This is a genomic window from Nostoc sp. NMS7 (assembly GCF_017115085.1).
Taxonomy (GTDB): domain Bacteria; phylum Cyanobacteriota; class Cyanobacteriia; order Cyanobacteriales; family Nostocaceae; genus Nostoc.
Map to the genome: position 1 here is coordinate 1 of NZ_JABXKJ010000072.1, position 52,026 is coordinate 52,026.

The following is a 52,026-nucleotide window of genomic DNA, read 5'->3' on the forward strand; positions in this document are numbered from 1 at the left end:
CCGTAAGTCTGTATGTGTTATCTTCCGATCGCTCGTATTTAGTCTAAACTCCAGTAAAGAATCACCAGGATTTTTAGATAATATTGCAGATGAAATCTGGCAAAGATGGGCATCCATTATAGTGGGCTACCCAAATACTGACAAAGAAGATTATTACCTTGAATTAGTTAAACAAGCATATATAAAAGCTCCTAATGAAACTATTGAGACACTAAATTTACTAATTGATAAAGAGAATGAAGAATATAGTAATATCTTCATTATTGACAAATTTGATAAATGCTGGTGTGAACATTTTAATTATGAAATATTAGAAAAAATAAAAGACAAAGCACTCAAACCAAAAGTTACTCAACGCTTGCTTGAAGAACTTTTAAAGCATGGATGTAACAAAGCTAAAGAATTTGTTAAGAGTCTCATTTCTTATCCACTACCTTCAGAAGAGGAAGAATATGAAAGAATTTTGTTAACTACTAAAATTTTAGTTGAATATGCTGATTCTGATGACTGGTCTTTAATTTGGTCAGTTGTTCGACAGGATACAGAATTTGGTCGTGGGGTTTTTGAAGCAGTTGCTAATCGCTACTCATTTGGTATTAAATTAAACAATCTTAAAAATAGAGGTATCATACTTAACCGTGAAGTCGAAATTCGTCGAGGAGAGAGAACTGATATTCAAGTCGATGCCGTTATTAAAAAACCAACTGGAGAGGTTTCTGATTCTGTAACAGTCATTATTGAGGTAAAAGGCTGTTGGAATGATGAGCTAGATAGTGCAATGGAGATACAGCTTGTTAATCGCTATTTAAAAGATAATACTTGCCAACATGGTCTTTACCTAATTGGTTGGTTTAATTGTGAACAGTGGGATAAGAGCGACTCTAGAAAGGGAAAATCGCCAAAACTTAGTATTGAGGAGGCCAGAGAAAAATTTGACAAACAAGGCGAACAATTATCACAATTAGGTGTTAAAGTTAAAGCCTTTCTCCTCAATACAGCACTTCGATAACTGATTTTGGATTTTAGACTGAAATCAAATATACAATCCAAAATCCAAAATTAGCAGTCAATTTTCTGCTGATTAATTTAATTTGAATAACCTACTAACACTAAGAATTGTTGGTAGTAAATACTTCGCTTCAGCACCTGTCTTGATAGACATGTCCAAATCCAGCATCATAGTTACTGCCTTAGCTAAAGCGTTAATGCTTGTATTTGCCACCTCCTGACGCAAATAGTAAATGCGATTAGGATTGCTGATACTGCACATTTGAGCTAATTCACTATCTTTCTTAATCCCAGAAACAATTGCAGATTTAACCCACAGCCAAGTTCTAAACTGCGTTAGGAGAGTAGCAACAATCACCATTAATGGTTCCGATCGTGACAGTAAATCATCCAACAGGTGCAAAACTTGATTACTTTCTCCTTGGCGAATAGCAGATGCCAGTTGTAGGCTATTCTGAGTCTGACATGGCACCAACTCTTTTACTTCTGCAAGCTCAAGTTGTCTGCCATTAGCATAAATATACAGTTTGCGTAACTTAGTGGCTGCACGGGTCATATCGTTACCAATTGCTTCTGCTAGATATTCCACCACATTCTTTGACAACACCAGCTTGATTTTTTTAGCTTGAATAGCGATGCCTGCGGCGAGCTTCGCTAACGCCTTTTCAATCAAATCAGTACGCCAAACTGGTATTAATGGAAACTCAAACAACTTGGCATACTTGACAATATGTTTGTAAATCTTCAGGCGCTTATCTAGATTGGTGGCGACAAACACCAGAATTGTGAATTCAGGCACTTGAACAAGCTGCTGCAAAGTTGACAACTCAGTATCACCCCACTGCTTGAGGTGGCAATTTTCCACAATCACCAGTTTTTTACCACCTGTCAAGGAACGAGTGCGAGCTACGCTGATAGCTCGGTCAAGCTGATCGGCTGGAAATCGGTGATAGCAAAGTGTGAGCCATTGGGCATCAATCTCTGCTTTGTATTGATTCAGCTGTTCTTGGATGGCGTGTTGGTCGTCGCCTGTCAGCAAGACAATCATCCTTTTACCCTCCCATTACTGCTCTTGTTGGCAGTTTTAATTAACACAGTCATTGGTTGTTGACTTTGGGTAGCTCGTTGCAGCATTTTAGCGATCGCCTCTTTACTACTCTCAAACTTATTCAGGTAAGCTGGTGTAACCTCTAAAATTGCCTTGTCACCTTGCAATTTAACAAGATGAGCATGAGCCAACAGCTTTTGATTGCTGGGTTTAGCTATATCCATCACCTGCTGCCAAATTTGAGCCAGTTTAGTAGTCTGGGGTGCAACTGTTGGTAACAATTTGTCATCTACAGGTTTAGCTGTCACCTTGTTTGTGGTGTATACTCCAACTGTTGGTAGCAACTTGCCGTCATGCACAGGTTTAGCAGTTACCGTCTTGCTTGCACTGACAGGCAATAAATTGGGTATCAGGTTCAGTAAGCAAACTTCTAGCCACACAGCAGCATTTACTGTGTACCGCAGATAGTTTTCTGCTTTTTGTAACTCTGCTAGAGACAAGTTAAGCGTCTCGAAATTCCAGTGATTTGCTAAAATCTTGAGTTGAGCATAGCTAACACAACCAGTTAGCAGGGATTGCTCTTTGGGTGCAGACTTGATAATCAGTAAATCTCGGTATGTTTGCAGTAAGTTAGAGAGAATCAATTTGGGCGTTTTACCAGAATCTACTAAAACTCTTGCTACTTGCAGTAAGTTAAAGGTGTTGTTGGTGGATATTGCCTGTAAAATTGACATTAATTCTGTTTCTGTCACACCACCAGCGATTTCCATGACATGATTAGCAGTGATATCTTCATCTAAAAGACTCACCTGACCTAGTAATTGCAGTGCATCCCGTAGTCCACCATCGCTGAGTCGTGCGATCGCTGTTAGTGCCTCATCATCAATAGAAATAGATTCTGCATCTGCTACAATACGGAGGTGCTGCACAATTGCCTGAACAGACAAAGTGCGGAAATTAAACACCTGACAACGGCTGACAATGGTAGGTAACACCTTGTGCAATTCTGTTGTGCAGAAAATGAAAACAACATGAGGTGGTGGTTCTTCAATACACTTAAGTAAGGCGTTGAAGGCGTTACCGGTTAGACAATGGCACTCATCGAGAATAAAAATTCGGTAACGTCCTGCAACAGGTGCTAAGGTACTGCGCTCAATTAAAGCACGGGCATCATCTACACCATTATTAGAAGCAGCATCAATTTCACTAACATCTAGGCTATTACTGGTTTCAATTGAACGGCAGGATTGACAAATACCACAAGGTTGGTCAGTTGGTTTTTTAGTGTTGAGGCAATTGAGGGATTTAGCAAATATCCGAGCAGTTGAGGTTTTACCTGTGCCTCTAGAACCTGTGAATAAATAAGCTGGTGCAATTTGCAGGTATTTTACAGCATTAGTCAGAGCAGTTTTGATGTAGGGCTGTCCAACTAATTCGGCTATTGTCTGGGGTCGATATTTTTGATGTAGGGCGACTGTAGACATAGGATTCATTAACCTTAAGTTGTCGCCCTTACCCCTGTTAAGGGGGTGTAATTTTGAATCCAAAGTAGGATGATTTGCTCAATTCCAGGAAGATTTACCGATACCAGAAGTTGAGTACACCTAATTATTTAACCGTTGAAACAGGTGGAGAAGTTTATGGAATTTACAACCGAGCTATAGCCATTTTAGAATTCATATCCTTGGCTCATAAAACGCTAAATTTATCTTTTTTACCTGCCTCCTTAAGCAGTAGCGAATTCTGTTAAACCTCGTTTACTGGGATGATGAAAACCCAAAACAATATCGGCTTGGGGTATTCCGGCTGATAGCAAATCATCAACAACGCATAAATTAGTTGCATCTTCTTCCACCCAAACTTTGCCATTTTTAATGCAGAGATAGATAATAATATACTGTATCTGCTTTTTGTCATCCCAGCCAAATCGAAACCAAAGATATTGATCTCTTGTTTCATCAAAAGCCAAGCGATCGCTTACTTCAACTCCCGGATCTTTTACAACTTGAGTATTAGTAGTTTCGTAATACTCAGTTAATATCTTCTTAATACCATTGCGGTATTGCTCTAGCTTATCCATTGCCAAATTTCCTCCTTTAAGGATCATCTGTGATAGTCCAACCGTCTTTTATCAATGCGTTCTTGACTTCATTATGGTATATGTCTTTTGCTGGCATGGTGGAACTATTGAGTAATACTCTGATTGTAAAGTGTTTACCATATTGGGTAACGATTAGATTCTAAAACATACTTTTCTCTCTTTCCTTCTTGCACCCTGCTTTGCTTCCTTTTTTCTTGATAAAACTGGATAAATTTGGCATTTTGGCGGCAAATAGTCGGATATTTACCGCCAAAATGCACAGTTTATATTTGTCAAAATCGAGAATTTTCGTTCATATTGTCAGTTTTGTCCAGAGTTCCTCAAATCCCCGTCTAAAATAAACACCACTCGTATCCAAAACACCCTACAAAACTTCAAGATTGCGGTTAACACTTATTAAGCATTTAGAGTGTAAAGTGGCAGTAAGAATTGACGCATTTCCATTTGCAGTTCTGGATTTGGTCTATCTCCATAAGGAACCAACATGGCAGGATGATCTGATTGTTGCAAGTGCATTTTGATAGCGGAACTAGGAATTGCCTTGGCTGCTTCTACTAAATACTTGAGGTTAAACTGAATATTCAATGATTTTCACTTCACCTGTAGCAGTGTCAAAATGTATCAAGATTGTCCGTTCCATAAATTATCTCCGAACTTGTTGGGTTTGCTGATGTGCTGAAAATGCAAGGCGCAGGGTATGTACCTGACCATTGGTTTCTTCTGTGATGGTGCATTCTCCCAGATGTTCTTGTAACTGGGCTGCTTTAGCGCGAACCATCTTCTGTCCGTAGGCTTGTATTAAGGTGTGCGAAAAGAAGTTTTCTCCTAGTCGGGGTACAGTTTCATAGGCATCATGGATGAGTTGATACACCCCTGCCTCCTGATCCCACCTAAACCCGATATCTGCACGGACACTTAAACTACGACCAGGGACAACAATCTCAGCACTTTGTCCTTGGGAGTCGTGGTAATAACCTCTGAGTGATTGTGGTTTTTCATAAACTTGGACAGTAAGCTGCAAATCTTGTAGAGCTTGTACTAAACATTCACGGTTAGTTAGTTTTGTGGTGACAGTTGAAAAATGTGACATTTCCTACCTCTAAATACTGTGGACTGGTAAATTAATGCGAACAGTGGTGATAGACAAGGAAGCAAAAAATTCCTTCCCCTCTCAGTTCCGTAGCAAGCTTGGAAAGTGTGGGCGCATTGTCTTCCTCTACAACGCCACTTGACGGCAGTTGCTACAACGGGGAGCCACTTGCTCTACTTGGGGTTCCCCAAGTAGAGCAAGTGGCGTGGGAACCCCCGCAACGCACTGCCTCCTTTATGCCGGGAAACCCGTCCACCGCAGTGGCTCCCCCACACCTCGTTTTCGATCAACGACGATACAGACACGTTCTTGATTGTTTTTTCTAGCGAAGTTTGAGAGACATCGCTGTAGCTCTGGTTAAGCCCATACCCTCATCACTTGCTAATCGTTGAAGATGGCGTTGTTCATCCAAAAGCTTGGAGCAAATTTCATCCATTTTTTCCTGTAACTGAGAACGCCCTTGTGAATCCAGCTTTTTGGCATCCACAGAAGCGTTTTCCAGAACATTTTCTAGATGAGCCATCATTTGTCCAAGGCTGCTACCTGCTTCAAAACTGGCGTTAGCCAAAAGCATTTGGACTTTTTTGAAATGGCGTTCCATCTTCTTCTTGAAGTTGACCGGCTTGCGTCCTGGTTCCCAATTACTCAAATCTTCGAGCAACTGGGCTGCTAGTTGTTCTCCTCCAGCGATCGCTGATTCCCTCAGTGTTTGTTCTAAATTTCTGTCATACTGTTCGATAAACCGAGTTATTTGCCCTAAGCATTCAGCTTGTTTCTCTGACAATTGTTCACTGATGGCGGGAATAATGACAGGACGACCAATTACTACTTGTAAATAGTCCTCTAGTTCCTCTAAACAGGGAAAAGCTTTGGCTAAGTTCTGCTTAACTTCTTGTTGTTGTTCTACAGATAACTGCCAAGCATTGAGTGAGAGAAATTTATCAATACGTTCTTGATAGTCTGTGTACCCCTTTTCATACTCTTCTTTCAGTTGAGTGCGTAAAACAGGTGCAATATTATCTCGAATTCCGATTAGTTGATTCCAGACCAAGGGCGCTAAGTCTATAGGACAAATCCAATCACCATTGTCATAATTCATCCATTCTTGGACTGAAGCAATTTCTTGCCTTAATTGGTTTGCTGCTTCGTCTAAAGCTTTGAAAACTTTGATGCCCTTTAAACCAACTTCTGAGGTTGTAACCTTCACTAAGTCAGATTCTTGTTCATCTTCTTCATCTTGAGAATATTTGAGAACATCTGTCCATTTGGGAGCATTACTCTTGGTTGTCTTCTTTAACTGAATCTTGAAACGTATGCGAGTTTTATTCAAATTAGAGATGTTATATCTTTCAACAACAGCGTCTTTTAGAAAGGTTTTGCTTGAATTTGTAATCACTGCTTGTATCACATTTACTAGGAACAATAAATTTTTAACATCAGTACAATAAAGCGAAAGCTTTACATTTCTACCACTAATTTTGGCTATAATATTATTCATATCAATCATTTAATTACTTACTGAATATAGATAACCTTGATTGTAATTTTCAAAAAGCATTAGAGACTCAAAAGCTGCTATTATAAACAGATTATTGGCTGAGATATTGTAAAAAAAAGACAGGCTTTCTATAGCTATTAAGCAGTTATTAAAGTGGGCAAACGTTTAATCAGACATTATCTATTTCAATTTCATAATCTAGCAATCATAAGCTAATCGCCATTTATTTTCCCAGATTTATTCGCTTGTAGTAAGGGCTTAAGCCCTGCTTTCATGCAACTTATACCAAGTTGCAAAAGTTAGTATTGTTTAGTATCTAAGCGCTGCTGGACTAGCTTTCAAGCAAATAATACTATATATCACAACTTGGTATTAAATGGTCATTAGCTTATTTGATTTGTGAAAATCACAAGGCACAGAACCCCGATTTATTAGATAAATCGGGGTTCTCATTGTTCACGAATGATTAATCGGAATTTTGTGTCGAGATTGCTACACACAATTATCACCGGATAACTAATATCCGTTGTCTAGCCCGTGAGCTAGAAACATAGTACAAACGATTAAACTCTCTAATCTTTGCCAAGACTGCCTTACTGTCATCTGCTCGTTCTGGATAAAGTCGCTTACTCAAATCTTGACCATCAATACCCGCTTCTAAGAAAGTGCTACCTTGGCTATTGTGAACAGTTAATGCAAAGCAGTTTCTGATGTTGGCAAACTGCTCTGAATGTTTGTAGTACTGCTTCCACAGAAAGGGATTTCGCTTGGCACTTTTGAGTAAAGGTTTGGTTTCTTGGTCAAATTGTTTTTGCTCATCTTCCTGCAAAACATAGAACTGACGCACAATCCCCTCATCTGTCTCTACCTTCAACCTCCAAGTATCATAGTTGTTATAACGATCCCCAAAGACATCTAAAACAGTAAACTCTGTAGATGTAGAAAGAATCGTAGTTTTACCATCAGGAGCCATCACAGGATCTCTGGTGATTAATCTCTCTCCAGGAATAAACCGATTGATATTTTCACCATATAAATGTGTGCGAATCTGCTGATTGTAAAAGTCAACTTGAGTATTAGTCCAGGACAAAATTCGGAAACAATCTGGGTTTTGAGCAAATTCTCTCTTCATCTTTTTGCAGGCATAACGCAGCAAAGTTTGACGTTTAACCATCAGCGCCCCATTACTTTTATCAGGCAGATATTTGGCATAAGGCTCAAAAGGAAACTTGCTCTTGGTAACTGCATAACGAGAAGCAGTGACAAACTCTAACAAAGGGCTACCAGTTCCTTGACGCACAACTTGAGTCAATACTGCTTTATCTGGCACTTGAAAACTAGGGGATTTTCCTTCATTAACTGGATTTAACTGTGCTGGGTCGCCCATGAGAATAATTTTGATTTTTGTCCAGGTGGATGATTGGTTAGCAACATCCTCAATCCAGCGCCAGAGTTGTTTGCCAATCATGGAACATTCATCAATAAAGACAACATCAAATAGATTGATGTAAGAAGGCCCAGTTTGGTCAAGTACTTTCTCTTTACCTCTAGTTACCATACCCAGTCCTAACAACTGGTGAATGGTGAAGAATTCTACCCCGGTTACACCATTTTCTGCCGCCATGCGTTGCAGCACACCTACAGCTTTATTAGTGGGTGCAGTCAGTACAACTCGCTTACCCGCAGCAACAAGAACTTTAACTAGTTGGAAAACAATAGTTGACTTGCCGGTTCCCGCATAGCCAACCAGCATAAATAAAGCAGTCATCACGGTTGGCTGTATAAATGTCCACATTGCATCTAAAGCTTTTTGCTGCTGCTGGGTGAGTTGAAATGGAAAAGAACCTGTTGCAGCGAAAGTAGGAAGTGTTTGGATCGTCATCGCTTCGCTAATTCCATTAATTGATCCACTCAATGCAGCGATAGCTGTTGGTTTTGCTTCTCCGAAAAACAACACTCCTTCTGGGTTGAGGAATATGTTTCCATATCCATTTGGCATCATCGGCAATCAATATATTTATAGCAGTGGTCAGGCAGCTTAGGACATTCGCAAATCGGAAGAGAGCGGCTGTTACAGCTATATACAGATATCTGTAGCTATCTATAGCAGACTTGTTTTAACCTGACTTTTCCCGTTAAGTCGTGAAACAACGAAATAGCAAGGGTTTCACATGATATCTTATTCTCAACAACTTTATTTTAATGATAATTAATCACGAGAGAATAGGGCTTTAGGCTAGGGGTATAGTAAGCGATCGCTCCATCAAGGAGATAACGGGAAAAGTCAGATTTAGCACAGAGTATACCACTGCTCAATCAACTCGCTCCTGAACATGTGGAATTGTGTGTAGACAACCCGCAACTGCTTGCCGATCAAATTAAGTGTGCCGGGAGCGTGTTTTTAGGACGCTATACTCCAGAAGCGATTGGCGATTATTTAGGAGGCCCCAACAATGTACTGCCAACTGCCCGTTCTGCCCGCTTTGCCTCTGGTTTGAGTGTCTACGACTTTCTCAAACGAATTACTTATTTAGAATGTGACAAACAAGCATTACAGACAATAGGCAAAGCAGCTGTCACCTTAGCAGAGGCAGAAGGTTTGCCAGCCCATGCAGGTAGTGTATCTGTACGCTTGCAATAAAAAGCTGAGATAATTTGTGAATTGGATAATGACAAAAGTAAAATTATCTTAACCTCTCACCGATGGTCTTACACCATCACTCAAGAGCGATCGCTTTCTTCTAACTGAGGGTTTCAGTTTCATCAACGACAAATAGTCTACCTGCCTGACGAATAGCTTCGGGTTTGTGAATTTGCAGAAACCTTAACACTCCGATGCCCAGCAATAGCCAAATTAAGACGACAACTGGTGCTAAGTGAAGCGGTGCTGGCGGAGGGGGATAAAGAGTGCCAACTAGAACACCACTAATCGTAATTATCGAGAGCCAAGGTAGCAGAACATAACGCAACCAACCAAAGCGAATAGTAGAGTTTTGCTCCAACCGAGCGCGGCGTTTTGTCGAGAAATATCGATTAGACGACACCAATCTCAAATAAGCATTGTTGTCGTGTACCACGGTATTTGACCATCCGTTCTCACGGATGCTGCATCACCGACTTTTCAAACATCCTCTGAGCTCGACTTTATCCAAAATTAACAACTTGCTTCTCTTGTTTCGGCAAAACCCTAGCTTTTTGGCAAAAACTTTTTCCATGTCACTGATTATCGCTGAAAACGAAAAAGTAAAACTACCGTCCCACAAAGCTTTCAGCGTCAGCTTGAGCGTTGCCAAAAAATGGATAAAGTCGAGCTGAGATAATTTACCTGATTCTCAGTAAAATACTTGGAAAATATTATCGTTCTTCCTCTGAGATAAAAATGACAGAACTACTTAATTTCAAAGGCGCTAATTCATCTAGCGATCGCCAATTGCAGATAATTGATTTGAGTGATACGCTGCAAAATGACAAGGATTGGGCCCCCTGGTGGGCACGCAATGTTGTCACTTATCAGGGACATAAGTTTGGACGGTTTGCTATTTGGCTACTATTTGGAATTACGCCAAAATATCTTCGTGGCAAATTAGGTTGGGCTAATGAAACGATCAAGCTATCGACTCACGGCACAACTCACATGGATGCACCGTGGCATTATGCACCAACTTCTGAGGGTAAGCAGGCCAAGACAATCGATCAGATTCCATTGGAGTGGTGTTACAGTGATGGTGTTGTTTTAGATATGCGACACAAGTCAGATGGTTCTGCCATTACAGTGCAGGATGTTGAGTTAGCCTTAGAAAAGATTAATTACCAGCTCAAACCATTTGATATTGTATTAATCCAAACTGGGAACGATAGACGACTGGGAACGCCAGAATATTTTACTCACGGATGTGGTGTTAGTGCCCAAGCAACTCATTGGCTAATTGATAAAGGTATCAAAGTTATGGGTATTGACTCCTGGGGCTGGGACGTACCATTAAGAGTCCAAGCAAAAGAGGCGAAAGAAAGTGGCAGAGATGATATTTTCTGGGCAGCTCATTTTGTGGGGATCGATAAAGAATACTGTCAATTGGAACGCCTAGCTAATTTAAATCAATTGCCGTCTTATGGGTTCAAGGTTGCAGCCTTTCCCTTGAAAATTAAAGATGCCTCTGCCGGGCCATCGCGGGTAGTAGGCATTATCGAAAATTAACCACCCCATGAAACTACTGACGTTTATTCTGACTTCTGACCCGCAGGCAATTCCCCTGTTGGGTTTGCTCGTTGATAATGACCAGACTGTGGTAAGTTTGCAAGCAGGCAGACAGGTAATGTCTGAGGACATTGCGCCTTTTTTAGTTGATATGCAAGCTTTTTTGGATGGCGGAGAAGTAGCCCGCGAAGCATCTGCAAAAATCCGAGATTTTGTTTCTACTCAACGCCCAGCAGGAACTACTCACCCATTGAGTGATGTGATATTACTCTCTCCCGTACCGCGACCGCGTTCTATTCGTGATTGTATGGTGTTTGAAAAGCACCTCATTCAAGCAACTCGGACTGTGGTTAGGTGGCGATCGCCATTCCTTGCCAATGTAGATGCTTGGGTAGAAAAATGGCGAGGGAAACCTTTATTCAGTGTGCCTGATGTTTGGTACAAGTCCCCAGTTTATTATAAAGGTAATCCCTTCAGTGTTGTCGGGACAGATGCAAAAGTATACTGGCCTACCTATACAAAAAAACTTGACTACGAATTAGAGATCGGGATCTTTATCGGTAAAACAGGGCGTAATATCACTGTTGAAGAAGCACATAAATATATAGGTGGCTACACGATTTACAACGATTTCAGCGCCCGTGACATCCAAATACAGGAAATGGGAGGACGCTTAGGGCCAGCTAAGGCAAAGGATTTTGATACAGGTAACGCTATTGGCCCCTATCTAGTCACCCCAGATGAAGTTACAAATCCATATAATCTAGCGATGAGTGCCAGTATTAACGCCGAAGAGTGGTCAAGAGGCAACAGTAGTGAAATGCATTTTTCTTTTGAGGAAATAATTGCTTACATTTCCCAAGATGAAACATTATACCCAGGTGAATTTATTGGTTCTGGTACAGTGGGTAATGGTTGTGGATTAGAGTTAAACCGATGGTTGCAGCGAGGAGATGTCGTAGAGCTGAAGGTGCAAGGTTTAGGCATATTAAGGAATGTAATTGTATAAATAGACCGACTCGTAATTAGCCGTTCAGATAAAGTATAAAATATGTGGTGTCAAATAATAAGTTTTAAACGGTAGAACAATATGGAAAATAATCAAGAATATCATATGTCCTCAGATGAATTTCGTCATTGGGGATATAAAACTATTGATTGGATAGCTAATTATTTAGAAACAGTAGAGCAACTGCCTGTTTTATCTCCAGTTGAACCTGGAGACATTAGAGCCAAACTACCAGAAACATTCCCGGTAAAAGGAGAGTCTTTTGCAGACATTTTACAAGATTTAGATGAAATCATCGTACCAGGATTGACTAATTGGCAGTCTCCAAACTTTTTTGCTTTCTTTCCTACAGGTATTTCTGCACCATCAATTTTAGGAGAATTAGTCAGTGCAGGACTTGGAGTTCAAGGAATGTTATGGGCAACTTCTCCAGCTTGTACTGAGTTAGAAACTCATGTTCTAGACTGGTTAATAGATATGTTGAAACTTCCCTCGCAGTTTAAATCTTCGACCACAGGAGGAGGAGTAATTCAAGACTCAGCCAGTAGTGCTTCTTTAGTAGCTTTGATAGCAGCTAGAGAACAGTTAAAAGCAGATATTAATCAACTGGTTGTGTACACTTCTACTCAAGCACACTTGGATGCTCTCAAAGCGACTTGTCTAATTTTTTCTTTCTTTAGCAATTTGTCGATTCCATTCCGTGATATTTGTCAATTCTAAAAGTTTTTTAACATTCAGATGATTTAGTTAAATCTGGAGTTGCACATACAGCAGATTTCAAGTTGGGTGTTGTACACAAGCTAAGTCTCAAACCCAGGTGTAAAGCCTGTTTTACTTCTGAATTCTGACTCCTGAATTCTGAATTCTGCTGTATATATTTTTCGATGAACGTAAACATCCCCAATCTTAAAATTATTGCTACTCGGAAATCCTACTTTAATTCTTGTCATTACAAATTTTCGCGCCCCCTAAGCCATACATTAGACCTAGTAAATCTTACTACGCATTAACACGTATTTAAATATACTAAATATTTGATTATACTGAAAATAGTTTTTAGCGTAGGCGTGGTCCACCGTAGACATCGCTCGTTTTTTTATCCGGCCTCACAAAATCCTGTTGCTCCCATCTCTATGTTATTTATCAAACAAAAATACCTGCCCTACGCGATTGCATTTTTCAGTGTGGGAGTAACCTTGCTAGTAAAGCTGGGATTAGAGGATGTAACTGGAATCACAAGTTCTTTCAGCTTGTGGCTGATTGCTATTTCTATAAATACTTGGTACGGTAGCATCACTTCAGGATTGACATCAGTGTTTTTGGCTGCTTTAGCTAATCATTACTTTTTTACAATTCAAATTCAGTTACATCTTGATGCTGCTGTGTCCAACGTTTTAGGTGATGCCATTCGTTTACAACAGGTTGTTTGGAATTTGCTTTCAAATGCAATCAAGTTTAGTTCCAAAAATGAAAGTGTAGAGGTGAGGTTGGAACAAGTTGAGTCTCAAGCTCAGATTACTGTTATTGATACAGGGAGGGGCATAGAAGCAGAATTTATACCATTCGTCTTTGAACGGTTTAGTCAGCGTGATGCTTCCACTACTCGTTCTGCTGGTGGATTAGGGTTAGGACTAGCGATCGCTCTCACAATTGTAGAACTCCACAATGGCAATATCACAGCAGCCAGTGCGGGATTCGGCAAGGGTTCGACATTCACGGTGAGGCTACCTATCGTGAAAATGACAAAGCAGTTGAGTAATGAGGAGCTAGTAGTAGGAGAATTGCTGCATGGCAATCAGAAAATTGCCCAATTGCAGAACTTGTGCATTCTGGTTGTGGATGACGATGCAGATGCTCGGATGTTAATGCAGACTGTTCTTCAGAGCGCCGGGGCAGATGTATTAGTAGCGGCATCAGTAAAAGAAGCATTGGCACTTTTAGAACAGCAATCGCCCACTTTACTGATTAGTGATATCAGTATGCCAGATGAGGATGGCTTTACCTTGATTCGTCAGGTTCGCTCCCGCACTATAGAGCAAGGGGGACAAATTCCAGCGATCGCTCTCACTGCTTTTGCTGAAGCCAAAAATGAGCAACGTATTTTAAAAGCAGGGTTTCAACTTTTTATTACCAAACCAATTGAGCCAATGGAACTCGTGGACAAGATCATTGAGGTATTAAAAACTTGATCAACAGTATAGCAATCACCTGACGGCATTCGTGGTGAGTTAACTGAAACTCACGGTTATTGCAGCGAATGGTAATGTGATATAGCGGTGTGCAGTTCAGTGAGATACAAAAACTTTGCTGAAATGATTTGACAGCAAGGACTTTGGTGTTCTCATCCAATCGATAACCGCTATAACAGTATCCTGGTTTGATCTCACGGGGTTTTCTGGACATCTTTCAGCTAGCGAGTGAGGTATTCTTGCTTGAATACCCCACTGATTACCTTGCTATTCCTGTCAAATATCGCCTGACTAGCATGGTAGTATTTGGCGGGGTAAGTCATGGTGTGTAAGATGGCAATAGAACTGTATCCATCATCCTTTCGCTGCGACTGTGGGCATCAATCGGATTTCTTTGAGAATACCGTCTCTGATATGAAAAACATGAGCATCCGTAAACGAGTCACTTTAGGAGACTCTGAAGATAACGAACACAGAATTGTTTTTTTCAAGAGTAAGGCAATAGAGATTATTTGTCCCCAACTCGGAACCTGCACAATAACCGACTCACAGTAACGGGCTTTAGAGATGAGTCACCACGCCTCACTGTCAGAACTCGATGCCCTCTTCGCCTCCCTCCACCATTGAGCCTTGAGATGATAATTGTAAGATGAGTGCCATGCTCACAGAATTTACCCTCGCCAGCTTCAAAAGCTACAGTACAAGCCGATTGCCCCTTGGGTCGCTGACAGTACTAATAGGTGCAAACGCCGCAGGTAAAAGTAATGCCCTTGAAGGTCTGCGCTTTCTGTCATGGCTGGCACAAGGACAAAAACTTTCTAGCATTCAATATGCGGTGAATAGTGCAGAGCGCGTTGTACGCGGTCGAGTAAATGACTTGTGCCATCGGGGAGAGTCAAATTTTACCATTGGTTGCCGTTTAGACTACCCAGACTGGAACCAACTCGATATAACCCTGAATGTGCGTGACGGAGAACTGCACATCAGTAGTGAGCGAATCGTTGGCTCGACAAGTCAAGTCCCGCTATATGACCTAGATCAGCCTTCTCAAGGAGTAGAGACTGATGTTGGTGTCGCATATAACAACTTTACAAGGGGGAAGAACAAGCCACGAGTAACGTGCAGCGATCAGATGGCTATATTCGTGCAATTAGACACCCCTGCCCATTTTGATCCAAAGTACCCCATATCCCAAAAGATAATTCCTGAAACCGTCCGCGAATATCAACGAGTTTTAAAGAACATCCTGTTTCTAGATCCCGTCCCCGCCAGAATGCGCGAGTACAGCTTCAAATCTGATAAGCGATTACAAGAAGATGGTACCAATCTTTCCAGCGTCCTGTATCGCTTGTGGGAGAACCAAGCCGAAAATCAACAGGCAATTCTCAACTTTATCCAGAGTCTACCAGAACAGGCTATAGATGGGCTAGATTTCCTTTTCGGCCCACGGGATGAAGTCATGGTGCGACTAGCAGAAACCTTTGGCAATACCCGTCGCTATTGTGAGGCGGCATTGTTATCCGATGGTACTTTGCGGGTGTTAGCGATCGCGGCGGCTATGCTATCGGCACCCGTTGGTAGTTTAGTGGTAATCGAGGAAATCGACAACGGCGTTCATCCCAACCGCGCCCAGCATCTACTCGCCAGCATCCGGGATATTGCCGAGCGGCGGAAATTGCGGGTGCTGCTTTCTACCCACAACCCAGCCCTAATGGATGCCTTACCCGATGCGGCTCTCGGTGATGTAGTGTTTTGTTTCCGAGATCCAGAGTCAGGAGATAGCCGCCTTGTACGGCTTGGGGATATGTACGATTTCCCAAGTCTGATATCTCAGGGGCCGCTCGGTCAACTGGTAACTGCTGGGGTAGTGGATCGGTTTGTCAAGTCGCCGCACACACCAGAAGATAGAAAACAGCAAGCTATGGAATGGCTGTCTCGTTTGCAGGAGTACAGCAATGAGTAGTATCTGCCTAATAGATACCAGCATATTCCTCGAAATACTGAACGTTCCCAACTATAATCAGCATAGAGCATCAGTTCTCGAAGATTTTCAGACCTATGCTCAATCTGGCTGTACTTTTTTGTTGCCTATGGCGACGATACTTGAAACAGGCAACCACATTGCCCAGAACGGCGATGGCACAATGCGAAGGAAAACTGCCCTACGTTTTGTTAAAGAAGTTAAAGAGGCATTCACAGGCGTAGCTCCCTGGAGACCTACTACATTCCCAAACACGGCAGAGATATTGGAGTGGATTGACCAGTTCCCGGATCTGGCTGGCAAAAACAAAGCTCCTAATAAGCAAGAAGGAACCAGTTTCGGTGATTTTAGCATTATTCAGGAATTTCATAAGTCCTGTTATCGCTTCCCAATGAGTGAAGTGTTTATCTGGTCACTAGACAGCGATTTAAAGAATTATCACCAAAGGGGAAAATGACAATACTTAGCATCAGCATCCAGATTAGGGCGAACGCATATTGTCATTAAGAAGCCTGTGTTCTCAACAAATTCTCAAATAACCGCATTAAGCAATGCTTACTGACTTATCACTCAGTTGGCTTTTTGACCGTCACTATCTCCCTGCTTCAAAATTATTGCATTAATTAATTTTTCTATTTTCAAATTCTGAATTATGTGAATTTAGTAAAAAGAAATGTATTTTAACCAGTGCATAATGCATCACCTCTAGCGTTGGTGTCCTAGTCTGAGTAGGCGGTCATTTAAGGCGATTCTTCCTAATTCAGAAATAACCTCAACTGGAACACCAACAGATGTAGCTGCTTCTTTTATTGTGACTCTGGTATTTCGCAACAGGTCTAAAACTTGCTGCATTTTAAGAACAACTGGATCGCTTTTGTTGGTGTAACCCCGATTAATAGCAATTCTCAGCCCGGTTTCAATATCATCTACTCTCGCTCTGCGATTTTTATCTATTAATAGTGTCTGCTGTCCAGCGATTGCGCTACTTTCAGAAGCCGCTCCGCGTCTTGGCGCAGTGCCGGAGGCGATGCCTTCTCTACGAGAGGCTCCGCCAACGGCAACGTCTTCTGGTGCGTCCGCTACGCGTAGCTTGCTTCCCTGTAGGGGTACGACGAACGCATTTGCAATCTGAATACCAACATACCCAGTGTTTCTACGCACTGGAACGATATCAAAGTTGTAGAGTCGCTTTTGTCCCGTTTTGTCTACAGTTTGCACAAGTAAGTTAGTAATGGCAGTGGTGGTAGCCCCTGGAAACTTTAGCGGTTGGATTGCCCTCAGGAAGATGGTTGTAGCGCGTCCGCTTTTTAAATCTGTATCTGTGGTGTAGACTAATTGTGAAGGATCTGCTACCAAAATATAGACGATCGCCTCGTCGGTTTGAGTGAAGCTAATAGGTGTAGCACGTCCTGGAGTAATTTGAACCTGAATTCTGTTGTTTGCAGCCATATCCCGTTCAATCAAGCGATATGCAGGAGTTTGTGCTTGTGCCTGTACAACAGGTGCTGTCACACTGAGCAGTAATGTGCTAGTGCCGATGATAAGAGTAGCAAATTGTTTCATCGTTCAACTTTCAAAAAACTATTGACGACAACCGAGACTTCTGTACCTTCAGGTAAAAACTGGATATTTGGACGTTGTAGTAATTCCTGCACTGCTTGGTCAGAGCGTCTAGACAGACGTTCACTGACTGGACTAAAAAAGCCTTCCAACGCCGCCGCCCAAATCTGAGGATTAGAGTTACTAGTAATAGTACTTTGGTTAAAAGTGCCACTAGAAACAACAGTGCTAGATTGAGTGCGGGGCTGATTCACTATGCTTCCCACCTTACCCAAACTACTGAGTAATCCAACTAACAAATCTTGTTGGGCAATATCTGTTCCCACATCATTCAGCTTTTTAGCAATTAACGGTTGCTGTCCTCGACCGCGAATTAACAGAGTCTCAGCCGCAATGGTTTCCTGTTTGACCGTGCCTTGGGAGTCAGGGTAAATCAGCGCGATCGCACTAGCAGATACCAAGTTATTCTTTTTACCTACTGCCACTGTTTTCGTTACTAAAACAGTACCAGCCGGGAGTGCCACCGTGCCGTCTGTGGCTGTGAGAGGTTTGGTTAATTCGATAGCAAAGCGATCGCTGGGATTATTCCCTCCCTGATCCCAAATCATCGGCATGATAATTCTACCTGGAGCAAATGTACCTAGTGCTACCTCTTTAGTTTCATTGACATTGAGATTGGTTGTAGCTACAGGGGTACGATTGAGGATACCTACCATTCCTGGAGTCAAGTTATCAGTTTTACTGTCAGTGCTTTTGGAGCCAATTAAAACTGTTTGAATACCAGGGTCTTCGGGAGTGGAAATGGATGTCCTAGCTGTTGGTTTCGAGCCTGTTGGAGTTTGAGTGTTAACAGCAACTTCTGACTGAGTTTCAGCTACTTTAGAGTTACCGATTTGCGACTGTCCCAGACTAGCTAGTTGACTCCACTGCTGGAAAGGATCGACATTACTTTCAGGCTGTCGTATTGGTGGTGAAGCTTGATAACTGACAGGATTTCGAGAAATATACCGCACTACTGGGGGCGCAGGTTGAGAAATTCTTACAGGAGTTATTGGTGTTGTGCGTGATGTAGGAGTTGTGCGCGGTGAAAAAGTCTGAGGAGATGGCGTTGGTTTGGGTTTATTTTGTAGGGTTGGACTTGGGGATTTAGCAGCAATAGGTTCCACTTTAAGTTGTTGCCGTTGGTCTTGAAACGCTAATCTGCTTTTAAGTTCGGCAGATTCATCTAAAACTGGTTCGCCTTTTGGAGATGTAGTAGGAGTTTGGATTACTTGTTTAACAGGAGGTTTAGGTTGGAGAAATCCAAACCAGATCAGTGCTACAGAGCCAATAACGATTCCCACTAAGGCAACTACTGAACCTAGTCGAACACTGGGTTTTTCTGCTAACGGTCGCTCTACTGCTCCTTCTGCATCTTGTTTCAAGCGATATTCTTCGGAAATGAGGTGATTTGTAGTAGGGTTATAACCTGCCAACAACTGCTCCTCTTCAGGGCTGATATCATCATCAGCAACCAAAGTGGCTTGGGTAGAGCGATGATTGCCGTTAGTACTGTTGAATTCCGGCGAAGAATCACCAGAGTTTTGATTTAGGTAGTCAAATTCATGGTTTTGATTTGAATTGGTCATAATTCTACCTTTTTCCTTTAGCGTCGTTGCTGAGAATTGAACTCAACCATCTTGGTAATTTGCAGTCCAGACGATCGCACTTCATAAATTTTCTCTTCTACCAGGGGGGCATCTTTACCTAAAGGAGATCGGGGAATCTCCACTGCTTGGACGGTAAATGTGCGGTTAAAAGGAATACGCTCATCTCTACCAGTAGTGCGGTCAACTAAGATGCGGGTAGCAATCATGTCTATTTCCCATTCCCCAGGTCGTACTGCTCTCGGTTCTGACAGATAGGAAATAATAGTGGTGCTACGCAGCTGACCTGAAAAGAAGCTAGTAGGAACTAATTCGGCAATCTTTGGTAGAGAAGCTTTGGCAAATTCCGGTTCTAGCAGCAGGGAAGCAAACCAAGTATTTGTGGGAATCCGCCCATTTTTACCAACTTGAATGCCTTGGTCTGGTTGATTAGTGCCAGTGAGTTTGTCATCCCAGTTAAATGTTAGGGTTGTCCAGTCACTAACTACTTTTTGAATTACAGCTGGATAACGCCAGTTGCGGTCTTGCTCGGAAATGTAGATTGTCTCGCCATTTACCAACTGGGCAAAGGTCGTCTTGCGATCGGCGATTTTATTGACCCTGAAAGCGGTGAATAGAGTCAACAAAAATATCAGACCGTTAAATGCAGTTAGGCAGATAAAGCAAACAGCTAGGAGGTTTTTGGCTTCTGGAAGCAATGGAGCTTGAAGTCGTTTAATTTGCAGAGTCATACCAAATTGGCATAAGTAGTATTATTTGAAAATCCACCGAACAGCCTTGTGTTAAAGGTTTTTAATTCGTCTTGGAAAGTTCTGATGCCTGTCTTGAAAATAGGGACTAGGGACTGGGGACTAAGGATGAGGGTAGGTTAATTTTCATGCCCTCGTTGTGTAATTCATCACATGACCGTTTAGCTTGAAAATAGGGAATAGGGAATAGGGGAATAAGGATTTTCATCCATTGATTGTGGGATTTTCCCGTGATTGACTGTCTTGAAAAGTGACGCTCCTCCGTCGCTCTAAGCGTACCCCTGCGGGGAAGCAAGCTAGCATCTCGTAGAGAAGTTATGCCGCAAACAAAGAGGCGGAAGTCGGCGCACCCTGCGGGATCTTGCTACAGACTTTCCGCAAAATCCAAAATCTAAAATTCAAAATTGGTATTACCCCCTACGGAGTAGAGCAATACTGGTAGCAGTTCCAATGGCACTGCTAAAAATATCGATTAAGCCTTTGACATTGGCAGAAATGCCGTTATAGATTGCCATTCCCCCACCTCCAGCTATCAATACCGCCAAAACTGGTGCAAAGATGCTCAGGAAACATAAAAATGCTACATCAGATGCTAATTCAGCACCCGACTTCACCAGCACGACGGCTGCTAAACCTACTAAAATGTTGTAACCAAGTTGAACACCAAACAAGGAAATAAACCCTGTCAGCCATGCCCAAATAGGACGACCTTGTAATGGCAGTAAAGATAAACCAACTGCGATCGGTGCAAATAGTGCTGTTAGCAACAGAGCAGCTTCCAAAATATTTACAAAGCCCCATTGCAGGGCATACAAGATAAAGCGAATAATGGGGATGGCAGTATCTCGAAACACACTACCTGGATCATTGGCAAACTGAACAGCAGTACCAATTTGACCAGGTAAAGTTCTATTCCAGAGAAAACTACCAAAATCTCGTAGTGGTTGGAGTGGAGATTTAGCTTGCTCTTCAGCTTTGGTAACAATTGCCTGGGCCTGGGCTTGCTTTGAGTTCCAGCATTCAACTAACTCTGTACCGACTTTTCCTTGACATTCGCTATAGAGGTTTTCTAGCTGTTGTCTAGCGATACTGCTAATTGCCACATTGGTAATAGCATCTCGAAATGTTAATTCACCAACTTGAAGCTGAAGAACGCTTTGCACTTGGTTGTAAGCAAAGCCTCGGATAACAGTAATTGTCTTCGCCAGCATATTGCCGTTGGCCCCCAAGAAAATCATAATCACGATAGGCCAAACAAAGATTGATGCCAGTTCTGACCATGATTGCTTTTCAATGATTTCCTTGCCAGTAGTCAGCGCCACAAATAAGATGCTGGCGGCTCCCAAGGTAATGCCCAATTTAATCAAGCCAATCCATAATGCCGAACCGAGCGGATCTAAAGTAACTAGCCAGACGGTATTCCACGACTCAACTGTAGCGCGAGAAAGTTCTAAAGAACTGGAGATAATTTCTAAGGCATCAGATTCTCCGCCTGTTACCGGAAATGATTGAGCAATAATGTGGATCATGAGTGTCAAAAGCGTTAGCGATCGCAGCTAAAATTGACAGGACTTACGGAAATAGCTAAAAAGGTTGATTAATCAGCTTTTCGACTTTTGAATTCACGGCGGTACTAGCTCTAAGATTCCAATTCCTAGCTACTGCTTGTCAGAACCAAGAGTAATGCCACCAGGCATGATCAATAAGCCTGCCTGTTGAGTGGCAGCATTACCGGCGGCAACACTCTTACGGCGATCGGCAGTATTGATGGCTGAAAGTTCCTTGGCTGTTTGAGCGGTTAAGGTGTTACTCAATGCCCTGTCAATGCGTGCTTGCTGGGCTTCAATAAGCATCCGCTCGTTGACGCGACTGCTAAGGGCAGTCTGTTGGGATAGGTTTTGCAAAATCTGTTGAGTGACATCTAAACTTTGGGATTCCTCACCCAAGGTGACGCTTTCTTGAGTATCTTGTTGAGTAGCTTGCTTAATTTGAGCCATCTGACTTTGGGCTGTTTGGCTCAAAGTAGCCTGATTAGCTATCTCTGTGGCAACTGTTCTAGTAGCATATTTACCAAGGTCTTCACGGATACCATAAGAGCTTTGACCATTGGTTTTGTTCTCCAAAGTTTCAGACAGCACGGCACCAGGATCGTTGTTGGCAGAACCGTTCATGATTCCTGCCAAAACTTTGTTTAAATCTGGAATTTGAATTGCACCCAAGGCAGAATTGAGCAAATTGCCAAGAGGATTAAATAGGTCATTTTGAGCGAAATTTTTGACATCTCCCACAAAATCATTGATTTGAGATGCTGTGTCTGAGGTGAAAATACTACTACCAGTAGTTTTGTTACTAACAGCAGCAGCTACTGGATCTCGACCGTTGTCTTGAGTGCCAGCAACGGCTGGACTGGCGATAGAACCAAGTTCAAAAATTAAAATCAGTGCTATCAATCTGATAAAGGTAAGTTTAGATTTCATGATTTACCCTCCTTAATGCAGTTTCTAGATACATCAACTTGCAATCAGCCGTTCTTGAGCCTGTTGATCATCGTTATTCTCTTGGCGATCGCCTTCTTGTTGCAGAGATGCTCCGCTTTGATGCAGCCTGTCCGCAGGACTTAACCAATCGCGCAATACTGGGGTTTGATCTATCTCTTTGCCAATATGCTTAAAGCCTCTGTTTTCCTTCAAAGCAGGAATGTAAGCATCAGTAAAGGCTCTCAGTCCTAACAGATTGCCTTTGGGGGTATCTGGATACTGAGCCATCACCCGTTCTCGTGCTTCCCGTTCATCCTGGTTATTGGCAACACTGGCCAGCATCATTTCGCCAGGGTAAAAGCGGGTACGCCAGAATCTACCACCTGTTTCTACTAGCCAGCAGGAATAAAGGTCGCTGGTACGGGGCAAAAATGCTTCAGTCGCATTTTGACTGATAATATTGACGGGATAGCCCAGATACTGTTGGAAAGAAGCAATACCGCTACTGGTAATACGTCCGGTAATCCGGTAGGTCATGTTCTGCATAATTTGAGCGCCTGTCGAACACTCGCAAATGGTATCCGGGTCTTGGGACAACAGCAGAACAGCAATGCCTTCTTTTCTTCCCGTGGCACAGGTTTCGCCTATAATCTGGGCAAAGCCATCTTTACGTAATAATACGGAAAGCTCATCGCCAATAAACAAACTCTTAGGATGGGATAAGGCATTACGGATACAGGCACTATGGGCGTTAATTGCCATCAAGTAAGCATCTTGTTCGTTACTCAATCCACTGAGGGCAAAGAATTTAATCGCCGGTAATGGGGAAAAAGTGCTGGGACGAGCGATCGCTTTCCCCAACCTAGATGCTAGTAAAGCGCTAACCTGATTTTGGATTTGGTTAAGTGCCTGTCGGTCAATCTCTTCAAAGGATCTCAGATTGAGACGTTCTCTAGTGCAGAACTTGACGAAATCTGGTAGCGTGGGTATCTGCTGCCATTCTGGTGAAAGCCACCCCATCTCAAAGGCTTGGTTGTAGCGAGTAATAATTTCTGGGTCTTTTAAAAATACGTCCAAAGCTTTGACCAGCAAAGCATCAACCCGTTGAGCTAAATGGGGGTTTGTGACTTTACCCATTGCGATCGCTGTTAATGCTTTGCGAATAAAGTCCTTCCAAGATTCCATACGCCGTTCCCGTTCTGACTTGTCGAACCGTCGCAAATCTGGCGGTTCCACTAGGTTACTGCTGCCACTGGAAATATCGTAATATGCTCCTTGTTCGCCCAAAAGCTCAATCGCCGTCTTGAAAGTGCTGTTACCAATAGCAGAGATATCCATACCAACAACGGGAATATTGTTCGCTAATGCCTCTAAAGCAAAACGCCATCCCAAAACGCTCTTTCCTGAGCCGGAAGTACCTGTAATTAGAGCGCGTCCAATCTGCTGGTGAAATAAATCCACATAAATAGGCTTGCCACCACGGCTGGTAAGGAATTCCACACCTTGTTTATCGATGTCCTTGGGGACAGTTAGGGGCATAATTCCAGCTACAGTATGGGTATCTAAAGTTATTCTGCGTTCGCTGAGATTACCTCCGTGCAGCAACCATTTGCAGGTAATCGGCAGGGTTTGCAGCCAAATTTCCCAAGCAATATTACGCTCTCGAATGACTTTGGCAGTCTCAAAACTGTTAGCCAATAAGTTGCAAGCGTGGGTTAACTCTTGGGCACTGTGACGATAAACTAGAAATACAGGCGCACAGTGCAACGCTTTCGTGCCTTCATAAAGTCGTCGTTGGGCTTCAAAGGATTCCTCCTGTTTGATTTCCGCTCCAACGTCCCGTCCCTGTCCTTTGGTTATGGCTAAAGTGCGGGCTGTTTTGGATTGTTTTGCCTGACGCGCTAGGTTGTCTTGGATTAAGAAGTCATTGCTGCGGCTGATTTCAATCCAAGCTTCTGTATCGTGGACGTAGCTGGAAGCAAGGATTTTCCAGACCCACTTTAGCTGCTCTTGGGCATTAGACCAACCGACGGGGGGATCTGTTACAACCATGACTCCACAAACCTTGCTTTTACCTGTGAGGTAAACTCGGTCATTATCTCCCCGATGTTCGGGACAAGCGGAACGTCCTTGTTGTCCTTCAATCAGTAATGTACAGATGTGTTTGTCGGTGGTTAGGGTTTCTGTTAACTCCAGTCCCGTCTCAGTCTCCTTCAGTGTAATGACTTGGGGAATAGGAGGTGCTGCACCCTCATTAAATCGATTCCAAAGCCACTGCCACAAATCTGTAGCATTGCAAGGTGTTACTTCTAAGCCAATTTTGGTATTGAGCAGCAATTCCCACTGGATAAATCCTTGCTGAAACCCTTGCAGTAAGAGCTTTTTGAAAAACTCCTCTTGGTAAATGCGTTTGTTCCCTGTAATCAATTCAACTGCCCAAGAGCCAAATTTCCTGCATTTTTCAATCAGTCCACCCACAAAATCCTTTTGCTGTGAACCAGCTTCATCATCGCTCGTCCAAGTACAGAAGGCAATTTGATTCCAGATTTGGCGAGAACCTGCTTCCTTGAGTTGTTCCACCCGCAATTGCTCGTTGCGAAGCAGCACAGAAACTGGTTTCAAGTGGCAATCGTCTGCTAAGGCAGTAAGTGGGGTTTGGCGTTTGTGAGGTACTCCCTTGGTAGAGCCTGTCCGTAGGGAATATGACTCAGTATCATCACTATAACAGCCTGTACAAAAGGTAATTTTTTCACCGGGAGGTAGTTCTTTCAAACCCTCTTCGATAGAGTGGGCAAATTCGCTATTCTGACGAATGTTTTCTGACTTCTGAATTCTTATTTAATGGATACAAAATTCAAGTTGGGTTTACCTTATAGCTGATGTTGTTCCTGTGCCATTACCGACAAATATGAAAGTGATGACATCAATGGCAATTACGATGGAAAACGCTAAACCAACTTGAGTAACAATCGGTCGCCAGTCGTTACCTTGCTGTGCTTGGTTATAGGCAAATAGAGAAGCAGCAGCAACCAGCAGCAAGAATGCACCTCGGATGAGGTTAAATGTCAAACCAACAACATTGGCATCCAAAGTGCTAGTGGAACCGCCTCCTGCTTGGGAACTTTGTTGGGCTAAATTGTTGAAGAAGCTTTCCAACCCGCTTAAGAAAATAGCTTGGGCTGGAGTTGTAAAGGTATCGAGTAAAGCGGTAATAGTGATAATGGCGGCAACAATATGCCAGAAGCGAATTTTTCTACCTAAATACTTTTCTAGAATTGGTACTGTCCGAATTACGTACCCAATACTCAAGAAAACAATGGTGGCACATCCCAAAATAGTGACGAATATGGGTTTGGTAGCTAACAAATAAATTCCAATCGCAAGACATAGTAAAATGAAAAGTAAGTCTGTGCGGTTGATTTTCAGGTTTCTCAAGTTGTTTGAAAATTTACGAGATAGCAGCAGTTTTAACTGAGAAATGTGAGATTTTGTGTTGTTCATTTTTTTCTTCTCGGTAGAATTAAACTTGCATTTCTGGTTTGCTGGCTTTTCTTTGAGTTTGTTTCTGGCTTTGGCTTGCAGTATCTTTATCAGTCTGGGCTTGGGTAGAGCGAGTTGATTGCTGATTGTCCAGTAGCGCTTCTATCTCACGCAGGGGGATACTGCACTGCAAAATCTCCGGGGGCTGCCCTGGTACTAAAACGGCATCAAGCACTTGTTCATCGTTACGATTAGGGTTAAATCCTTGAAGTAGCCGTGTACCATTGGGCAGTTTCACGACTTCAAATTCGTACTTGACTTTGCCCTTTTCAGTCCAGGTGAATGTCGGTTCATCGTTGCTGTTAAATCGGTTAGGTAGTTGTTCTTGAAATTTTTGAATTAATGCTTGGGTGCTGGCTTTGAGAGCGTATTCTTCTTTTGACTGTGGCAGTTTGCAAATACCAGCCTTTTCATCAGGGCTGAGATTGTCTTGTGCGATCGCCCACTGTCCCTGAGTGCGAGTACCAGCAAAGAGTGTTTCACCTTGGGTATTTTCTAAAGCGATCGCTACGCCCGCCGCAGGCATCGCTACCTGCTTGTCCTGTGCTTCTACCCATAAAGTTTTGTTACTGGAAATGGCAATACCTGCTTGGGGTGATTGGTCAAATAACTCACCAGCAACTTTGGCAAACCCCAATAAAGCATCAGCACAAGCAGCTTGTTGTTGCTGTGCTTGGCGTTTCGTTAGATGTTCTAAAATGTCAACGTCTGCTGGTGGCTGGTTAGCAGAGTTAGGTTGGACAATATCTGCATCAGTTTCTGACTCGACAACAGTAGAATTATTCTGTGGTGCTGCCATCTGTTTTTCCAATCGGCTAATTACCATTTCTAAACGGTCAAGTCGCTTGGAAAGAACTTTCAGGTAGGCTTCAATTTGGTCAAGCTGTTCGCTAACACTGGTATCCTTATCTAATTCAAATGGTTGAGATTGGTATTTGGGGTCTAGTTGGGAACCAAGATTGTCTACTTTCGAGCCGATTTTGGTAGCAGCTACAGCCAGTGGATTATCTGTGACTGATTCTTCAGATACAGTTTGAAAATCTTGAGACTTTTGAGACTCTGGTGAGTCCGGCTTTGCTTCTTGCAAGCGACTGGCTATGTTATCTACGCGGTCATTCTGCTGTTGCAGTTCTTTGAGAATTCGTTCAAGCCGCTTTTCATCAGCCTCGGCTGCTAGCTGTTCCAAAACACCTTGTCCAACCGCAATTCCCAGAGATGCCAGTTGACCTGTTAAGCCTGCTAAATTCACCCCATTTACTTCTCGTCCATTGGTGGCAGCTGTGGCACTTAAACGCGAAGCTTCGTCTAGAGGCTCTCTGGATTTGGAGTTTTTGGCAGCAGTTTTATTGGTATTAGCTCTGTCCTGAGTTTTAGGTTGTGTTTTAGGCTGAGACTTACTTTGGGTTTTAGTTGAAGTTTTGGCTTGAGTTTTAGTTTGGGCTGCGCTAACACGACTAACAGATGGCTCGTCTTCTTCACCTAAGTCATCTAGGTCGTCTAGTTTAGTGTTGAAATCATCATTTAATAGGTCGTCTAGTTCGTCGTTTGTATCATCTATTTCTTCATTTTCTTCATCTAAATCAAGCAGGTCATCTTCTAATTCATCATCGAGATCGTCTAGTTCTGTTTCAGCAAAACCGCAAATTTCAGCAATGTTAGAAGGGGTGAAGTAGTTTTCATCTTTGCTGGTAATTCCTTCGAGGTTTTTAATCAGGTATTTGCCATTGGTTCTGTGGTTCGGATCATTGGTGAGGTAGAAGCGATAGCCTCTAATCTCGTCATCATCTCCACCTCCAACACAGAGTTCTACTGTGATGGGGGCTTTACCCGATTCCTGGCTGTAGTTTTCTACATAGGCTTTAAAGTCTTCGTGGGACTGGATAGAATCATCTTGAATTGAGGATGCGATCGCTTTATCCAATGTGTTTTCAATATGGCGGAGTTTACGGCGATCTGTCAGGTTTTCCCATGAGCGATTTTGAGAATTTTGTCTTTGCTTAGGTTTGGTCAGTGTTTTGGTAGCCATAGGTACTAAAAGCTGATTGCCTTAAGAGTTAACCTAACAAGACTTTATCTAAAAACAGCTAGACCAAATGGCGATTTATTGATTGTCCAGTTGGCTATTAACGTAAGTCGCTAGTTAAACAAAAGGTGACTACGCTTCATTAGATAGCCAACGAAATGCGTAGGTGTAGCTGTAAGGGGGCGATCGCACTGCTTGACAATAATTGCGTAATTTTACTCCTTGACAAGTGAGAGATGCTTTGAATTAAGATTAATTTACGCCACAAATTTTAAATTTTAATTATTGAGTTCTTTATTGTATTAACTAAAAATTAATGGAAATATCAACGGATGTTTTTAAAGAAATAGGTAGTAAAAAATCTACTCTAGATTTCAGTCTTCTTGATGAGGATCAACAAGAAGTCTTAAACAAGATCACAAATTTCGTAAAAAATTCAGAAATCCAAATTTTTATTCTACAAGGAACGTCAAATAGTGGTAAATCATTTCTTATTCCTTATATTGAAAAAATTGCTTATCAACTAGGTATTGAAGAGGTATTATCTTTTGCTGAATCAACAAGAGTTGCTAGAAACTTAATGTCCACTTATAATCTTGAAAATGTAAATAGTATTTACTCTTATATTTATGGTGGTACTCCTACAGAAGTAATTGATGACAGAAGTGATGAAAGCGATCAAACTGATGAAGGAGATATAATTGATATTGTACCATTGAGAAAATGTAATAATTCAGATAATTCCATCTTTATTGTCGATGAATCACAGCTTATATCTGATAGTTTTTATGAAAGTTTTGATCTCCGGTTTGGTTCGGGTCATCTTTTAAAAGATTATCTTGAATTTACTGCCCTTAAAGATTCTAAAAGAAAAATAATATTCATCGGCGATCCATTTCAATTAAGTTTTGGAAATGAACAAGAATCACCTCTTATTCGTAAATATCTGGAAGAAAAGTATCAATTAGTAGTTGACGTTGCTCAATTATCAGACAAAACAAACTATTCGCCAATTAATGCTGAAGCACTGAAATGTGTTTCAGGTATTAGCAATAAGATGTTTAATGATTTACAAATTAATCAAACATCAGATGCCGTTATTCATTTAACAAAAGATAAAATAGAAACTTACATATCAGAATTGAATAAAAGTGACATTCACATCCTATGTTTTTCTAATGAAAACGCACATAATATCAATTTATGGATTAGAAGAAAACTATTAAAGTTAGACAAAAACCTTGCTGTTGGTGACATTGTATTATTCTACAATAATATTAGTGTAGGTAATCATGATCCATTTGCTCCTATAAAATCAATTTATAATGGTGATTTTGGAGAAATAAACGCAATTTTTGAAGCAAGCAAACAAGAAATAAAAATAAAAAATATATCAGTTACTTTAAGCTTTCGAGAAGTCAATATTAAATTAAATGTAACCCAAAAAAATATTAGCGTATTACTACTAGAGAATTATTTAAATAATCCCCAAGCAGAATTGGGTAAAGAAGAGAAAATTGCCTTAAAAATTATTATTAACAATCAATTAAAGGAGGAAGTTAACGCCTGTATTTTTGAACATTCAGATGAGTATAATCATCTCCGAGACTCTGAAGAGTATAGAGCATTAGAACTTGATATATCTAAGTTTAAAATCAGATTAGACAATGGAGAACAAGTTAAGACAAGGCTTGGAGAAAAAGAGAAAGAATTAAACCGTTTATTAAAGAACGCAAAAAAACAATACAGAAATAAAATTAAGCTGCGACTTCAAAATGATCCTGCTAGTAACTACTTCAAGTTTAAAAATACTGCATTTATTCGATATGGTTATGCAATGACTGTACACAAAGCCATGTCTTATAAATGGCAAAAAGTTGTATTTAATACAAACCAAGGGGAAAATAGAGGAAGAACTAATCAAGACTATTTTAAGTGGTTATATACAGGTATTACTAGAGCTACTTCTCAGATTGTTTTATGCGGATATGAACCAATAACTCCTTTATCTTATCCTAATCTTAAAATACAAAATTCCAGTGATAATAATAATTATAAAGATTGGGTGAAAAGTTCTTTTATATCAAAACAAGATGCTGATTTAAGTAAGTTATTATTTGAATCTTTAAGCGAGGATTTAAAACAATATTTTGATGCTCAATTTAAAAATACCGTTTTAATAAGTTTAAGTTTATTTATTTCTACAAAATTCCAATCTAGTAACTTAAGAATACAAGCAATTAAACATAACCAATATCAAGAAATTTACGAAGTTACTGAAACTACAAATAAAAATAAAACAGCAACAATTATATTTTCTTATAAAAGTAATGGCGTGTTTGGTTCTCCGATTGTACAAAAAGCAGAAACTCCACAGTTTAAGGATGAAGTATTATTTGTATTGACAAGAAAGATAGCTATTTCTAATATCACTTTAGAAAAAAAAGATGGTTGGAGAGAGAAACTATACAATAATTTAATCGAGAGATTAAGAAATAAAGAAATTTATTTAGAATATATTTCTGAATATATTTCAGAAAATAATTCTCATGATTTGATAAAGTTATTCGGAACAAATGGAGATGGTAAATTATGTATCAAACTTGATTACAAACAAAAAGGTTTTATTAGCACAATTACTGCCATTTATTGCGATGATCCTAATTTATGGAAGATATTTCAAGAAGTTATTCACGAGTACAATTAACCACAATGTCATCTTCAAAAAAAGACCTTACAAACCTAGCTAAACAAAAACTCGATTCAGGTGATTTTCAAGAAGCCCTTGATATTTACTATCAACTTTATATTGATTTTCCCAATGAATTCCATTCATTGGATACTGTTTTTTTGCTTAAATGCTTAAGAAATAATGCGATTCTTCCTGAAAATGTTGATATTGAAAATATAGTAATTGCTCATATCCATGAAGCACCAGTTGAGAATATTTATGTCTGGTATCTTTTCGATCAGCACGTTAAGAACTTTAATAAAGATTATATTTGGAAACATGAAAAAGGGATTAAAAAAATTACTGAAATATCAGAACAAAAAGACTATATAACCAACCAAGATAGGGTTCCTTGTCCTTATACAATAGGTATTTTTAAGTTAATTAAGGCTTATAAAAAACCGAATATCAATGTCAATAAACTTCAAGAATGGATTACTAAGTTAGAACCAAAAAAACTTTCAACGAATGAAACAGAGTTTACTGATACTGATGGTCAAATAAAAAGGCAAGCATCTGATTATGAAGAATATTTCTCAATTTTAACTTCTCTATTGCAAAAGCAAGAAAAGCATCAAGAATGTATAGATAATTGTGATATAGCTTTATCATCTATTAGTAAGTTTCATTATGATAATGACATTTGGTTTAAGCGAAGAAAAGCACTTTCTTTAATAGCTTTAGGTGATATTGAAGCAGGTAAAAGTATTTTATTACAGATTATTCAAGGTCACAAAGGGCAAAAGTGGTTTATTTATCAAGAAATTGCTGAAATTGAATTTGATGATAAAAACCATGAACAGGCGTTGATCAACTGTTGTAAAGCTGCTTTATTTCAAGGAGATGAAGATAAAAAAATTAAACTTTATCTTATAATGGCTAGATGCTATTATAAAATTCAAGAAATTGAAAAATCAAAATTGTTAGCAGAATTAATTGGGCTAATAGTTCAAAAATATGATTTGAGACTAACTGATGAAGTCAGCAAAATTCTTAATTATTACAAAATTCCTTATCCAAAGATTGAAATATAAAATTATTTAAGAGAAAAACAAACACAAATTATTAATATATGTAAGCAAGATCAGTTAAGAGATAAAAAGGTTTTTCAAGGTAAAATTCATAGAATACATAGCAATCAAAAATCAGGACATTTAAATAGTTATAATAATGAGCGTTATTTTTTCGGAATGCGAGATATACAATGTAACAAATATCATCTTGCAGAAGGAACTGCCGTAGAATTCTTTCTAAAACAATCTCAAAATCAACAAGGAACACTTGAAGATCATGCTGTTATCACTAAAATTATTTGAACTTTCCCAACGAATCTACCGCAACTGATGCAATAGTTTCCCAAGCAGTTCGCATAAGACTTGTCGGTTGAAAATAACCTATTCACCAAAAAACTCAGGTATACTGTGGTGTTATCGGATTAGACAGGGCGCGGATTGCAGGAGCAATATCAGGGATGCTTACTGGCGAGATAATGTTAAAGACTGACCGCATTTGGACGACTTGTAGTGCGTTGGCGACATACAATTTACACCAGGATATAAACCTTACCCGTAAGGTGTTTTTTGTGTCGAATGCAGAGATTTGGATGTGTTGGAGGAGTTGCTAGGATGATTGACCATGACAGGCTTTTCAAAGAATTAATATCTACATTCTTTGTTGAGTTTCTCGATTTATTCCTGCCTCAAGTAGCCAGCCAAATAGACCGCGATTCCATTCAGTTTTTACCCCAAGATGTGTTTACTGATGTCACATCTGGAGAAAAGAAAGAAATTGATTTGCTGGCGCAGGTGCGTTATCAGCAACAAGACACTTGTTTTTTAATTCACGTTGAAAATCAATCTTATACTGAGACAGCATTTGCGAAGCGGATGTTTAAGTATTTTGCGCGTCTCCATGAAAAATATGATTTACCAATTTATCCAGTTGTGATTTTCTCCTTCGACGAACCAAAACGTACCCAAGCGCAAAATTATCGTGTCACGTTTCCCGATTTAAAGGTGCTGGAATTTCAGTTTGCAGCAATTCAATTAAATCGCCTAAGTTGGCGGGATTTTCTAACGCAACACAATCCAGTGGCGGCGGCGTTGATGGCGAAGATGAATATTGCGGTGTCAGAACGTCCGCAGGTGAAGGCGGAATGTTTGCGGTTGCTGACAACTTTAAGGTTAGACCCAGCGCGGATGCAATTAATTTCTGGATTTGTAGATGTGTACTTGGAACTGAATGCAGCAGAAGAAGAAGTCTTTCAAGCTGTGGTCGATACAATGGGATTAACTGAGCAGGAGGTATATATGGAAATTGTCACCAGTTGGGAACGGAAAGCAATACAGGTAGAACGACGGGCAACTATTACTAAGATTTTAAAGCTGCGCTTTGGGGACATTGATGCTTCTTTAGAAGGCATTATTCCCGCTTTGTTACAATTCTCCCCCGATGAATATATGGATTCACTCTTGCAAGCTGACCGTGAGGAGTTATTATCGCGGTTTCAAGGGTAATCGTAAATGGAATTTGTGACCAGTTGGCAAGAGGAAGGTGCAGAAGCCGAACGAAGAAAAGTCATTTCCGGGCTTTTGAAGTTACGATTTGGTAATTTAGATGCTGAGTTAGAGGCGATTATTCCTCAATTAATGCAGTTATCTAGGGAAGAATATCTTGGCTTACTTTTACAGGCTGACCGTGAGGAATTATTATCGCGGTTTCAAAGGTAATCGTAATTTGATAAAAGCGCCTATACTATTTTACGCATTTAAATAATCTCCTTTACCACTTTAGTTCAACTCTATATCCTGACTGCTAATATGGTGTCCATTATGTGATACATCATGTTTTCTGTGAAGTAATCGTTCTCTCTTTAAAATCATCGCTTCTAGCTCACTGGCACGTTCTTCTGAAAGTGGAAATATCTCCTCACCCGTCTGTAGATTACCTCGACAAATCGTCCGCTTACCTTCATTCCGCACAATGAAATCACCACTGGGTTGCACATAAGCAGTCCAATGGCTACCTATCTTAAACTGCTCAATTTCATTACTTGCAGATTGATTGGCTTGTCGCTGTTCTTTTGTAGTAGCGATCGCCCCTACTAAATTATCAAACATTTCTTTACGCCAGAGTTCCCGGTGAATGGCTCGGAATTGCCCAGCAGTATCTAACTTTGGTTCTGATTCCGGTAATGGAACTTCTGGCAGATTGATTGACTCAGGATTAACTTTGAGGATAATACTAGACCCATCTGGTTGCAAAGTAGCGGCAAATGTGGCACCAATCGGCAGTTTCGGGCTGTCAGGAGCAAAAGTACCTAAATTCTTGCCATCAATCTGTAATATCGGTGTACCGTTGTAACGATAAAACTCTGGATGAGATTCGGGTAACTCAAAAACTCCCACTTCCAAAGTAAGACTGCGCTTTTTCCATTGCTTATTAGCAAAGTTTTCATTGGCAAAGTGGTTGTATTTGATACCCAACACTTTAATTTCATCAAACTGAAAATCCTGAAGTTGTTGACATACTTCCTCTGTAAACAGGTTATATGCCAAAGCACCAACACCTGAATCCTGACGTGATGTTGCCCAACTATGATCTGCGGGAGGAATAATTCTCAAATCCAAGGTGATATTAAGTTCATCTAAATCGTTAATGTTTTCACCAAATTTAGCTGCTAATTTATCAACTACTTTGGGGGATAAGTCTTTTAAAGCAAATTCAATCAGAGGTAATTGAGGATGAATAGTGGCATCAAATTTAATTCCCTTTTGTTCTAAAGATTCTTTCCATTTAATAGCACCTGCACCGAAAGGAACACTCAAAACATAAATATCCTGTGGTAATGCAACGCTTGGCAGTTCATAATCGTGCTGAAACGAAAACGTAATTTCCATCTGTTCTGCCAGCTTTAAACAGTCTTTGCGATGCCGATCTAATTCTGGACGGGTGTGTTGTGTATGCCACAGTGCGGCTGCGCCTTCTGTGCGAGACGCTACGCATTGACTGAGCCTGTCCGCACGACTTACAAATCGTTCCTCTGAAGTGGGGAATAATTCATCAATTTCCGCCCGATAGCTTTCGTAGAGCTTCCCTAGTTCCTCATTAAAGGCTTCCCTGTCATCTCCCACCCGTTCCTTAATCTCGTCTCTAGCTTGCTGAAACCTTGTTTTCAGTTCTTCTGCCCATTCCAAGGCATCTACAGATAGCGTCTCTTTGGGAAACAGGTAGCGAAATTCATGCCTATCTCTGCTGCGAATGCGTGTTGGTTCCCACAAAGGATTGACTACAACTCTTGCAATGACGTTGATTGAGCCAGGAGCATCCGCAGGCATGGCAAAGGAGCGATAAAGCCGTTCATCTTTTTTAAAGTCAAAGAAGTAACTGGGGTGAGACTCTGACCATTTTTTGGCATCGGCGAGCAAATTTTCCCCACCTATTTCTTTGATATCTTCCAATCTTTCTGCACTTTTGGGCGAATCTACCTCAACCTGAAGTGCCTGAAATAGGCGGTTTAGCAACTTCCTTTGTCGTCTGCCAAATCGCTCCACATTCTCACTGTCTTGGGGCATTGATGACTGTACACGTCCAATGTTTGTTGCTACCAGCCCTACTTTATTTTGACTGCTGGCAGCAGCAATGTCTGCTAAATTTTTGTATTTTAAGTTGCCTTCTTCATCTGTGATTTCCGTATACGCCAGCTTAGGGCGTTGTTTAACTGGCTCAAATCGTCCCGGTTCACCTGCGCGGAGAGTTTCTTGAGCAATATTAGGCAGTTTACTGGCAGGGCTGACCATTAATTGGTCGCCGTCAAAATCGGCTTGGTGGTATTCCTCGGCATCTTTGGGGTGAATCCAAACTACATTGCGAGTTTTCTTCAATTCTGGGTCGTGGATGTTTTGGTAGAGGCGGATGTTGTCTGAATTGACGATGGGGTAACGGGTGAGAATGACATCTCCTTCCGGTAGATGGGGTACACAGATTGTGCCACGAGTTAGGCGATCGCACGGCATTGCCATACCCGAATTATGGTTGTATCCACCCTTGATTGCTAAGTCACGCCATTGATTGGCTATGTAATCGGTAGCAAACTTGCGGAATTTGGGGGTTTCAATCAATTGACCATATTTATCGCTGCGTAATAGGGAAATCCAGCGAGATTCCTGTGCTTGATTGTTAGCATTACCCTCAATTTCGTTAAAAGCTTCTTCTGACTGCTCTTGCTGCGATCGCTGTTGTTTGTCATATTGTTGGATGATATATTTTGCCAACACCAAGGGATTGCGCTGCAACTCGGCAAGTCCTCTAGCTTTTTCTTCGGTGGGTTTGCTCAAATCTTGTTTGATTGCTTCTTCTGAGTACCAAATGGTAAACTGCCAACTATTATCGTAGCTGGTGGCTTTGGCGTTACCTCGATTACCGATTACCGCTTGGGGAAACTCATAGTCACCGCAGGGTATTAAGTTTTTGAGTTCTGACTTTTTAATGCCTTTAATTGAGGAACGATCCATAATGATGTCGTAGCCTTCTTTACGAGACGCTACGGGAACGGCATCAGTCAAAGTCGCATCAGGTAGGAAAGTACCTTTGGATAAGAAGCTGGTTTTTGGGCACTGAGAATTATCTGGTTCAGCCCAATTACTCCTCCACGCAAACCGAAATTGGAATGGACAGTTGCCTTCTCCTCCCAATTGTTTGGCAAGTTGGGGCGAAATCTTGCCGTGACAGTCTCCTGTTTTATAATGAGCATACTGTGGGTCTTCAAAGTCCACAATTTTAACTCGCAGCCCTGTAAAAGTTTCTGAGCCTTTGTAGCAATTGCTAACTAGCAAAGAACCATAGCGACAGGCAGTATCCGGTTCTGTAGCGAATAAGCGTCTAATTTTTTTATGCAGTGAACCATCAGCAAAGTAATAACTATTGCCAGAACTGAAAGCTAGCTTGCGTCGGATTCCATCCTGAAAGGTTCTTTGTCTTAAATGGTTGGCATCTGGGTTTTTACTGTCAATTTTAACCAGTAGTAGAGATTGTAAATCTTCTGCTTCAAACATCTGTTCGAGCAGAGAATTTTTAATGATTTCTGGTTCAGATAAATATCTCCCCTTACCATTGTTATACGACCCATCAAAGATAGGTATACTCAGACCAGAACCTTCTAAGACTCTAGTGGTTAAATCCATTACCAATAATCTATTAGATAGCTTATCTAGCAAGCATGAGACTCCAATATTCACCTTGGCACGAAATTACACTCGATAAAATCATCCAAGTGGATAATTTACTGATTTCATGGCAGACGGTATTTTATACGGTATTAGCTCTGCTAGCAGACTTCCAAGAAAGTTAAATAGCTGAATAGGGCTTTTAATCGTATTATCATTGTTTTACTGTGTTACTTAAGATACACAATTTTGAAGCTACCACTAGATTTTATGAATAAAAGAGTTCAACGATTAGAAGATGGTTTATTAGTAATGCTTTATGACGATGACCCAGATTCACCAGGAGATGAGTTGATCACTCCTTCTGATGATATATCGCAAGATGAGCATTACCCCGAATATGCTCATCTCAAATCTGGCGAAAGCATAATAATTAAGAAAAATCCTATCAAACCTACATCAGGTTATTATTGTCCAAGTAGATATGAAGATTTAGATGAATTTCTCAATAGCGATCCTGGGGCAATTGATCGACTAGGTGATCAAAGTTCAACTACTCGTGGTTGGCGTCCACCTGAACCAGATGAATCTTGGTAAAACGTCCCTTAAGAGTCACCCACTAATAAGTCAATACAGTTCAGTTAAACATTTCTTGTTTCTCTTTCTTCTCTTCCTTTGCGTCCTTGGCGGTTCCTTAAAAAAATTGACTTTGACAAAGAGTTAAGCCTTAACTGAACCGTATTGACTAATAAGTTACTTTTTAGAATAGCTGAAAGCCTTGATTATCGGGTTTTTTGATAAAATAGGTAAGTTATTTCAGCGCGAGTCCTTAATCTCGATCTACCCAATTTTCTATGTGAATAACATTTTTGAACAAGCTGTTTCCCCAGTTAAAAAAAGAAGAATTATGAATTATGAATCGATGAGTGGGGGATTTTGACCCACACTTCGACAAAGCTCAGTGACCGCCACTCGATTGTTGCACCACGAAATTCAAAATTTGGTGTGGTGTTTCACCATTTATTCAGATGCTCTCTACGAGACGCTACACGTAGCTTGTCCTCCGCAGGAGTACGCGAACTCGCTCTAAGCGTTGGCGCAGGCTCTCGTAGAGAAGCTATGCCGAAGGCGTTGCCTCTCGTTCGCGTAGCGTCTCCCCTTGGGAGAAGAGAAGGCTTTACGCTGCTCTATCCGCCACTCGTACAGAATTCATTCTGAATTCTGACTCCTGACTCCTGAATTCTGATTGGTAAATAAACTGTGAATATACTGCCTTTCCCTACAGTCGATGAAACAGAGATATTTCCCTGATGGGCTTCAACAATTTGACGGGACAAATATAATCCTAAACCGTTCCCCCGACGTTGATGCTTGCCCTGTCGAAAGCGATCAAATAAGAGTAATTGTTCTTCTGGATTCATGCCAATACCTGTATCCTCTACTTCAATCGTTACCCCTTGAACAGTGGAATTGAGGCGAACTTCTACTGACCCAGTATCACTGAAGCGAATGGCATTACCAACTAAGTTAGTGATTAGTCGGCGTAGTTCCAGGCGATCGCCTCTAACCCTAACTAAAGAAGCTTCAGTACCCTTTGTCAAGACAGCTTTGAGAGTTAAATGTTTAACATCAGCCAAAGGCATTAGTTCTTGGACTACTTGCTGACATAATTCCCACAGGTCAACCACAAAGAAATCCAAAGTTTTGCCTCCAGCTTCATACTGGTAAACTTCTAACAAGGTATCGACCATTGACAACAAAGTTTGGTTACTCTGAGCCATTTGTTCTAAAGATTCACGCATTGCTGATAAGGTATTGCCAAAAACACCTCTTTGCAGCAACTTCAGGAATTGGTCAGCAGCTATCAACGGAGTTCGCAGGTCGTGAGTGAGGCGGGTCACATAATCTTCCCGTCGTTGACTGAGAAACAGTTGTTCGTTCATACTGTGTTTTAGTCTCAACAAAGCCCGCACCCTGGACAGTAATTCCTTCTTATCTACCGGCTTGCGAATAAATTCGTCTGCACCTGCATCTAAACCTTTGACGACACTTGATTTTTCATACCCTGTCACCAGCAAAATTGGGATAAAAGGTAAGTTTGAGTTGTGCTTAATTTGCTGGGTAACTTCATAGCCATCCATATCCGGCATCACCACATCTAGCAGTACCAAATCGGGAGGAGATTCGGCAATTTTTACCAATGCTTCAGCACCACTGTCGGCTATGGTCACGTTGTATCCCTTCAGCTTCAAAGTGACTTGCAGCAAGCGGAGGCTGTCAGCTGAGTCATCCACCAGCAGAATTTTTTGGTTTTTTTGTTCTGAAGTTATATTCCAAGATAAAGTGTTCTTCATAAAACGCAATTGTTAATCTGCCTATGTGTAAGAGCCAGGATTCTCGGTTAGAGATAAGCTGCATCCTCCTATGGGTGTGATGTGGACACAGGTCAAAATAAACTGTGTTGCTTTCAGTCTAACTTCAGTACTTTTATATTTTTTTATACTTTGGGAAGATTTTTTCAGAGAATTTTCAGATTAAACCATGTCCATTTTGAACACTGGAGCTTTTTCAACAGCTAGTTGAGATATGTAGCCGATGATATATCAACTTTTCAGCCAATACTGTAAAAATTACTGGTTTCAACCTGGATCAGGTTTAATAACATTGAAATGCCGCTTTGCATCTCAATAGCCACATTTTGGCTGAATAGCTAAAATTTTTCGTCCAATGGAGTAATCCTTTGCTTAAAACCATATTCGACAATTAGAAAAGTATAGTTACCAAGCTGCTGAGGTAAATGATGGGAGATATTCGAGTGGTAATTATTGAAGACCACAGCTTAACGCGGATTGGGATGCGTAGTTCTCTCAACGAGCAAGAAGGTATTCAAGTCGTGGGTGATGAAGCTACAGCGTCCAATGGGCTGAAACTGCTCCAAAGCACAAAACCAGACATAGCGATCATTGATATTGGCTTGCCGGATAGAGACGGGATATGGCTGGTGCAGCAGTTTCGGGAATCTCTGACACCGGAAACAGCAGTACAGACAAAAGTAATGATGCTCACTTCCTTTGCCAAAGAGCAGATGGTACTGGCAGCGTTTGCAGCCGGGGCAGACTCTTATTGTGTGAAGACAATTAAGTTCGAGTTGTTGTTGGAAGCGCTGCATATCACCCATGAAGGTCAGTCGTGGATTGATCCAGCGATCGCTCGTATTGTTCTCAAGCATACTCGTCAAGGAGCGGCGGCGGCGGTAAAACCGAATGCTACTCAGACGGTGACGATCTCTGCAATTGATCCAGAGCAAGCAAGCATTCTGCAAGCAGATCCATTGACAAATCGGGAACTGCAAGTCTTGGAGTTAATTGTCCAAGGCTATAGCAATAACGAGATTGCCCAGAAACTCTATCTCAGCTTGGGAAGTGTAAAAGTATATGTGCGTGGGGTTTTGAACAAGCTTTGTGCAAGCGATCGCACTCAAGCGGCAGTATTAGCTTTACGGGCTGGTTTGCTCAATTGAAGTCACTGTACAATTGCTACTGTACAGTGCTTGGTTGTTAACTTAAGAGGGGAGCGATGTCTACGACGGCCTACGCCTACGCACAGGAGTGACCCAGGAGAATCGCCTGCATAATACTGACTTGCGTTGTATACAGGGATTTTCCGCTACCACTTTCTAAGTCGAAATAAGTAGCAAATCGTCGTAGTTTCCCCGTCGTCAATTGCAGCAAATAATCAAATGCTTCCGCAGCAACTCGCTGGTTAATGCTCAAGGACTGGCTATTGAGCAAGGCCATTTGTTCACAGGACAAGTTGTTGTCTGCCAACTCTTGTGGCTGTGGAACCAGTAAGTCAGGTTGCTGTATAGTTGGCGCAGGTAAGCGAAAGCAGCCCAAAGCCTCGAAATGATAGTCATTGCGGTTAGTAGACAGATGGGAACCTAACAGTACCTGACCACTGCGTTTGGAATTGCCGCAATCTAAATGCCAAATGTGAGGCGCAGGGCGATGAGTGTTGTGCTGAAGTACTTGGGTAATTGACTCTCTGGCTTTGGCATTATCTACGCAAGCAGTGACGACAATCAGGGTATTGTAACTGGGGACAATCCATTCGGGTTGGAAAGGTTGAGCGATCGCTGTAACTTCCATCTTCCAAGCCAGGGAGTAGCGTAGCGCCAGCGTTTTGGCTTTGTTGAGTCCGATTTCTGCATCACAGAAGCACTGGCGTAAAACGTTAGCTGACTCAACATGATCCGGGTCAACAAAGTAGAGTTTCACCTGTTTACCTTGCTGAGAAAGAACTCTGCCCAATCTAACTAAAGAAGGAGCCAGCCAAGAACCAGTGCCGCCGCACCCAACTAGCCACAGTTCTATCTTTGAGTAGTTGACAGTCACGACAGGAGAAGCATTTGCCAAATCAAGATTTAGCTCCATAGTACAGTTGGTTAAGTTGATATAGGTATTGGTGAGGGAACAGGCATTTGCTAAAGTGAAATTCACCTCCATAGCTTTTCCATCACATTTACAGGCGGTACATCGGTACTGTAAAATTTACAGCCAGATGAAAGTGAGACATCAAGCATAAAAAAGTCTCGGTCAATGTCAAACACTGCTCTAGCAGGTACATCCCAACAGTGGCGAAACAGTCCAACCCGTAATTTAATCTCTGGTTTCAGGGTATTAACTCTACCTAGTACTCCATAGATGCGAAAGCCAGATTCGTCAGCATTATCGGTGGTAGAGAAAAAGGCAGGTAAGGAACCGTGGGAATGGATGTCTACAGCCGCTTTCTGGTGGGAAGAGTCACTGCCAGAATGAGTTGGCTGGCAGCTAGTTGGAGTTTGAATTTGTTCTGGGACTTGTAAATCCCAGCCTGCATCAGTACAGTGGAGGTGAAAGAGAATTTCATGAAATTGATTGCCAGCTTGATAACTCGACCGCCACATTTCCAGTAGCAGCGATTTGGGAATTAAGGGAGTGACTTTGAGATAAGGTGTTAGGTGAGGTAGCCCTTTGATAGTTTGGGAACACAAGCAAATAGGCATTAATACCTCTATGCCAGGACGAATGGCTCTAGCAAAGATGCCATTTCCGGCATAAAGGTACTCTAGTCCACTGCTGGTGTGTGTTGGGAGAGATGAAGTTGTGATAATTTTGTAACCAATAATACCTTCAAGCAATGGGTTCATCAAGGATTTCCTGTACAAGCATAGCGACACTTTTCTGATTGCCGATAGGCACAAGGTCAGATACAGGATAGGTTGAACGTCTACATCTTTTGTGCAGTTTTAGAAGTTGCTGGCGAACATCCTTGCGGTATTTTTGTGATTTACTTATTGTTAGATGGTTGGTGAAAATACTGGAAATAAACAAATTCCAAGCATGGTTAATTGATAGACCATTAGCAGCAGGTGGTTCGTTCACTCCCCAACACACCTGTCCAGAACTGTAGACATTGGGTAGTGGCACATGAAAGGCTGGTGCTTGAGGAGTAAACTCCTGTTCTTGAATTGCCCAAACCCAATATTTTAATCCCTTCCCCACAAACACCATTGCAGGTAGCGGAACGGTTAAAGAACCAAGTTCATCGCAATTGATCGTATGAGTGGCTGGTGGGATGAATTTTACCAAATATGTGTCTGTACTGCCCGTACCCCAACGCACAATTCCTGGTTCCATCCAACCAGTATCAATTGGTTCGTTGCTAAAAGCAATTCTCAGGGCTGCCGGTGAGATACATTTGTAAATATGAGCATCGGCAATTTCTTTGTCTCGGTGATGGAAGATGTAAATGCCATCCAAAAACAGCAATTCTGCTTGAATTACTGGAGATTTTCGGGGAGGTTCTGCCAAAATTGCTCGTAGAATCTCGCTGGATAGAATTGCTGTAGATGTAACGTCGATTAACGTGGTTTCAATGCTTGTTTCCATAGTTGTAGTAGAATCTGAGCATGAGGTTTTAAGTCTGCTTCTAGCCAATCAATTAAGTTGGCTGCACAGTTCAACATTCGGTCGGCTTGCTGCCATTTTCTAGTGAGCAAATCAATAGATGCTTTTGACCAAGGAAAAGAGGTGCAGTCAGGTTGGTAGTAATAATCGTCTGCGTACTCGTCCAACCAAAGGTTTTTAGTTTCATGGTCTAGCAGCTTTAAAGTTAAAGGCAGAAACTTTAAAGGATTATCTAAGTGATGACACTGCCGTTTCAGTTTTTTGTGGTCAATTTTGTCTGGGTGGTCGATGTCACTGTACGTAATTTCGTAAATAGCAAATTCACTATCAAACCAATCGCTACCTTCTGGGTGTATGTCATCGAGCCAACGGCGACTGTCATGGCTAAAAGGTAAAAGTAGTTGCCAACCATCTTTGAGATGTTCAATTTCTCCATCCATTGTCCAGTCAATACCCATTGGGGTAATAGGAATGCTGTGCAATCTTTGCTCGTAGGCTGTTTCTACAGTCCAGTGGGATAACGGAAACAGATGAGTGTAAATCAGTACAATGAATTCCAGTTCTCTGGGACTATGGCAATCTACATCTGTAGGTGGGTAAATAGGAGCTTGGCTGGCTTTCCATTCGGTGGGAAAGTAGTGCTGATACATTGCTAATAAAGAGTAAATGTTGAGTTGGGTTTCCAGATAATCGAGTGATTCTGTGGCATCTAAGGTAAATTGGCACTGATAAAGGCTGTAAATTGCCTCTGCCATACTGAGGGGTACGAGGTGAGACATATTTTGTACAACTCGTTATTATGGGGGTTGGAATTAAAGAAGAGATGCAGGTAGGGTATGGGGTCTACTTCAGCCGAAATGCAAACTGCTGTCATTTGGACAATAATTTACCCCTCAAGTCAATTTCCAACTCCTTTTATCAGCACTCAAAAACCTTCAGGAATAACACTAGATGTGGGAGTGCAGGCTGTTAGGGATTTTAGGGTTTGGTTGAGTAACTGAGAAAATTCTGTCCCAGCTGCGATCGCCTCTTCAATCTGGACTGATAGCTGTCCTGCATTTTGCCAGTCAATTCCAGTGATGACCTGACGTTGACGCATTTGGTAGCACATTTGGACTGCGGGGTTGATTTCTTCAGGAGCCACTATCAGGCAATCTAGAGGAGAAGTACCTTTTTTACCGGGCTTCTTGATGATGTGAATGGGTTCTCCTGGTTTACGCTCAATGTCTGCGTTTGCCAGTTCAGCGCAAAGAGGAGTGAAGGCATCCCGTAGTAATTGGTCGTCAACCGCGATCGCTTCTGGAATCCAGTGCTGTTGACCTTCGTAGATGACGAGTAGTTTATTGCTATTTGTAGCAGTCATGGCATTTAAAACAGTGAAATTTGCGTAGTATTACTGGCTGGTTTAGTAGTATCTGAGCTAGCAGTTTCAGTGCGAATTGGAGTTTGGGCAGTGGGCGGTTTATTGGTTTTGACAGCTTGAGTCTGGGCTATATTCCGGCGAATTTGGCGATTAGGAAAATCGGCTTTCAGTTCGTCCAGTAGTTGAACAATTGCAGGTGGTAAATCACCAAGTTCTTCTTGATTGAGCATGGTAACTACAGGGAAATCACCGTGACTGCTGGCAGCAATCATTACAGGTCTATCTCCTATTTGCTGTGTAGGTAGTAAAGTGATGACGATTTGAACTTTGCATTGCTCGAAAATAAATGGTTCTGGTTGATTTCCCTTGTTGGTAGCAGATGTTTCTATGTCATCGTCATCTAATTCATGAGAGTCGATTTCATCTTCGGCGTAGCTATTTTCATCACTTACTGGTTCTAAAAGTTGTAAAAAGTTAGGTTTACCTGCACGCAAGCGTTCCCTGTCAAACAGCAATCCTAAAGCTTGGAATTGTTCTTCAGCAGTGGTTTTTCCCTGTTGTTCTGAAATGTAAGATTTTAAGGTTTCAGATGTAACAGTGAGGTTGGCTTTGACAATGGCCTGTTCTGGTGTTAGCCATTTTGTAGTCATAGCTTTTTTGGCCTTGTTAACTGGTGTGCAAGCGGTTGTGGCGATAGCCAGAAGTAGAAACTGTTTTTGAGAGTAGGTACTGCTAGACTAAAAGATATCCCCTTTGCTTTTCTCGACTGAGCCATGTCTACGGTAATTACCCAATCCCTGACTCTGGAGGAGTTTCTCAAGCTACCAGAAACAAAGCCTGCAAGCGTTTACATTAATGGTGAGATTATTCAAAAACCAATGCCAAAAGGGAAGCATAGCCGATTACAGTTAAGGCTGTGCAACAGTATCAACGATGTTGCCGAAAGCCTTCATGTTGCTTATGCCTTTCCAGAACTGCGCTGTAGTTTTGGTATCCGTTCAATAGTACCTGATGTAGCGGTTTTCAACTGGTCGCGTATTCCCTTTGCTGCTGATGGGGAAGCACCCAACGATTTTCTGCTTCCTCCAGACTGGACAATTGAAATTCTTTCTCCCGAACAAAGTTCAAATCGAGTTACAGGCAATATTCTCTATTGTTTAGATCATGGTTGCCAATTAGGTTGGTTGATAGACCCAGAAGATCGTTCCATTTTGGTTTTCCGTCCAAATCAACAACCAGAACTTTTGCAGGGTGATGAGCGTTTGCCAGTATTAGCCGGGATCAACTTGGAGTTAACTGTAGCTCAGGTGTTTGGTTGGCTAAAAATGAGCAGTTAGAGAAACAGTTAAAACAAGTTCTCCACAAACTTTTGATAACGTAAAAACAGGAGTTTCAGCCATCGTGAATCAGGAGTATTCACCATTGGTTTAAGAGCGTAAATGCTTATAAGGCTTGTCGCCAAACATCGCTTGCTTCTGAGCTAGGGGTATCGCCTGAAATGCTAACTAATAGGTTGTTTTGCTCCCTCTCTGTATTTACCTGAAATGTCCGCTTGTCTTGACTTCTAAAAACTTTTTGGTTGACGTATAAGTAGCAGCCAACAAAACAGTAAAATTACTGCTGTTGGCTGATAAATTAGTTAAAGCTATTGTTAAGTTAAAAGAGAGTCTTTGAAGTCATGAATTGCCGTTGCTGTCAAAGCATAGATAACTCGGCGCTTGCGCTGGATGTGAGTGCCATCTACAGGAATACCTTTCTTCCAAGCTGCAATGATAGCTTTCTTATCTGCTGAGTAAACAGTCTTTTCTCTGCGGTATTTTGGAGACAATTGTTCTGCATCTATCAGCACCTCACAACTTGGCGGATTTTCTTGAATTGTGATGCGAAGTGAATTACCAATCATTTGCTCAGGTAGAATTCCGGCGGCGGTTTGTTCTAAAATAGTTTCATCTAATTTTTGTCGCCAGCGTTCTAGTCTTAACAGTGCTGATTGATGTACAGCTTTTAGATGTTCTAGCCGTTGCTTAATAGCCGCTATTTCAGCATCCAGTTGTAATGCCAGTTCTGCTTGGATATCAACAACTTCTTCCTGAACTTCCTGAGTTTCCCAAATAGCGGTGATGATAGCAGCTTCTTCTTCAGAAGTCTGGCAATTAGTTAGCTGTTCCCAGAGATGAGCAGCAGTTTGGGAAAGTCCAGCTAAAGATTGGTGAGCGAGTGCTAAATTCATGACTACCACTCCTCACAAGCTTGGTAGTATTCATATTCAGCTTCAATCTGTTCTAAGATAGCTATAGTGCCTGAATCTAAATTAGTATTGAAAGATAAATTGGAAGTGACCTTTTGTGGAGGTTGAAGATTTTGATTAGCAGCAATAGTTGAGTTAGCCGAAGTTAAAGTTATTGTCAGTGTTTGCATAAATGTTGCTTGCTCAATGCCAGAAACCGTGGCGCGATAGCGCGTCTGGAGAGTGACAATATTCACACAAGTATTTTGCCCTTTTACGGACGTTTAAGCGAACAAAATTGTTGATAACCACAATTAAGAAGCAAGTTTAGCGTTGATAAAACTGAAGATTTTTTCTAATTCTAATAACCCAGCTAATTCTGCTTGTTCATCTGGATTGAGTAAGTTTTCTTTATTTTTTTCTAATAGTTCCTCTAAACGTATTTGTAATTCTTCAGTAAAAGAAAAAGGACGAAACTGATCAGAAAGATTAAATTTTATTCCATTTGGTAGCCAAGATGAAGGCTGTTTCATTAATTCTTTCATGGGTATCTCTATTAATGGTGAATAATATTATTATGCACTTGGTCAGTAGCTGAGATGAGTTTTTTTGATTACAATTAAGGTTGATACTTGCGAATAAAAACTGTTAAACACGAGCAGCCTGATAACTACTAATGTCTACTGGCTATTACCCGGTTATTCTTTATCCACCCCTAGCAAGGCGGTTTGCTAACGGTGATCGAGGAAAGGGGTATCTAAAAGCGTTGTTTCAAGGATGCGTTGCATCCCCAGATGGAAATGGTACAGCCAAGCAAGGTGTCAGTGAAAAGCAATTTTTTCGCCATTTGCTGTGTACGTTTCTAGAGAATCTTATCTGTCAAGCGGTGGAATTTGAAATTCCTGGTTCACCTAGACGCTATTCAGCCGATTTTATCCTTTACCATCAATCTTCTGGGTTAGCTCTCGATATTGAGATTGATGAACCTTATGCTGGAGATACAGGTAAACCTCACCACTGCATTGATGTTGATGACGATAAAATCCGTAACCGTTTTTTCTTAGAGCGCAATTGGGGTGTGGTGAGATTTGCAGAAGTTCAGGTGGTACGTCATCCTTGGAGTTGTTGTAAGGCGATCGCTCAAATCATCGCTCGGTTGACTGGAGATGATAGCGTGTTCATATTATTACAAAGATTGGCTGATGTTCCTTTACAAAAACAGTGGACAAAGCGTGAGGCTAGGCTGATGGCTAAGAACAATTATCGTCAGTCTTATTTACCAAAAATGGGAAAGTAAAACTAGAGATAGTACTTTTAATAGTCATATAGTCTCCCCAGAATAGGGCTACCGTGTACACACAAGTATTTGAGAGTTGTCCCACACCGTTTTAATCCTGTACAAAGATATGTGTACACGGTAAATTATGGGTAAAGAATTGGGAGGGTATTACATCGATTTTGTCAACCTCGCGTTAACTAATCTTTTTGGTTTTCTTACACATTGTTTTTTTGATTTGCGGTGTGACTTCCATTTACGAATGCTCATGACAATTGAGCCAAAGTCCCGACTGGCAAAGGCTATTGTTTTATTTGCACTGTGCCAAATTGTATCCGCCTCAGTTGGTTCAAGTGGAGGTTTACAGCGATCGCAATATCGGTCAAATAGTTGACGTGGTTCGGGATGATAAGCGATTCGGTTTCTAGTGAGTAAATTAGATGTACCCAGTAGGTTACGAGCTAATTTGTAGCCAGCATTGTTTCTGTTTCCCTCAAATTGGCCATGAGTTAGTAAAGTGCGATCGCTTAAAGTTAAACAGATAGACAAAGGAACAGACACTCCGCTAGCGCGTAGCTGTTTAAGAGATGAGCAATTATCTCTGATTGTAGCCTGTGTTACTGTCCCTCGTCGGCAATGCAAGGTTGAGCGAGGGACAGTCACAGAAGGTTGCAGTAACGCTGCTTGTGGGTCGATAACTTCTCCATTTTTCGCTTTTGTGAGAAGTTGCACCCACTTGCGCCAACGTTGCTCAGAAAGTTTGTAGGGAAATAAGGCTGTAGAATCAAATGCGGTTTCTAGTTCTTCCACATTGTACTGACAGTTTGACCAATGCTCTAGGGTAATGGGGATGGTTCCACTCAATATTCCATCCACCACCCGTCTGCGAAGCATACCTGGCAGTCTCATGGAACGAGCCAAGTTGCAAATGGCTGGATCTGCGTTTTGGATAATCGTCAGTTGGCGATTGAGATACAGCCATTCAGCAGGATTCAAGAAATGGCTGCATTTAAAGTAAACGTGCAGCGATTTTCCACCTGTATAAACTACGGCGGCGGGTTCCAAGTTGATTTCGTCCTTTAGCCAATCTACAGCTTGTCGCTGCTCACTCAATGCCAAATCATCAATTTCGTAGAATAAACATTGGCATTGACTAACGTGCTGATTGCTGATTCCCTTGTCTGGTTGGTTGGGGTAAAAGCTGACTGTAGCACCAAGATATGACATTTTAAATGCCAATGCCCAACCATCAGCATAGCGTTTAGGTGTCAGCCGCCAGCAGGTGTTGCCTTGTTTGTCTCGACCTCCGTAAGTACAGCAGTAGAGTTGAAATCCTTGCTGGGTGATTTTACCGGAGAGAATATAATGAGAGTAAACAAATTGACCATTGCGGCAGTAGTTATTCCAGTTTTCAGGTATCATTTCTATGGGCAAGTCCCAAGAAATCCTGAGCCAAATTTTGGTTCCGGTGGTAAAGCCTATTTGTCTAAGAAATTTAATCGTTGTTTCTCTGGGATTTAAGGTCATGGCAGTTACGCCTAGAGTGTTTATCCCTCTCTAAGTGGCGTTAGCTGCGCTAGAACTAACTTATCCATATTTTACTTACAGAAATTTTCGCCTGAAACCTTTGATTGGCTTGGCTCACTCACAAAAATTAGATTTGCTGCTTCTTAGCAAGAAGTTCCTCTAGTTGAGTTATTCTCGCTTGCAATGCCGCCACTTCTTGTTCAGAATAGCGAATAGGAATGTGCTGTGGACAGTTCCAATTCCAAGCTTCAATGTGAAACAGAATCACTCGTTCCACTTCTGCTTCATAGTTAGGAAGTTTCAGGCTTTCAATTAGTTCGCTATCATCTTCTACATACATAGCCCGCCCCCAAATTTTCAACCGTCGGCGATGGCGATAATCCATCAAAAACAAAAAAGCTTTGTCATTTTCGTCAAGATTACCAACGGTAACATATTGAACATTGCCTTTGAAGTCAGCAAATCCTAAAGTCTTTTCATCTACAGCTTTCAAAAACCCAGGTTGTCCACCACGAAATTGAATGTAGGGATAACCATTAGAACCGACGGTTCCCAAATAAAAACCATCCATTTGGGCGATAAATTCCTCAATTTCTGGTGTGATGGTATCGTTAGAAGGCCCATTTTGCTCAAATCGAGCATAGGTCTGCCGTGAGCCACGTTGTTCTTGAGCAACTTTGACAGCAGGCGTGAAAGCAATTTGCGTAAATTTACGTACCATATAACTCTTTATTTTTACATATCTAAAAACAGGGGAAGATAGAGAAAAGGCAGGGGAGAAGAGAAGGGAAAAAATTCCTCTGACTCTCTACCTTCTCCATCTAAACTGGGTGTTATTTGCCTATACCAAGGTAGGTGCTGCAATTCCTTGCATTCCTATAAAACCGGGAAGGGTCTTAACTCGCTCAATCCATGCCAGAATATGAGGATAAGAGTCAAGAGCAATTTTGCCATCTGGTGCTAAGGCAACATAGGGGAATACTGCTATATCTGCAATAGTTATCCGCTCGAACTCTAACCATTGGCGATCGCGCAAATGTTGGTTAAGTTGTGTAAGAATAAACTCTGCTTTTTGGTTAGCTCTGTCAATATCAATACTGGTGGCATTAAACAGATAGTACAAACGAGCCGATTCTGGTCCCTGACGCACTTCACCCGCAGTTGTAGATAGCCAACGTACAACCTGACTAAGTGAGACAGCATCCAGTGGCAACCATTGTTCACCACCATAACAACGAGCCAAATAAACCAAAATTGCCTGTGCGTCTTTTATAATTGTGTCGCCATCCACTAATACCGGAACTTGACCGAAGGGATTAAGCGACTGAAATTCAGAGGCTTTGTGTTCCCCCTTCAGCAAATCGACCTTAATCCATTCATGTTCAATGCCCAATAGTGATAGCAAGAGCTTGACCTTATAGCTGTTACCAGAGAGTTCGTGACCATAAAGCTTAATCATTGGTTAATCCTCAATATTCTGTAAAAAGAAGCACTGTTAAGCTAAAAATTAGCGGTCTAACGGGAATAAGAACGACAGCAATCAGAGATAGTCACGGCAAGTTGATTTCTCCCGTTGTCAACTGACACCTCTTGCGATTCGAGATGCTGCATAGACATCCCTGCAAATTAAGGAATTGGTACAGTTATTTTGTACCAAGCGTTCGGTACAAAATAACTGTACCAATCGTTCGGTATAATGTCAAGAGATGAGATTTCAATTTCTGTAAATGGCAAAAGATACTTATATTCCCTGCTTGCTACAACTGTTTCGACAGTATGGTTACGATGGGGCGACTTTATCGAAAATTTCACAAGCGACAGGTTTGGGGAAAGCCAGTCTCTACCATCACTTCCCCGGTGGGAAGGATGAAATGGTGACGGCGGTGTTGGATTTTATGGAATGTTGGTTGGAGGAACACATTTTACAGATACTTCGCGGTGGAGGGGATGCGCTCACTCGGTTGAGTAAGATGTGTGAACAGATTAACGAGCTATATGAAGGCGGACAACAACCCTGTATGTGTGCCATCTTGTTGATGGGGTCAGCACGAGATATCTTTCATACGAAGGTGCAAACACTATTACGAACCTGGATTGATGAAATAGCAACTGTTTTGAGGGCAGCCGGATTAGATGAGACACTGGCTCATGAGCGTGGGGAAGATGCTGCTATTGCCATTCAAGGCGCTCTGATTGTGGCGCAGGGTTTGGATGATGTGGCTCCTTTTGTCCGTGTGATGAAACAATTGCCACAACAACTGTGCCAAGATTTGTAGGAGAGTGATTACACAGTTCATACCAAATATTTGAAAATAGGTCTGTCCGATTCCGTTTTTCCAGGGATTTCAGATCGGGGTGACAACTATATATTTACAACATCTACTGGGAAGCGATAGCCATTTGGTATGGCAATGAAAATATTACAGGTGTTGTTCAAATTTTCATCTGAGCGTGTCGGTTCATGAAGCCCTAAATGCTGACAGAAAACATCCAAACTACTATCTCGCCGATAACTTAGCAGCCAAAGTCACCTGCGGGTGCTGGCTGTTCCTTAGTAGATGGGATGGTGTTTCTTTGGTTCTTCAGTACTTGTTATGCTAAATTATTAGTTACAAATTCAGAAGGATATTAAAAATTGTATTAAAAAATTACTAAAAGCATTGCAATTATTGACAT

General features: G+C 41.4%; 47 protein-coding genes and 3 pseudogenes. 19 read left to right on the forward strand and 31 right to left on the reverse strand.

The features are described 5' to 3' along the window. Positions 1-1,009 (forward strand): annotated as a pseudogene (locus HWQ38_RS06405) (hypothetical protein); the annotation flags it as partial. A gap of 72 nt (positions 1,010-1,081) precedes the next feature. Here the strand turns inward: HWQ38_RS06405 and holA are convergent. The 8 genes and pseudogenes from holA to HWQ38_RS06445 all read right to left on the reverse strand — a co-directional run bounded on the left by holA (position 1,082) and on the right by HWQ38_RS06445 (position 8,747). After that, complete coding sequence (gene holA / locus HWQ38_RS06410; RefSeq protein WP_292791260.1) at positions 1,082-2,056, reverse strand: DNA polymerase III subunit delta; 975 nt, start codon at positions 2,054-2,056, stop codon at positions 1,082-1,084. Beyond that, positions 2,053-3,540 (reverse strand): DNA polymerase III subunit gamma/tau, encoded by a 1,488-nt coding sequence (gene dnaX, locus HWQ38_RS06415; RefSeq protein ID WP_292791262.1) that lies wholly within the window; start codon positions 3,538-3,540, stop codon positions 2,053-2,055. Before dnaX ends, holA begins: the two co-directional genes overlap by 4 nt. A 242-nt stretch (positions 3,541-3,782) precedes the next feature. Next, positions 3,783-4,136 carry a XisI protein gene (locus HWQ38_RS06420; protein ID WP_094344630.1) on the reverse strand — a complete coding sequence of 118 codons (354 nt, stop codon included), beginning with the start codon at positions 4,134-4,136 and terminating at the stop codon, positions 3,783-3,785. A gap of 19 nt (positions 4,137-4,155) precedes the next feature. Continuing rightward, a pseudogene (locus HWQ38_RS06425) lies at positions 4,156-4,233 on the reverse strand (element excision factor XisH family protein); the annotation flags it as partial. 320 nt (positions 4,234-4,553) lie between these two features. After that, positions 4,554-4,742 (reverse strand): hypothetical protein, encoded by a 189-nt coding sequence (locus HWQ38_RS06430; protein ID WP_292791265.1) that lies wholly within the window; start codon positions 4,740-4,742, stop codon positions 4,554-4,556. Positions 4,743-4,800: 58 nt separating this feature from the next. Next, positions 4,801-5,247, reverse strand: a complete 447-nt coding sequence (locus HWQ38_RS06435; protein ID WP_292791268.1) for a DUF1257 domain-containing protein — start codon at positions 5,245-5,247, stop codon at positions 4,801-4,803. Positions 5,248-5,569: 322 nt separating this feature from the next. Then, on the reverse strand, positions 5,570-6,655 hold the full coding sequence (locus HWQ38_RS06440; RefSeq protein WP_292791375.1) for a hypothetical protein: 1,086 nt from the start codon (positions 6,653-6,655) through the stop codon (positions 5,570-5,572). Positions 6,656-7,250: 595 nt separating this feature from the next. Further along, the gene (locus HWQ38_RS06445; protein WP_292791271.1) at positions 7,251-8,747 is read right to left on the reverse strand and encodes an AAA family ATPase; all 1,497 of its coding nucleotides are present in this window, start codon (positions 8,745-8,747) and stop codon (positions 7,251-7,253) included. A gap of 282 nt (positions 8,748-9,029) precedes the next feature. On the opposite strand from HWQ38_RS06445, the pseudogene HWQ38_RS06450 reads away from it, so the two are divergent. After that, positions 9,030-9,386: pseudogene (locus tag HWQ38_RS06450) on the forward strand (histidinol dehydrogenase); the annotation flags it as partial. Between the two features lie 100 nt (positions 9,387-9,486). On the opposite strand, the gene HWQ38_RS06455 reads toward HWQ38_RS06450, so the two are convergent. Continuing rightward, a complete protein-coding gene (locus HWQ38_RS06455) occupies positions 9,487-9,822 on the reverse strand; it encodes a hypothetical protein (RefSeq protein ID WP_292791274.1) in 336 nt (111 codons plus the stop codon). A 302-nt stretch (positions 9,823-10,124) separates the two neighbouring features. Here HWQ38_RS06455 and HWQ38_RS06460 point away from each other — a divergent pair, with 302 nt between their 5' ends. From HWQ38_RS06460 to HWQ38_RS06490, 7 genes are all read left to right on the forward strand, one after another. After that, on the forward strand, positions 10,125-10,940 hold the full coding sequence (locus tag HWQ38_RS06460) for a cyclase family protein (protein ID WP_292791277.1): 816 nt from the start codon (positions 10,125-10,127) through the stop codon (positions 10,938-10,940). 7 nt (positions 10,941-10,947) lie between these two features. After that, positions 10,948-11,949, forward strand: a complete 1,002-nt coding sequence (locus tag HWQ38_RS06465) for a fumarylacetoacetate hydrolase family protein (protein ID WP_292791279.1) — start codon at positions 10,948-10,950, stop codon at positions 11,947-11,949. Between the two features lie 81 nt (positions 11,950-12,030). Further along, positions 12,031-12,669 (forward strand): pyridoxal-dependent decarboxylase, encoded by a 639-nt coding sequence (locus tag HWQ38_RS06470; RefSeq protein ID WP_292791282.1) that lies wholly within the window; start codon positions 12,031-12,033, stop codon positions 12,667-12,669. A gap of 413 nt (positions 12,670-13,082) precedes the next feature. Continuing rightward, positions 13,083-14,138 (forward strand): ATP-binding protein, encoded by a 1,056-nt coding sequence (locus HWQ38_RS06475; RefSeq protein ID WP_292791285.1) that lies wholly within the window; start codon positions 13,083-13,085, stop codon positions 14,136-14,138. 333 nt (positions 14,139-14,471) lie between these two features. Continuing rightward, positions 14,472-14,693, forward strand: coding sequence for a hypothetical protein (locus tag HWQ38_RS06480; RefSeq protein ID WP_094346945.1), 222 nt, complete (start codon positions 14,472-14,474; stop codon positions 14,691-14,693). Positions 14,694-14,787: 94 nt separating this feature from the next. Further along, complete coding sequence (locus tag HWQ38_RS06485) at positions 14,788-16,101, forward strand: AAA family ATPase (protein ID WP_292791291.1); 1,314 nt, start codon at positions 14,788-14,790, stop codon at positions 16,099-16,101. After that, positions 16,094-16,576, forward strand: coding sequence for a hypothetical protein (locus tag HWQ38_RS06490; protein WP_292791293.1), 483 nt, complete (start codon positions 16,094-16,096; stop codon positions 16,574-16,576). The genes HWQ38_RS06485 and HWQ38_RS06490 overlap by 8 nt, the downstream gene beginning before the upstream one ends. Positions 16,577-16,824: 248 nt before the next feature. Here the strand turns inward: HWQ38_RS06490 and HWQ38_RS06495 are convergent, their stop codons facing one another. The 8 genes from HWQ38_RS06495 to HWQ38_RS06530 form a co-directional block, all read right to left on the reverse strand. Then, positions 16,825-17,682, reverse strand: coding sequence for a hypothetical protein (locus HWQ38_RS06495; RefSeq protein WP_292791296.1), 858 nt, complete (start codon positions 17,680-17,682; stop codon positions 16,825-16,827). Then, positions 17,679-19,307, reverse strand: coding sequence for a TrbI/VirB10 family protein (locus HWQ38_RS06500; protein WP_292791298.1), 1,629 nt, complete (start codon positions 19,305-19,307; stop codon positions 17,679-17,681). Before HWQ38_RS06500 ends, HWQ38_RS06495 begins: the two co-directional genes overlap by 4 nt. A gap of 17 nt (positions 19,308-19,324) precedes the next feature. Next, on the reverse strand, positions 19,325-20,056 hold the full coding sequence (locus tag HWQ38_RS06505; protein ID WP_292791300.1) for a hypothetical protein: 732 nt from the start codon (positions 20,054-20,056) through the stop codon (positions 19,325-19,327). Between the two features lie 428 nt (positions 20,057-20,484). After that, on the reverse strand, positions 20,485-21,603 hold the full coding sequence (locus HWQ38_RS06510) for a hypothetical protein (RefSeq protein WP_179075923.1): 1,119 nt from the start codon (positions 21,601-21,603) through the stop codon (positions 20,485-20,487). A 129-nt stretch (positions 21,604-21,732) separates the two neighbouring features. Next, entirely contained in the window at positions 21,733-22,551 is an 819-nt protein-coding gene (locus HWQ38_RS06515) for a hypothetical protein (RefSeq protein ID WP_292791302.1), read from the reverse strand. A gap of 33 nt (positions 22,552-22,584) precedes the next feature. Then, complete coding sequence (locus HWQ38_RS06520) at positions 22,585-25,323, reverse strand: hypothetical protein (protein WP_292791304.1); 2,739 nt, start codon at positions 25,321-25,323, stop codon at positions 22,585-22,587. A 93-nt stretch (positions 25,324-25,416) separates the two neighbouring features. Then, positions 25,417-26,052 (reverse strand): hypothetical protein, encoded by a 636-nt coding sequence (locus HWQ38_RS06525; protein WP_292791307.1) that lies wholly within the window; start codon positions 26,050-26,052, stop codon positions 25,417-25,419. Between the two features lie 19 nt (positions 26,053-26,071). Continuing rightward, positions 26,072-28,117, reverse strand: a complete 2,046-nt coding sequence (locus HWQ38_RS06530; protein WP_292791309.1) for a hypothetical protein — start codon at positions 28,115-28,117, stop codon at positions 26,072-26,074. 313 nt (positions 28,118-28,430) lie between these two features. Here HWQ38_RS06530 and HWQ38_RS06535 point away from each other — a divergent pair, with 313 nt between their 5' ends. The 4 genes from HWQ38_RS06535 (at position 28,431) to HWQ38_RS06550 (ending at position 33,574) form a co-directional block, all read left to right on the forward strand. Next, positions 28,431-30,821 (forward strand): ATP-binding domain-containing protein, encoded by a 2,391-nt coding sequence (locus HWQ38_RS06535; protein WP_292791312.1) that lies wholly within the window; start codon positions 28,431-28,433, stop codon positions 30,819-30,821. Next, positions 30,782-31,879 (forward strand): hypothetical protein, encoded by a 1,098-nt coding sequence (locus HWQ38_RS06540; protein ID WP_292791315.1) that lies wholly within the window; start codon positions 30,782-30,784, stop codon positions 31,877-31,879. Before HWQ38_RS06535 ends, HWQ38_RS06540 begins: the two co-directional genes overlap by 40 nt. A gap of 591 nt (positions 31,880-32,470) precedes the next feature. Next, positions 32,471-33,361 carry an Rpn family recombination-promoting nuclease/putative transposase gene (locus HWQ38_RS06545; RefSeq protein ID WP_292791318.1) on the forward strand — a complete coding sequence of 297 codons (891 nt, stop codon included), beginning with the start codon at positions 32,471-32,473 and terminating at the stop codon, positions 33,359-33,361. Positions 33,362-33,367: 6 nt separating this feature from the next. After that, positions 33,368-33,574, forward strand: coding sequence for a hypothetical protein (locus tag HWQ38_RS06550; RefSeq protein ID WP_193920947.1), 207 nt, complete (start codon positions 33,368-33,370; stop codon positions 33,572-33,574). Between the two features lie 60 nt (positions 33,575-33,634). On the opposite strand, the gene HWQ38_RS06555 is transcribed toward HWQ38_RS06550, so the two are convergent. Beyond that, positions 33,635-37,027, reverse strand: coding sequence for a hypothetical protein (locus HWQ38_RS06555; RefSeq protein ID WP_292791323.1), 3,393 nt, complete (start codon positions 37,025-37,027; stop codon positions 33,635-33,637). Between the two features lie 35 nt (positions 37,028-37,062). Between HWQ38_RS06555 and HWQ38_RS06560 the strand changes: the two genes are divergently transcribed. Continuing rightward, positions 37,063-37,194: a hypothetical protein gene (locus tag HWQ38_RS06560; RefSeq protein ID WP_258169890.1), complete on the forward strand. Its 132-nt coding sequence runs from the start codon at positions 37,063-37,065 to the stop codon at positions 37,192-37,194. Positions 37,195-37,279: 85 nt separating this feature from the next. Next, a complete protein-coding gene (locus HWQ38_RS06565) occupies positions 37,280-37,606 on the forward strand; it encodes a hypothetical protein (RefSeq protein WP_292791329.1) in 327 nt (108 codons plus the stop codon). A gap of 590 nt (positions 37,607-38,196) precedes the next feature. On the opposite strand, the gene HWQ38_RS06570 is transcribed toward HWQ38_RS06565, so the two are convergent. Then, a complete protein-coding gene (locus HWQ38_RS06570) occupies positions 38,197-39,363 on the reverse strand; it encodes a hybrid sensor histidine kinase/response regulator (protein WP_292791332.1) in 1,167 nt (388 codons plus the stop codon). Positions 39,364-39,809: 446 nt separating this feature from the next. On the opposite strand from HWQ38_RS06570, the gene HWQ38_RS06575 reads away from it, so the two are divergent. Next, positions 39,810-40,529 carry a response regulator transcription factor gene (locus HWQ38_RS06575; protein WP_292791335.1) on the forward strand — a complete coding sequence of 240 codons (720 nt, stop codon included), beginning with the start codon at positions 39,810-39,812 and terminating at the stop codon, positions 40,527-40,529. A 76-nt stretch (positions 40,530-40,605) separates the two neighbouring features. Here HWQ38_RS06575 and HWQ38_RS06580 read toward each other — a convergent pair whose 3' ends face one another. The 6 genes from HWQ38_RS06580 to HWQ38_RS06605 form a co-directional block, all read right to left on the reverse strand. Then, entirely contained in the window at positions 40,606-41,514 is a 909-nt protein-coding gene (locus HWQ38_RS06580; RefSeq protein ID WP_292791338.1) for a ThiF family adenylyltransferase, read from the reverse strand. Further along, a complete protein-coding gene (locus HWQ38_RS06585) occupies positions 41,505-42,197 on the reverse strand; it encodes a hypothetical protein (protein WP_292791341.1) in 693 nt (230 codons plus the stop codon). Before HWQ38_RS06585 ends, HWQ38_RS06580 begins: the two co-directional genes overlap by 10 nt. Next, complete coding sequence (locus tag HWQ38_RS06590) at positions 42,181-42,939, reverse strand: hypothetical protein (RefSeq protein ID WP_292791344.1); 759 nt, start codon at positions 42,937-42,939, stop codon at positions 42,181-42,183. Before HWQ38_RS06590 ends, HWQ38_RS06585 begins: the two co-directional genes overlap by 17 nt. After that, positions 42,912-43,736, reverse strand: a complete 825-nt coding sequence (locus tag HWQ38_RS06595; RefSeq protein ID WP_292791346.1) for a hypothetical protein — start codon at positions 43,734-43,736, stop codon at positions 42,912-42,914. Before HWQ38_RS06595 ends, HWQ38_RS06590 begins: the two co-directional genes overlap by 28 nt. Positions 43,737-43,882: 146 nt before the next feature. Further along, a complete protein-coding gene (locus tag HWQ38_RS06600; RefSeq protein WP_292791348.1) occupies positions 43,883-44,320 on the reverse strand; it encodes a hypothetical protein in 438 nt (145 codons plus the stop codon). 5 nt (positions 44,321-44,325) lie between these two features. Then, a complete protein-coding gene (locus HWQ38_RS06605; protein WP_292791350.1) occupies positions 44,326-44,970 on the reverse strand; it encodes a hypothetical protein in 645 nt (214 codons plus the stop codon). Positions 44,971-45,093: 123 nt separating this feature from the next. Between HWQ38_RS06605 and HWQ38_RS06610 the strand changes: the two genes are divergently transcribed. Beyond that, positions 45,094-45,657, forward strand: a complete 564-nt coding sequence (locus tag HWQ38_RS06610; protein WP_292791352.1) for a Uma2 family endonuclease — start codon at positions 45,094-45,096, stop codon at positions 45,655-45,657. A gap of 314 nt (positions 45,658-45,971) precedes the next feature. Here HWQ38_RS06610 and HWQ38_RS06615 read toward each other — a convergent pair whose 3' ends face one another. The 3 genes from HWQ38_RS06615 to HWQ38_RS06625 are packed head-to-tail and all read right to left on the reverse strand — an operon-like array spanning position 45,972 to position 47,092. Beyond that, positions 45,972-46,550 (reverse strand): siphovirus Gp157 family protein, encoded by a 579-nt coding sequence (locus HWQ38_RS06615; RefSeq protein ID WP_292791354.1) that lies wholly within the window; start codon positions 46,548-46,550, stop codon positions 45,972-45,974. 2 nt (positions 46,551-46,552) lie between these two features. After that, positions 46,553-46,804, reverse strand: coding sequence for a hypothetical protein (locus tag HWQ38_RS06620; protein WP_292791357.1), 252 nt, complete (start codon positions 46,802-46,804; stop codon positions 46,553-46,555). 57 nt (positions 46,805-46,861) lie between these two features. Next, positions 46,862-47,092 carry a hypothetical protein gene (locus tag HWQ38_RS06625; RefSeq protein ID WP_292791360.1) on the reverse strand — a complete coding sequence of 77 codons (231 nt, stop codon included), beginning with the start codon at positions 47,090-47,092 and terminating at the stop codon, positions 46,862-46,864. 131 nt (positions 47,093-47,223) lie between these two features. Here HWQ38_RS06625 and HWQ38_RS06630 point away from each other — a divergent pair, with 131 nt between their 5' ends. Further along, positions 47,224-47,844 (forward strand): hypothetical protein, encoded by a 621-nt coding sequence (locus HWQ38_RS06630; protein WP_292791362.1) that lies wholly within the window; start codon positions 47,224-47,226, stop codon positions 47,842-47,844. 150 nt (positions 47,845-47,994) lie between these two features. Here the strand turns inward: HWQ38_RS06630 and HWQ38_RS06635 are convergent, their stop codons facing one another. The 3 genes from HWQ38_RS06635 to HWQ38_RS06645 form a co-directional block, all read right to left on the reverse strand. Continuing rightward, positions 47,995-49,350, reverse strand: a complete 1,356-nt coding sequence (locus tag HWQ38_RS06635; protein ID WP_292791363.1) for a hypothetical protein — start codon at positions 49,348-49,350, stop codon at positions 47,995-47,997. A 127-nt stretch (positions 49,351-49,477) separates the two neighbouring features. After that, positions 49,478-50,071: a pyridoxamine 5'-phosphate oxidase family protein gene (locus HWQ38_RS06640; protein WP_292791366.1), complete on the reverse strand. Its 594-nt coding sequence runs from the start codon at positions 50,069-50,071 to the stop codon at positions 49,478-49,480. A 120-nt stretch (positions 50,072-50,191) separates the two neighbouring features. Next, complete coding sequence (locus tag HWQ38_RS06645; RefSeq protein ID WP_094343083.1) at positions 50,192-50,809, reverse strand: glutathione S-transferase family protein; 618 nt, start codon at positions 50,807-50,809, stop codon at positions 50,192-50,194. Between the two features lie 268 nt (positions 50,810-51,077). Between HWQ38_RS06645 and HWQ38_RS06650 the strand changes: the two genes are divergently transcribed. Then, positions 51,078-51,626, forward strand: coding sequence for a TetR/AcrR family transcriptional regulator (locus tag HWQ38_RS06650; RefSeq protein ID WP_292791372.1), 549 nt, complete (start codon positions 51,078-51,080; stop codon positions 51,624-51,626). The last annotated feature ends 400 nt before the right edge of the window (positions 51,627-52,026 follow it).

Coding starts and splice junctions, on each gene's coding strand:
- HWQ38_RS06495 (WP_292791296.1), bottom strand. CDS start 17,682: ATGAAACAATTTGCTACTCTTATCATCGGCACTAGCACATTACTGCTC.
- HWQ38_RS06525 (WP_292791307.1), bottom strand. CDS start 26,052: ATGAACAACACAAAATCTCACATTTCTCAGTTAAAACTGCTGCTATCT.
- HWQ38_RS06650 (WP_292791372.1), top strand. CDS start 51,078: ATGGCAAAAGATACTTATATTCCCTGCTTGCTACAACTGTTTCGACAG.
- holA (WP_292791260.1), bottom strand. CDS start 2,056: ATGATTGTCTTGCTGACAGGCGACGACCAACACGCCATCCAAGAACAG.
- HWQ38_RS06540 (WP_292791315.1), top strand. CDS start 30,782: ATGGAAGATATTTCAAGAAGTTATTCACGAGTACAATTAACCACAATG.
- HWQ38_RS06550 (WP_193920947.1), top strand. CDS start 33,368: ATGGAATTTGTGACCAGTTGGCAAGAGGAAGGTGCAGAAGCCGAACGA.
- HWQ38_RS06560 (WP_258169890.1), top strand. CDS start 37,063: ATGAGACTCCAATATTCACCTTGGCACGAAATTACACTCGATAAAATC.
- HWQ38_RS06480 (WP_094346945.1), top strand. CDS start 14,472: ATGGCAATAGAACTGTATCCATCATCCTTTCGCTGCGACTGTGGGCAT.
- HWQ38_RS06630 (WP_292791362.1), top strand. CDS start 47,224: ATGTCTACTGGCTATTACCCGGTTATTCTTTATCCACCCCTAGCAAGG.
- HWQ38_RS06435 (WP_292791268.1), bottom strand. CDS start 5,247: ATGTCACATTTTTCAACTGTCACCACAAAACTAACTAACCGTGAATGT.
- HWQ38_RS06610 (WP_292791352.1), top strand. CDS start 45,094: ATGTCTACGGTAATTACCCAATCCCTGACTCTGGAGGAGTTTCTCAAG.
- HWQ38_RS06605 (WP_292791350.1), bottom strand. CDS start 44,970: ATGACTACAAAATGGCTAACACCAGAACAGGCCATTGTCAAAGCCAAC.
- HWQ38_RS06625 (WP_292791360.1), bottom strand. CDS start 47,092: ATGAAAGAATTAATGAAACAGCCTTCATCTTGGCTACCAAATGGAATA.
- HWQ38_RS06500 (WP_292791298.1), bottom strand. CDS start 19,307: ATGACCAATTCAAATCAAAACCATGAATTTGACTACCTAAATCAAAAC.
- HWQ38_RS06460 (WP_292791277.1), top strand. CDS start 10,125: ATGACAGAACTACTTAATTTCAAAGGCGCTAATTCATCTAGCGATCGC.
- dnaX (WP_292791262.1), bottom strand. CDS start 3,540: ATGTCTACAGTCGCCCTACATCAAAAATATCGACCCCAGACAATAGCC.
- HWQ38_RS06510 (WP_179075923.1), bottom strand. CDS start 21,603: ATGATCCACATTATTGCTCAATCATTTCCGGTAACAGGCGGAGAATCT.
- HWQ38_RS06545 (WP_292791318.1), top strand. CDS start 32,471: ATGATTGACCATGACAGGCTTTTCAAAGAATTAATATCTACATTCTTT.
- HWQ38_RS06575 (WP_292791335.1), top strand. CDS start 39,810: ATGGGAGATATTCGAGTGGTAATTATTGAAGACCACAGCTTAACGCGG.
- HWQ38_RS06470 (WP_292791282.1), top strand. CDS start 12,031: ATGGAAAATAATCAAGAATATCATATGTCCTCAGATGAATTTCGTCAT.
- HWQ38_RS06615 (WP_292791354.1), bottom strand. CDS start 46,550: ATGAATTTAGCACTCGCTCACCAATCTTTAGCTGGACTTTCCCAAACT.
- HWQ38_RS06485 (WP_292791291.1), top strand. CDS start 14,788: ATGAGTGCCATGCTCACAGAATTTACCCTCGCCAGCTTCAAAAGCTAC.
- HWQ38_RS06490 (WP_292791293.1), top strand. CDS start 16,094: ATGAGTAGTATCTGCCTAATAGATACCAGCATATTCCTCGAAATACTG.
- HWQ38_RS06565 (WP_292791329.1), top strand. CDS start 37,280: ATGAATAAAAGAGTTCAACGATTAGAAGATGGTTTATTAGTAATGCTT.
- HWQ38_RS06645 (WP_094343083.1), bottom strand. CDS start 50,809: ATGATTAAGCTTTATGGTCACGAACTCTCTGGTAACAGCTATAAGGTC.
- HWQ38_RS06505 (WP_292791300.1), bottom strand. CDS start 20,056: ATGACTCTGCAAATTAAACGACTTCAAGCTCCATTGCTTCCAGAAGCC.
- HWQ38_RS06635 (WP_292791363.1), bottom strand. CDS start 49,350: ATGACCTTAAATCCCAGAGAAACAACGATTAAATTTCTTAGACAAATA.
- HWQ38_RS06420 (WP_094344630.1), bottom strand. CDS start 4,136: ATGGATAAGCTAGAGCAATACCGCAATGGTATTAAGAAGATATTAACT.
- HWQ38_RS06580 (WP_292791338.1), bottom strand. CDS start 41,514: ATGGAGGTGAATTTCACTTTAGCAAATGCCTGTTCCCTCACCAATACC.
- HWQ38_RS06515 (WP_292791302.1), bottom strand. CDS start 22,551: ATGAAATCTAAACTTACCTTTATCAGATTGATAGCACTGATTTTAATT.
- HWQ38_RS06600 (WP_292791348.1), bottom strand. CDS start 44,320: ATGACTGCTACAAATAGCAATAAACTACTCGTCATCTACGAAGGTCAA.
- HWQ38_RS06535 (WP_292791312.1), top strand. CDS start 28,431: ATGGAAATATCAACGGATGTTTTTAAAGAAATAGGTAGTAAAAAATCT.
- HWQ38_RS06465 (WP_292791279.1), top strand. CDS start 10,948: ATGAAACTACTGACGTTTATTCTGACTTCTGACCCGCAGGCAATTCCC.
- HWQ38_RS06475 (WP_292791285.1), top strand. CDS start 13,083: ATGTTATTTATCAAACAAAAATACCTGCCCTACGCGATTGCATTTTTC.
- HWQ38_RS06595 (WP_292791346.1), bottom strand. CDS start 43,736: ATGTCTCACCTCGTACCCCTCAGTATGGCAGAGGCAATTTACAGCCTT.
- HWQ38_RS06530 (WP_292791309.1), bottom strand. CDS start 28,117: ATGGCTACCAAAACACTGACCAAACCTAAGCAAAGACAAAATTCTCAA.
- HWQ38_RS06590 (WP_292791344.1), bottom strand. CDS start 42,939: ATGGAAACAAGCATTGAAACCACGTTAATCGACGTTACATCTACAGCA.
- HWQ38_RS06570 (WP_292791332.1), bottom strand. CDS start 39,363: ATGAAGAACACTTTATCTTGGAATATAACTTCAGAACAAAAAAACCAA.
- HWQ38_RS06585 (WP_292791341.1), bottom strand. CDS start 42,197: ATGAACCCATTGCTTGAAGGTATTATTGGTTACAAAATTATCACAACT.
- HWQ38_RS06640 (WP_292791366.1), bottom strand. CDS start 50,071: ATGGTACGTAAATTTACGCAAATTGCTTTCACGCCTGCTGTCAAAGTT.
- HWQ38_RS06555 (WP_292791323.1), bottom strand. CDS start 37,027: ATGGATTTAACCACTAGAGTCTTAGAAGGTTCTGGTCTGAGTATACCT.
- HWQ38_RS06445 (WP_292791271.1), bottom strand. CDS start 8,747: ATGATGCCAAATGGATATGGAAACATATTCCTCAACCCAGAAGGAGTG.